Origin of the sequence: Corallococcus sp. AB030 (assembly GCF_003668965.1) — a bacterium.
Taxonomy (GTDB): domain Bacteria; phylum Myxococcota; class Myxococcia; order Myxococcales; family Myxococcaceae; genus Corallococcus; species Corallococcus exiguus.
Genome location: NZ_RAWQ01000023.1, coordinates 1 through 55,219 on the forward strand (window position 1 = coordinate 1; position 55,219 = coordinate 55,219).

51 protein-coding genes, 1 tRNA gene and 1 pseudogene (1 of these 53 cut by a window edge) are annotated in these 55,219 nt (G+C 69.4%); 32 read left to right on the top strand and 21 right to left on the bottom strand.

Going from position 1 to position 55,219, the window contains the following annotated elements:
- Positions 1-277: 277 nt before the first annotated feature.
- The 4 genes from D7Y15_RS08465 to pdxA all read left to right on the top strand — a co-directional run bounded on the left by D7Y15_RS08465 (position 278) and on the right by pdxA (position 4,563).
- Positions 278-1,297: an alpha/beta fold hydrolase gene (locus D7Y15_RS08465; protein ID WP_121752232.1), complete on the top strand. Its 1,020-nt coding sequence runs from the start codon at positions 278-280 to the stop codon at positions 1,295-1,297.
- Positions 1,298-1,473: 176 nt separating this feature from the next.
- On the top strand, positions 1,474-2,481 hold the full coding sequence (locus D7Y15_RS08470) for a peptidyl-prolyl cis-trans isomerase (RefSeq protein WP_121752233.1): 1,008 nt from the start codon (positions 1,474-1,476) through the stop codon (positions 2,479-2,481).
- A 61-nt stretch (positions 2,482-2,542) separates the two neighbouring features.
- A complete protein-coding gene (locus D7Y15_RS08475; RefSeq protein WP_120579694.1) occupies positions 2,543-3,514 on the top strand; it encodes a peptidylprolyl isomerase in 972 nt (323 codons plus the stop codon).
- An 11-nt stretch (positions 3,515-3,525) separates the two neighbouring features.
- Positions 3,526-4,563 carry a 4-hydroxythreonine-4-phosphate dehydrogenase PdxA gene (pdxA, locus tag D7Y15_RS08480; protein WP_121752264.1) on the top strand — a complete coding sequence of 346 codons (1,038 nt, stop codon included), beginning with the start codon at positions 3,526-3,528 and terminating at the stop codon, positions 4,561-4,563.
- On the opposite strand, the gene D7Y15_RS08485 is transcribed toward pdxA, so the two are convergent.
- The 4 genes from D7Y15_RS08485 to D7Y15_RS08500 are packed head-to-tail and all read right to left on the bottom strand — an operon-like array spanning position 4,484 to position 7,243.
- Entirely contained in the window at positions 4,484-4,804 is a 321-nt protein-coding gene (locus tag D7Y15_RS08485) for a hypothetical protein (RefSeq protein WP_121752234.1), read from the bottom strand. The genes pdxA and D7Y15_RS08485 overlap by 80 nt on opposite strands.
- 8 nt (positions 4,805-4,812) lie before the next feature.
- Positions 4,813-5,307 carry an SRPBCC domain-containing protein gene (locus D7Y15_RS08490; RefSeq protein ID WP_121752235.1) on the bottom strand — a complete coding sequence of 165 codons (495 nt, stop codon included), beginning with the start codon at positions 5,305-5,307 and terminating at the stop codon, positions 4,813-4,815.
- Entirely contained in the window at positions 5,304-5,654 is a 351-nt protein-coding gene (locus D7Y15_RS08495) for a helix-turn-helix transcriptional regulator (RefSeq protein ID WP_121752236.1), read from the bottom strand. Before D7Y15_RS08495 ends, D7Y15_RS08490 begins: the two co-directional genes overlap by 4 nt.
- A 41-nt stretch (positions 5,655-5,695) precedes the next feature.
- Complete coding sequence (locus tag D7Y15_RS08500) at positions 5,696-7,243, bottom strand: AgmX/PglI C-terminal domain-containing protein (RefSeq protein WP_158629023.1); 1,548 nt, start codon at positions 7,241-7,243, stop codon at positions 5,696-5,698.
- Positions 7,244-7,501: 258 nt separating this feature from the next.
- Between D7Y15_RS08500 and D7Y15_RS45200 the strand changes: the two genes are divergently transcribed.
- Together D7Y15_RS45200 and D7Y15_RS46735 are read left to right on the top strand one after the other, a co-directional pair.
- Positions 7,502-7,669: a type II toxin-antitoxin system RelE/ParE family toxin gene (locus D7Y15_RS45200; protein WP_199745897.1), complete on the top strand. Its 168-nt coding sequence runs from the start codon at positions 7,502-7,504 to the stop codon at positions 7,667-7,669.
- A 30-nt stretch (positions 7,670-7,699) separates the two neighbouring features.
- On the top strand, positions 7,700-7,774 hold the full coding sequence (locus D7Y15_RS46735) for a type II toxin-antitoxin system RelE/ParE family toxin (RefSeq protein WP_368667326.1): 75 nt from the start codon (positions 7,700-7,702) through the stop codon (positions 7,772-7,774).
- An 82-nt stretch (positions 7,775-7,856) separates the two neighbouring features.
- Here D7Y15_RS46735 and D7Y15_RS46740 read toward each other — a convergent pair.
- Both D7Y15_RS46740 and D7Y15_RS08515 read right to left on the bottom strand, forming a co-directional pair.
- Positions 7,857-8,048: pseudogene (locus tag D7Y15_RS46740) on the bottom strand (type II toxin-antitoxin system Phd/YefM family antitoxin); the annotation flags it as partial.
- An 81-nt stretch (positions 8,049-8,129) separates the two neighbouring features.
- The gene (locus D7Y15_RS08515; protein ID WP_121752238.1) at positions 8,130-9,215 is read right to left on the bottom strand and encodes an aldo/keto reductase; all 1,086 of its coding nucleotides are present in this window, start codon (positions 9,213-9,215) and stop codon (positions 8,130-8,132) included.
- Positions 9,216-9,444: 229 nt separating this feature from the next.
- Here D7Y15_RS08515 and D7Y15_RS08520 point away from each other — a divergent pair, with 229 nt between their 5' ends.
- Together D7Y15_RS08520 and D7Y15_RS08525 are read left to right on the top strand one after the other, a co-directional pair.
- Positions 9,445-10,341 (top strand): hypothetical protein, encoded by an 897-nt coding sequence (locus tag D7Y15_RS08520; protein WP_121752239.1) that lies wholly within the window; start codon positions 9,445-9,447, stop codon positions 10,339-10,341.
- Positions 10,338-11,477: an OprO/OprP family phosphate-selective porin gene (locus tag D7Y15_RS08525; RefSeq protein ID WP_233604860.1), complete on the top strand. Its 1,140-nt coding sequence runs from the start codon at positions 10,338-10,340 to the stop codon at positions 11,475-11,477. Before D7Y15_RS08520 ends, D7Y15_RS08525 begins: the two co-directional genes overlap by 4 nt.
- Here the strand turns inward: D7Y15_RS08525 and D7Y15_RS08530 are convergent, their stop codons facing one another.
- From D7Y15_RS08530 to D7Y15_RS08555, 6 genes are all read right to left on the bottom strand, one after another.
- Positions 11,478-11,813 carry an HPF/RaiA family ribosome-associated protein gene (locus tag D7Y15_RS08530; RefSeq protein WP_120579686.1) on the bottom strand — a complete coding sequence of 112 codons (336 nt, stop codon included), beginning with the start codon at positions 11,811-11,813 and terminating at the stop codon, positions 11,478-11,480.
- 157 nt (positions 11,814-11,970) lie between these two features.
- The gene (locus tag D7Y15_RS08535) at positions 11,971-13,377 is read right to left on the bottom strand and encodes a S41 family peptidase (protein ID WP_121752240.1); all 1,407 of its coding nucleotides are present in this window, start codon (positions 13,375-13,377) and stop codon (positions 11,971-11,973) included.
- 68 nt (positions 13,378-13,445) lie between these two features.
- Positions 13,446-14,072 (bottom strand): DUF1360 domain-containing protein, encoded by a 627-nt coding sequence (locus D7Y15_RS08540; protein WP_121752266.1) that lies wholly within the window; start codon positions 14,070-14,072, stop codon positions 13,446-13,448.
- Positions 14,073-14,167: 95 nt separating this feature from the next.
- A complete protein-coding gene (locus D7Y15_RS08545; protein ID WP_121752241.1) occupies positions 14,168-15,175 on the bottom strand; it encodes a zinc-dependent alcohol dehydrogenase family protein in 1,008 nt (335 codons plus the stop codon).
- A 52-nt stretch (positions 15,176-15,227) separates the two neighbouring features.
- Positions 15,228-16,070 carry a DUF2807 domain-containing protein gene (locus D7Y15_RS08550; RefSeq protein ID WP_121752242.1) on the bottom strand — a complete coding sequence of 281 codons (843 nt, stop codon included), beginning with the start codon at positions 16,068-16,070 and terminating at the stop codon, positions 15,228-15,230.
- 33 nt (positions 16,071-16,103) lie between these two features.
- Positions 16,104-17,522 (bottom strand): hypothetical protein, encoded by a 1,419-nt coding sequence (locus D7Y15_RS08555; RefSeq protein ID WP_121752243.1) that lies wholly within the window; start codon positions 17,520-17,522, stop codon positions 16,104-16,106.
- Positions 17,523-17,646: 124 nt separating this feature from the next.
- Here D7Y15_RS08555 and D7Y15_RS08560 point away from each other — a divergent pair, with 124 nt between their 5' ends.
- Entirely contained in the window at positions 17,647-18,573 is a 927-nt protein-coding gene (locus tag D7Y15_RS08560) for an aldo/keto reductase (protein ID WP_121752267.1), read from the top strand.
- 10 nt (positions 18,574-18,583) lie between these two features.
- On the opposite strand, the gene D7Y15_RS08565 is transcribed toward D7Y15_RS08560, so the two are convergent.
- Positions 18,584-19,078 (bottom strand): hypothetical protein, encoded by a 495-nt coding sequence (locus D7Y15_RS08565; RefSeq protein ID WP_120575686.1) that lies wholly within the window; start codon positions 19,076-19,078, stop codon positions 18,584-18,586.
- 166 nt (positions 19,079-19,244) lie between these two features.
- Here D7Y15_RS08565 and D7Y15_RS08570 point away from each other — a divergent pair, with 166 nt between their 5' ends.
- The 6 genes from D7Y15_RS08570 (at position 19,245) to D7Y15_RS08595 (ending at position 25,260) form a co-directional block, all read left to right on the top strand.
- Positions 19,245-19,763 (top strand): pyridoxamine 5'-phosphate oxidase family protein, encoded by a 519-nt coding sequence (locus tag D7Y15_RS08570; RefSeq protein ID WP_121752244.1) that lies wholly within the window; start codon positions 19,245-19,247, stop codon positions 19,761-19,763.
- 429 nt (positions 19,764-20,192) lie between these two features.
- Positions 20,193-21,527: an inositol-3-phosphate synthase gene (locus tag D7Y15_RS08575; protein WP_120575688.1), complete on the top strand. Its 1,335-nt coding sequence runs from the start codon at positions 20,193-20,195 to the stop codon at positions 21,525-21,527.
- Positions 21,505-22,440, top strand: a complete 936-nt coding sequence (locus tag D7Y15_RS08580; protein ID WP_120575689.1) for a phosphatase PAP2 family protein — start codon at positions 21,505-21,507, stop codon at positions 22,438-22,440. Before D7Y15_RS08575 ends, D7Y15_RS08580 begins: the two co-directional genes overlap by 23 nt.
- A complete protein-coding gene (locus D7Y15_RS08585) occupies positions 22,433-23,674 on the top strand; it encodes a GtrA family protein (RefSeq protein WP_120575690.1) in 1,242 nt (413 codons plus the stop codon). The genes D7Y15_RS08580 and D7Y15_RS08585 overlap by 8 nt, the downstream gene beginning before the upstream one ends.
- Positions 23,664-24,659, top strand: coding sequence for a hypothetical protein (locus tag D7Y15_RS08590; protein ID WP_120575691.1), 996 nt, complete (start codon positions 23,664-23,666; stop codon positions 24,657-24,659). Before D7Y15_RS08585 ends, D7Y15_RS08590 begins: the two co-directional genes overlap by 11 nt.
- A 19-nt stretch (positions 24,660-24,678) precedes the next feature.
- A complete protein-coding gene (locus D7Y15_RS08595; protein ID WP_121752245.1) occupies positions 24,679-25,260 on the top strand; it encodes a dual specificity protein phosphatase family protein in 582 nt (193 codons plus the stop codon).
- Positions 25,261-25,290: 30 nt separating this feature from the next.
- Here D7Y15_RS08595 and D7Y15_RS44085 read toward each other — a convergent pair whose 3' ends face one another.
- Positions 25,291-25,569 (bottom strand): hypothetical protein, encoded by a 279-nt coding sequence (locus tag D7Y15_RS44085; protein ID WP_148712730.1) that lies wholly within the window; start codon positions 25,567-25,569, stop codon positions 25,291-25,293.
- Between the two features lie 206 nt (positions 25,570-25,775).
- Here D7Y15_RS44085 and D7Y15_RS08600 point away from each other — a divergent pair, with 206 nt between their 5' ends.
- Both D7Y15_RS08600 and D7Y15_RS08605 read left to right on the top strand, forming a co-directional pair.
- Positions 25,776-26,708, top strand: a complete 933-nt coding sequence (locus tag D7Y15_RS08600) for a DUF6310 domain-containing protein (RefSeq protein ID WP_233604861.1) — start codon at positions 25,776-25,778, stop codon at positions 26,706-26,708.
- A gap of 1 nt (position 26,709) precedes the next feature.
- Positions 26,710-27,453 carry a DUF5953 family protein gene (locus D7Y15_RS08605; RefSeq protein ID WP_121752246.1) on the top strand — a complete coding sequence of 248 codons (744 nt, stop codon included), beginning with the start codon at positions 26,710-26,712 and terminating at the stop codon, positions 27,451-27,453.
- Here the strand turns inward: D7Y15_RS08605 and D7Y15_RS08610 are convergent.
- Positions 27,411-28,070, bottom strand: a complete 660-nt coding sequence (locus tag D7Y15_RS08610; RefSeq protein ID WP_233604862.1) for a sterol desaturase family protein — start codon at positions 28,068-28,070, stop codon at positions 27,411-27,413. The two genes, D7Y15_RS08605 and D7Y15_RS08610, sit on opposite strands and share 43 nt — an antisense overlap.
- Before the next feature lie 196 nt (positions 28,071-28,266).
- Positions 28,267-30,756, bottom strand: a complete 2,490-nt coding sequence (locus D7Y15_RS08615; RefSeq protein WP_120575693.1) for an RND family transporter — start codon at positions 30,754-30,756, stop codon at positions 28,267-28,269.
- Between the two features lie 381 nt (positions 30,757-31,137).
- Here D7Y15_RS08615 and D7Y15_RS08620 point away from each other — a divergent pair, with 381 nt between their 5' ends.
- The 3 genes from D7Y15_RS08620 (at position 31,138) to D7Y15_RS08630 (ending at position 35,223) form a co-directional block, all read left to right on the top strand.
- Positions 31,138-33,663: an RND family transporter gene (locus tag D7Y15_RS08620; protein WP_233604863.1), complete on the top strand. Its 2,526-nt coding sequence runs from the start codon at positions 31,138-31,140 to the stop codon at positions 33,661-33,663.
- Between the two features lie 47 nt (positions 33,664-33,710).
- A complete protein-coding gene (locus D7Y15_RS08625; protein WP_121752247.1) occupies positions 33,711-34,427 on the top strand; it encodes a hypothetical protein in 717 nt (238 codons plus the stop codon).
- Between the two features lie 223 nt (positions 34,428-34,650).
- Complete coding sequence (locus D7Y15_RS08630; RefSeq protein ID WP_120575695.1) at positions 34,651-35,223, top strand: hypothetical protein; 573 nt, start codon at positions 34,651-34,653, stop codon at positions 35,221-35,223.
- A gap of 155 nt (positions 35,224-35,378) precedes the next feature.
- Here D7Y15_RS08630 and D7Y15_RS08635 read toward each other — a convergent pair whose 3' ends face one another.
- Entirely contained in the window at positions 35,379-35,594 is a 216-nt protein-coding gene (locus tag D7Y15_RS08635) for a hypothetical protein (protein ID WP_169820352.1), read from the bottom strand.
- 186 nt (positions 35,595-35,780) lie between these two features.
- On the opposite strand from D7Y15_RS08635, the gene D7Y15_RS08640 reads away from it, so the two are divergent.
- The 3 genes from D7Y15_RS08640 (at position 35,781) to D7Y15_RS08650 (ending at position 40,036) form a co-directional block, all read left to right on the top strand.
- Positions 35,781-37,049 carry a hypothetical protein gene (locus tag D7Y15_RS08640; RefSeq protein WP_121752248.1) on the top strand — a complete coding sequence of 423 codons (1,269 nt, stop codon included), beginning with the start codon at positions 35,781-35,783 and terminating at the stop codon, positions 37,047-37,049.
- A 138-nt stretch (positions 37,050-37,187) separates the two neighbouring features.
- Entirely contained in the window at positions 37,188-39,332 is a 2,145-nt protein-coding gene (gene glgX / locus D7Y15_RS08645; protein WP_121752249.1) for a glycogen debranching protein GlgX, read from the top strand.
- Positions 39,333-39,367: 35 nt separating this feature from the next.
- A complete protein-coding gene (locus D7Y15_RS08650) occupies positions 39,368-40,036 on the top strand; it encodes a bifunctional 2-polyprenyl-6-hydroxyphenol methylase/3-demethylubiquinol 3-O-methyltransferase UbiG (protein WP_121752250.1) in 669 nt (222 codons plus the stop codon).
- On the opposite strand, the gene D7Y15_RS08655 is transcribed toward D7Y15_RS08650, so the two are convergent.
- Complete coding sequence (locus D7Y15_RS08655; RefSeq protein ID WP_126934878.1) at positions 40,033-40,335, bottom strand: hypothetical protein; 303 nt, start codon at positions 40,333-40,335, stop codon at positions 40,033-40,035. The two genes, D7Y15_RS08650 and D7Y15_RS08655, sit on opposite strands and share 4 nt — an antisense overlap.
- A 405-nt stretch (positions 40,336-40,740) precedes the next feature.
- Between D7Y15_RS08655 and D7Y15_RS08660 the strand changes: the two genes are divergently transcribed.
- From D7Y15_RS08660 to D7Y15_RS08680, 5 genes are all read left to right on the top strand, one after another.
- Positions 40,741-40,810, top strand: a tRNA-Leu gene (locus D7Y15_RS08660).
- A 267-nt stretch (positions 40,811-41,077) separates the two neighbouring features.
- On the top strand, positions 41,078-42,202 hold the full coding sequence (locus tag D7Y15_RS08665) for a slipin family protein (protein WP_121752252.1): 1,125 nt from the start codon (positions 41,078-41,080) through the stop codon (positions 42,200-42,202).
- Positions 42,203-42,314: 112 nt separating this feature from the next.
- Positions 42,315-44,828, top strand: coding sequence for a VIT domain-containing protein (locus tag D7Y15_RS08670; protein WP_121752253.1), 2,514 nt, complete (start codon positions 42,315-42,317; stop codon positions 44,826-44,828).
- A 101-nt stretch (positions 44,829-44,929) separates the two neighbouring features.
- Positions 44,930-46,744, top strand: coding sequence for an acyl-CoA dehydrogenase (locus tag D7Y15_RS08675; RefSeq protein ID WP_120575705.1), 1,815 nt, complete (start codon positions 44,930-44,932; stop codon positions 46,742-46,744).
- Between the two features lie 101 nt (positions 46,745-46,845).
- Positions 46,846-47,508 (top strand): glutathione S-transferase family protein, encoded by a 663-nt coding sequence (locus tag D7Y15_RS08680; RefSeq protein WP_121752254.1) that lies wholly within the window; start codon positions 46,846-46,848, stop codon positions 47,506-47,508.
- Between the two features lie 22 nt (positions 47,509-47,530).
- On the opposite strand, the gene D7Y15_RS08685 is transcribed toward D7Y15_RS08680, so the two are convergent.
- Complete coding sequence (locus tag D7Y15_RS08685) at positions 47,531-48,466, bottom strand: hypothetical protein (protein ID WP_120575707.1); 936 nt, start codon at positions 48,464-48,466, stop codon at positions 47,531-47,533.
- 155 nt (positions 48,467-48,621) lie between these two features.
- Between D7Y15_RS08685 and D7Y15_RS08690 the strand changes: the two genes are divergently transcribed.
- Entirely contained in the window at positions 48,622-50,292 is a 1,671-nt protein-coding gene (locus tag D7Y15_RS08690) for a hypothetical protein (RefSeq protein WP_121752255.1), read from the top strand.
- Positions 50,293-50,296: 4 nt separating this feature from the next.
- Here D7Y15_RS08690 and D7Y15_RS08695 read toward each other — a convergent pair whose 3' ends face one another.
- Positions 50,297-51,400, bottom strand: a complete 1,104-nt coding sequence (locus D7Y15_RS08695) for a hypothetical protein (RefSeq protein WP_120575709.1) — start codon at positions 51,398-51,400, stop codon at positions 50,297-50,299.
- Positions 51,401-51,605: 205 nt separating this feature from the next.
- Here D7Y15_RS08695 and D7Y15_RS08700 point away from each other — a divergent pair, with 205 nt between their 5' ends.
- The 3 genes from D7Y15_RS08700 to D7Y15_RS08710 all read left to right on the top strand — a co-directional run bounded on the left by D7Y15_RS08700 (position 51,606) and on the right by D7Y15_RS08710 (position 53,481).
- Positions 51,606-51,920: a hypothetical protein gene (locus D7Y15_RS08700; protein ID WP_121752256.1), complete on the top strand. Its 315-nt coding sequence runs from the start codon at positions 51,606-51,608 to the stop codon at positions 51,918-51,920.
- 238 nt (positions 51,921-52,158) lie between these two features.
- A complete protein-coding gene (locus tag D7Y15_RS08705; RefSeq protein WP_120575711.1) occupies positions 52,159-52,863 on the top strand; it encodes a LysM domain-containing protein in 705 nt (234 codons plus the stop codon).
- Between the two features lie 231 nt (positions 52,864-53,094).
- Positions 53,095-53,481, top strand: coding sequence for a response regulator (locus D7Y15_RS08710; RefSeq protein ID WP_120575712.1), 387 nt, complete (start codon positions 53,095-53,097; stop codon positions 53,479-53,481).
- Here the strand turns inward: D7Y15_RS08710 and D7Y15_RS08715 are convergent.
- Positions 53,475-55,219, bottom strand: the 3' portion of a protein-coding gene (locus D7Y15_RS08715) for a PAS domain-containing sensor histidine kinase (protein ID WP_233604864.1). The gene runs 181 nt beyond the window's last position; 1,745 of the gene's 1,926 nt are visible here — the last part of the coding sequence; its start codon lies beyond the right edge, outside the window — the gene reads right to left on this strand; the stop codon is at positions 53,475-53,477. The genes D7Y15_RS08710 and D7Y15_RS08715 overlap by 7 nt on opposite strands.

A 55,219-nucleotide genomic window follows, 5' to 3' on the forward strand; every position in this document is an offset into this window, starting at 1 on the left:
CACCACCCCCACCACCTGCACGTGGTGCCGCTCCATCACCTTCAAGGCCCCCAGCAGTGTGTCTGTGGGAAAAACTGTGGCGATGAAGGACGACAACATTTCACTGAAACCCCGGCCCTGCCCCATTTCCACGACCTCCCCGCGATGGACTCACATCCCCTGCAACTGTCCTGCCGGTCCTCCAAAGTCCGCGTGCGACACACCGGCAACGGCCGGGCGACGGGCGTAGACTGAAGGGGTGACATCACGACAGGCATCAGCACCCCGGTTGAGCCGGATGGCGGACCTCTTCACCAAGGCGGTGGAGCGGAGCAAGGAGGGGTTGCTGACCCTCTCGTTCAAGCCGGACGAGCTGTACCGGGTGCCCACGGACGACGGAGCGGCCATCGCGCTGGGGCGCTACCACCCTCGAGGGGAGCGCCGGTTCGCGGAGCCCGTCCTGCTGTGCCACGGGCTGGGAGCCAACCGCTTCCACATGGACTTCAACGAGCAGTACAGCCTGGCGCGCTACCTGGCGCGGGCGGGGTTCGAGACCTGGGTCATCGAGCTGCGCGGCCGGGGGCTCGCCGGGGCCTGCGCGGACTGGAACTTCGACGACCAGGCCGAGCACGACGTGAGAACAGCTTTGCGCACCGTGATGTCCACCGGTGCCCAGCAAGTGCTGTGGGTGGGCCACTCCAAGGGCGGCCTGATGCTCTATGCCCACCTGGCCAAGAACCCCCAGGCGCCGGTGAAGGCGGCCGTCTCCCTGGGTGCGCCCTTCACCTTCGCGGTGCAGCCGGGCCTGCGAGCGTTCGTCCAGCGGGTGGAGCCCGTCCTCAAGCTCAAGGTCATCCCCACCCGGCGCGTCACCAGCATCGCCTTCTTCGGGGCGCCTCCGGGGCCGCTCACCCGGTACATGATGCTGGCGGACAACATGGATCCGCAGGTGGTGCGCTGGGCGCTGGCCAACGTGCCCGCGGACGTGGCCGGGGGCGTGGGACGGCAGTTCGCCCGGTGGATCACCACCAGCCGGTTCACGTCGTTTGACGGCAGCTTCGACTACCGCGAGCCGCTCGCCGGGGTGAAGATTCCCTTCCTGCTCATCGCCGGCAGCCGGGACCTGCTCGCGCCGCCGCTGGCGGTGGCCCGGGCGAAGGAGCACCTGGGCGGCCCCGTGAAGATGCTGGTCGCCGGCCGCGGCCACGGCTTCGAGGCGGACTACGGCCACGCGGACCTGATTCTGGGCCGCAAGGCGCCGGACGAAATCTTTCCCCAGGTGGAGGCCTTCCTGTCCTCCAACGCCACCCCGCTCTAGAGGAAAAGCCCTCCGGGAGGGCCGGTTGTCCGGGCCCGCCCGGCGTGCTACCCGGGAAGCCGTCCCATGGGCCCATCCGTTCGCTTCCCATCCCGGCCGTGACGTCCCGCTTGAAAGCCCCGCGGCCTGGCACCACCGTGGAAGGTCCCCTGTCCCCTCCCCCGAGGCCTCAGCGCATGCGTCCCGCTTCCTTCCGCGCCTCCTTGCTGTCGTGGTCCGCTGTCGTCACCCTTGGAGCGGCCCTCGGAGTCCTGGGGCTGACGGGCTGCCGACCGCAGGCCCAGGAGGGGCCGGACCCCACGGTGGTGGCCACCGTGAACGGCGAGTCGCTTAGCCGGACGGACTTCGAGCAGGAGCTGGCGCGGGAGCTGGCCACCACGGAGGGCCCTGAGCCCACGCCCGAGGAGGTGGAGCCCTTCAAGCGGGCGCTCGTGGACACGCTCGTGAAGCGGATGCTGCTGCTCCAGGCCGCGAAGCAGAACAACATCGCCGTGACCCCCGAAGAGGTGGACCGCGGCGTGCTGCGGCTGTCTGGCGACTACCCGGCGGGCAACTTCAACGAGGTGCTCGCCCAGGGGCAGCTGTCCATGGCGGAGCTGCGCGCGCGTGAGGCAAGCCGGCTCACCATCGAGAAGCTCTTCACCAACCACGTCTATTCGCGCGTGGCGGTGACGGAGGAGGAGCTGCGCGCGTACTACGCGGCGCACGAGGCGGACTTCCAGGAGCCGGAGGAGGTCCACGCCGCGCAGATGGTGGTGAAGGGGCTGGACGACGCGCGCAAGCTCCAGGTGCAGCTCAAGGCAGGCAAGAAGTTCTCCGACCTCGCCCGGCGCTATTCGCTCAGCGCGGACGCCAAGGTGGGGGGCGACCTGGGCTTCTTCCCCCGGGGACAGATGCCTCCGGCCTTCGACGAGGTGGTATTCAAGCTGGGGGTGGGGCAGGTTTCGGACGTGGTGTCCACGGAGTACGGCTACCACCTGTTCAAGGTGCTGGAGCGCAGGTCGGCGAGGAAGCGGGAGCTGGTGGAGGTGCGCGGGAAGGTGGAGGGGCGCCTCTTGGAGGCCAAGCGGGCGGCGGCGCAGGAGGCCTTCGAGAAGGAGCTGCGCGACAAGGCCCAGGTGGTGGTGAACGAGGCCACGCTGCAGACCATCCGCGGGCGGCCGGCGCCGCAGGCGGCGAAGTGAAGGACTTTTCCGGGAGCGGGCCTGTTGGGCTCCCGGCGTTTGTCTCAAGAGGGTCGTTGCGATGAAGAACCTGGTGGCGTTCCTGGCGGCGGTGATGCTCTTCACGGGGGCGACGTCCGCCCGCGCGGAGCTGGTGGACAAGGTGGCGGCGGTGGTGAACCGCGACGTCATCCCGCTGTCGGAGGTGCAGCAGCGCGCCGCGCCGGAGCTCCAGCGCGTGAACTCCGAGATCGACCCGCACAAGCGCGCCGAGGCCCGCGCGCAGCTGATGAAGACCGCGCTGGACACGCTCATCGGCGAGAAGCTGATGGAGTCGGAGGTCCAGCAGCTGGGCATCACCACCACCGAGGCGGAGGTGGATGAGCTGGTGCAGGACGTGCTCAAGCAGAACAACGTCAGCGACATGAGCCAGTTCGAGCAGCTGCTCAAGAACGAGGGCTTCACGCTCGCCGGCTACAAGGACATGCTCCGCAAGCGCGTGGTGCGCGACAAGCTGCTGCGCATGAAGGTGGGCCCCAAGGTGAAGGTCACCGAGGAGGACCTGAAGGCCGCGTACACGCAGTACACGCGCCTGGAGACCGAGGACGTGGAGGTGCACGCCCGCCACATCCTGGTGCAGGTGGACGCCAAGGCCACGCCGGAGCAGGTGGCCGCCGCGAAGCAGAAGGCGGAGGGCATCGCGCAGGAGGCCCGCCGGCCGGGCATGGACTTCTCCGCCCTGGCGCGCGCCCGCAGCGAGGGCCCCAGCGCGTCGGACGGTGGCGACCTGGGCTACTTCAAGCGCGGCGTGATGGTGCCCGCCTTCGAGAAGGCCGCCTTCAACCTCAAGGAGGGTGAAGTCAGCGAGCCCATCCGCACCAACTTCGGCTGGCACATCCTGAAGGTGGAGGAGCGCCGCAACATCGCCGTGGCCTCCTTCGAGGAGATGAAGCCCAAGCTGGAGTCCAAGCTCCTCAACGAGAAGACGGAGAAGTTCCTGGACCAGTACGTCCAGGAGCTGCGCTCGAAGGCCAACGTCGAAGTGAAGATGTGAGCCCGCGCCCGGTGACCACGACGGACGCGCGCCCCCGCGTGGGCATCTCGCTGGGGGACGTGTCGGGCATCGGGCCAGAGGTGACGGCCCTGGCGCTGGCGAAGCCCGCGGTGCGCCGCGCGCTGGTGCCAGTGGTCTTCGGGGACGGGCCCACGCTGGATGGCTTTCCCCTCTTCCGCCGCTTCCCTCGCGTGGCCCTGGAGGAGCTGGGCCGCATGGAGGGGCCGGCGGTGGTGGAGGTGACGCACCTTCCCGCGAAGCACCGCGTGCCGGGCAAGCCCACGCGCGAAGGCGGCAAGGCGCAGTACGCGTACGTGCGGGCCGCCATCGACGCGATGCGCGCCGGGACGGTGGACGCGCTGTGCACCGCGCCCGTGTCGAAAGAGGAGATTTCGCGCGCGGGCATTCCGTTCATGGGCCACACGGAGGTGCTGGCGGACGCGTTCGGCGTGGACGTGTTGATGATGATGGACGGGCCTCGCGTGCGCATCGCGCTGGCGACGAACCACGTCCCCATCTCCGCGCTGCCGAAGCTGCTCACGGTGGAGAAGCTGGTGGCGCAGCTCCAGTTGCTGTCGCGCAGCCTGCAGCCGGTGGTGGGGTGCAAGCCGCGCATCGCCGTGCTGGGCCTCAACCCGCATGCGGGCGAGGGCGGGATGTTGGGGCGCGAGGAGGTGGAGGTGATTGGTCCCGCCATCCGCCTTGCTCGGGCGAAGCGGGTGGATGCGCACGGGCCCATCCCCGCGGATGGCCTGTTCGCGCGGCCTGACGAGGTGGGCGCGAAGTACGACGTGGTGCTGGCCATGTACCACGACCAGGGTCTCATCCCGGCCAAGGCGCTGGACTTCGAGCGCACGGTGAACGTGACGCTGGGCCTGCCGGTGCCTCGCACGTCGCCGGACCACGGCACCGCCTATGCGATTGCCGGCACGGGGACCGCGAGCTGCGTGCCCATGATGGAAGCCCTGCTCAAGGCGGCCCGGCTTTCTTCGGGAGCCGGGCAGACAGGTGCTTCGCGAGGTCCTCGCCGTCCTCCTTCGGGTCGATGAGCTTCGCGTGCGTGCCCCGCGCCGTGGCGTCGGGGACCACGAGCACGGTGACCTTCCCCGTGGGGCAGTGACCCAGGCAGGACGCCGGGATGAGCTGCGTCCTGGCCGCCAGGCCGTGGGCCTTGAGGGCTTCACGCACCCGGCGCGGCAGGTCCACCCCGCCCGCGTCCACCGGCAGCCGCATCAGGCAACGGTGACACAGGTGCAACTCGATGGGGTCTGGGTCCTCCCGCGCGGCCATGCGCCAGTCTAGCGCTGGAACCGCTTGTTGAGCTTGTTGAGCTGGCTCTCCATGCCCATGGAGGCCCGCTCCGTCCACTCCTTGCTGTGCATGGCGTCGGACGTGACGACCATCCGCACGGTGTCGCCCTTCGCCTCGAACTCCACCACCGTGGAGACGGTGTACGGCGTGACGCCGGGGATGAAGTCCACCGCGTGCCGGTACGCGAGCCGCGTCTTCGGCGTCAGCTCCGTGTACGTGAGGCTGCTGGGGCTGGAGAGGGGCATGCCCGCCTGCTTCATGAAGGCGACCTGTTCCGGCGCGGTGGCGATCATGTCGTAGCGCAGCAAGCCTTCGGGGCGCGCGTTCAGCTCGTGCACCTTCACGGAGAAGCCCTCGGGGCCCCACCAGGACTCGAAGCCGTCCTTCGTGGTCCACAGCTCCCAGACCTCGTCGAGCGTCGCCTGATAGCTGCGGTCGAAGGTGACGGTGCTGCGCTTCGCGGTTTCGGTCGGGGTCGTCATGTGGGGTCTTCCTCGGATTTGGGGGCGTCCGTGCGTGCCTTGCGTCTTCGCTCGAGCGCCTGGCCGAACCGGTCGAGGCGGGCCTCCCAGAGGCTGCGATACCCGGTGACCCAGGCATCGAGCTCCTGAAAGGGCTCCGGGCGAAGCGAGTACAGCCGCTTCGTGCCCTCGGGGCGGACCTGGACGAAGCCCGCCTCCTGGAGGATCCCCAGATGACGGGAGACACCCGACTGCTGGATGTCCACCCGCTCCACCAGGTCGTTCACCGCAAGCTCGCCGCCCTTCAGCGCCTCGACGATGCGGCGGCGCGTGGGGTCGGCCAGGGTTTGGAAGACGTCAACATTCATGGACGTGAATATACATATCCATGAATGTTTCGACTGTCCAGCTAGAAGACGAAGGGGTAGTGCACGGGGGTGTTCATGGCGACGCGGTGCACGGGGAACTTCCAGCCGCGCACCTGGTCCTCGATGCAGCCGGCGAGCGGAGAGCCCTTGAGGGCGTCGGTCTCCATGGCCACGCCGGAGACGGTGCCAGCGGTGTCCACGGACCAGCGCATCTGGAAGCGGCCGCCGTTCTCCAGGGCGGTGCCGGCCTTGAAGTTCTGGACGCAGGTGGCGATGGCGGGCTGGTTCGTGACGACCACGTTGGTGATGTCCGAGGGCACGAGCTGCTCGCGCTCGGAGGTCGGGGCCGGCGGGATGTAGACGGTCTTCTCCTGGGCCTGCTTCGGGGCGGAGGCCTCCGCTTCGTCGGTGAAGCCGAGCTCGCGGGCGAAGTCCTCGTCGATTTCGGATCCGGGCTGCGCGGCTTCCTCCGCCTCGGCTTCGGCGGCGGCCTGACGGGCCCGGGCCATCTCCTCCTCGGAGATTTCGCCACCGAAGGACATCTCACGGACCTCGCTGCTGTCCTCGGGCGCTTCGAGCGTGGCCGCGCGCTGGGCCACGGGGGCCTTCTTCTGCGTCACCGGAGCGGGCTGCGTGGACGGCGTGGGATCCGGAGCCAGCGTGTGCAGGCCGGTGGTCAGGCCCGCGCTCGCGGGGCCCGCGAGGACGGGCGTGTTCGGAGTGAGGGCCTGCGCGGCGCGCTGTGCGTCCGTCAGGGCGGGCGTGTTCACGCCTCCGGCGATGGACTGCGAGAAGTCCGGCGCGGCCAGCTGGGTGCCGGGAACACCGTAGAAGCCCTGCGTGCCCGGCTGGGTCGTCGCGAAGCCCTGGGTGCCCGGAGCGCCGATCCGCGCGGCGACGGCGCCCGGCTGAGTCGTCGCGGAGCCCGACGCTGCCACGGGGGGGCTGTTCAGGACCTGTGATTGCGGCGCGGGCTGCGTCTCATCCTTCGACGTGAGGCGCAGGCCCGCGACGACGAGGAGGCCCGCGGCGAGCGCTCCCATCGCTATGGCGCTCACGAAGGACATGGGGCTCATGCCGAGGATGCGCGTGGACGCATCAGCGATGGCGGGCGGAGGCTCGGGCGCCACGGGGGCGTAGGGCATCCACGGCTGCGGCGCGTAGGCCTCGGCCGGAGAACCGGGCGTGGCCCAGACGGGCGACGGCGGCGTGGCGTCCCACGACGTCACGGCGCCACAGGAGTTCTCCTGGGAGGTGCTGGACGGGGACTCATCCGCGCGCAGCCACTCCGGGATGACGAAGTTCGCGGCCTCGGCGGACAGCGTGAGCTGGGGCTCCACGTTGTCGTTGGACGGCGGCGGCAGCGACTGGAGCCAGGTCTCCTCCGTGGAGGCCAGGTCGAGCAGCGTGCGCAGAGGGCCGGTCGCGAAGGACTCCGGCACGAGGTCCTCTTCTTCGGAGGTCTCGGAGGAGAGCGCGCGATCCAGGCACGCATCCAGCTCTGCTTCGAAGGTCTCGGGGTCGCGGGAGAAGTCCGAACCGCCCAACTTCGCCCGCGAAGACACATCACCCGTCAGTAGCTCGCTCACGCCACCCTCCCCGCCGCCCATACCGCGCCAGACCACCGACTCACTGCCAGGGGGCCGATGTTAGGAACGACCCCCGTTCGCGCTACCGCGAGCGTCCAGCCGTGAACGCTCCAGCGGTCATTTGCCCCCGCGCGAGGCCCGAAACGTACGGCCCCGCACTCCACACTGTGCGCCGGTGTGCCGACAGGGTTCGGCTTTCCACTGCCAACCCGCCATGTCAGGAGGGGGAGGTAGACACTCGGGGCCTACCCGCCCTGCATGAGCACGAAGCCCTCCGCCACCTATACGGTCGAGTTCCTCCAGACCGCCGTGAAGCAGCTCGCCGCGGTGGATCCGGTCCATCAGCGCCGCATCGCGAAGCGGATCGACGCGCTGGCCACGGAGCCCCGGCCCGTGGGCGCGGAGAAGCTCAAGGGCAGTGACTAACTGCGGATCCGCATTGGCGACTACCGCGTCATCTACCGGGTCGAGGACGGCCGGCTCGTGGTGTTGATCGTCGAGCTGGGCCACCGGCGGGAGATCTACCGCTAGCCGTCTTCTTCGCCTTCTTCGCGAGCCCCAGCTCCGCCTTCACCTGCTTCCACGCAACGCGAGGCTGGCCCTCGGACTCCCGGCGTGCGGCATCCGCCTTCTGGATGTCACGCCGGTCCTCCAGCGCTTCCAGTGCCTGGAGGTCCTCGAAGGGAATCACCGCGACCAGCTTCTTGCCGTGCCGGGTCAGGACGAGCCGCTCCTTCCCGTAGGCCGCCCGGTTGAGCAGCTCCGCCAGGTCGTCGCGCGCTTCGGTGATGCTGACTTCCATCATGGCCGTTCCCCAGGAAACGTACGTTCTGTACGTATCATACAGAACGTCCCGACACGGCGCTTCCCGGCCCGGCGTGCCACCTCAGTACCGAGGGGCACCCGGCTTGGGCGTCAGGTTGCTGGGCGGGGCCTGGACTCCGTTCACGCGCAGGCCCGCGTGCATGAAGGACGGTGCTCCCTGGAGGAAGACCGCCGGGAAGTTGAGCGTGGGCTGGGATTCGTCATCCAGCGCCTTCACCTGCTCCGGCGTGAGCTTCACGTCCAGCGCACCCAGATTGGTGTCCAACTGCTCCAGCGTGCGCGCACCCAGGATGGTGGACGCCACGCCCGGCCGGCCTTGCACCCAGGCCAGCGACACTCGCGCCACCGAGGTGTTCTGCTCCTTCGCCACGCGCTGGAGCACATCGATGAGCCTGTAGGTCTTCTCGTTGAGCGACGCCTCCGCCCACGCGCCCCGGTCCGCCTTCTGCTTGCCCGCGTTCTCCCGCGTGTACTTGCCGCTCAGCACCCCGCTGCGCAGCGGCGACCACGGCGTCACGCCGAGCCCCAGCTCCCTCGCCATCGGGATGAGCTCGCCCTCCACCGTGCGCTCCAGCAGCGAGTACTCGATCTGCAACGCCACCAGCGGCGCCCAGCCCCGGAAGAAGGCCGTCACCTGCGCCTGCGCCACCTTCCACGCGGGCGTGTCGGAGAAGCCCACGTAGCGGACCTTGCCGGAGCGCACCAGGTCGTCCAGCGCCCGCATCGTCTCCTCGATGGGCGTGTTCGCGTCCCAGGCGTGCATCCAGTACAGGTCGATGTAGTCCGTCTGAAGTCGGCGCAGCGATTCATCACACGCCGCCATCACCGACTTGCGGCCCGCGCCGCCGCCGTTCGGATCCCTCTCGAAGAGGTTGCCGAAGAACTTCGTGGCGATGACCACCCGGTCGCGCTTCGCGGGGTGCTTCCCGATGTGGTCCCCGATGATCTTCTCCGCGTGCCCGAACGTGTACACGTTCGCCGTGTCGATGAAGTTCCCGCCCCGCTCGATGAAGCGGTCCAGGATGGCGTTGGACGTCTCCACGCTGCTGCCCCAGCCCAGGTCCTCGCCGAACGTCATGGCGCCCAGGCAGAAGGGACTGACGCGCAGGCCGGAGCGGCCCAGGGTGACGTAGTGGTCGAGCGACATGGGCGGCTCCCTCGCGGATGGAAAGCGCGCGGAGCCAATCCCAGACGCCTCATCGCGCCAACCGCCCTTCCCTCGGGACGTCCAACGTCAGACACGCTCCCGCGCCCATCCGATCAACGCCGGACATCCGCACGCTCCAACGCCCCTGCGGCGTCGTGCCCCCCATGGCAGGGTCAGTGTCCAGCGTCCGTGTTCCCCGGCCCTCCCTCCTGCGATAGGAGGACGTTCCATGCGAATCCTCTTCCCTGCCCTGCTGGGTATGACGCTGGCCGCCGTGGGTTGCTCGTCGTCCCCCGAGGTGAACGACCCCACGGAGAATCCCGTCATCGAGCGGGGTCCCAAGACCATCGCCGTGGACGGCGACCCCAACGGACTCTGGTGGGACGCGGAGAGCGCGACCCTCTACATGGCCGACGACGAGAACAACCGCGTGCTGCGCTACCGCGACGGCGAGGGCATCACGAAGGTGGCGGATCTGCCCGCGGCTCCCGCGGATGGTCCGGGCCTGGGCGGGATGGTGCGGATGGCGGACGGCACGCTGGTGGTGGTGCGCTTCGGCGGCGGCACCGCGGGCGATGTCGTCTACGTCAAGCCGGACGGCACCTCCGCCATCGTTCCCAACCTGCCTCCGGAGCGCCGCCGCATCGGCATCACCGTCACCAATGACGGGCAACTGCTGGACGGCTACTTCGTGCGCAACAACAACGTGAACGTGGGCAGCGTTGCCCGACTGGGTCTGGAAGGCACCGAGCAGGAAATCGTCGGAGCCCTGGTGAAGCCCGTGGGCGTGCTCGCGGTGAACGACACGCTCTACATCAGCGATCAGATCGCCGGGAAGGTGTACCGCTCGCCGCTGTCCGCGCCGTCGCAGTTGGTGGCCTTCGCCACGCTGAACAGCCCGGACCTGCTGGCCGTGGGCCCCAACGACACGCTGCTCACCGGCAGCCGCGACGGCACCGTGCTGAGCATCCGTCAGTCTGGCGAGGTGAGCGTGCTGGCCGGCGGCTTCCAGCAACCGCACGGCCTGGCCTACGACGCGAAGAACAAGCGCCTCTTCATCGCCGACCATGACGGCACTCCGGCGGACGGCACGAACCACACCCTGCGCATCATCCCGCTCGAATGAAGTCCGCTCCCCTGTTCACGCTGGCCCTGCTCGCGTCAGGAACCGCCCTGGCGCAGGAGGAGAACTACCCGCGCTTCACTCCCACCTTCGTGGCTGAGGTGGACTACCGCGTCCACGCGGACGACATCGAAGGGCACAACGGCTTCAACCTGGCGCGCCTGCGCCTGGGCGGGCGAGGCCAGCCCGTGCCCTGGCTGGTCGCCGTGGGCACGGCGGAGTGGGCGCAAGAGAAGCCCGCGCTGCTGGACGCGTACGTGGACTTCCTCGTCATCGACGGGCTGCGCTTCTCCGTGGGCTACGCGAAGACGCCGCTGTTCCCCGCCGGACGAGACCAGAGCATCGAGACGCTCCCCATCCCGGAGCTGCCGCTGGTGACGGCGGCGTTCTGGGCCCGCCGCGACCTGGGCGCGGAGGTGCAGTGGACGCCCGCGTCGCTGCCCCTGGAAGGCTGGCTGCGGCTGGGCAACGGCTCTGGCAGCCCGCTGGGCAACGACAACGCCCAGCCCTCCGTGGACTTACGCCTGGACGTGCGCCACTCCGGAGTCCGCGTGGGCGCGGGCGCGCACGTGGAGGACGCCTTCGACCGGCCCGGCATCGGCGGGCGAGGGGCGCAGAACTTCCTCTTCTACCGGCCGCCTCCGGTGTCCGGCTACCGCACCGTGACGGAGGCTCACGGGCGGCTGGACGCGGGGCCGGTGCGCGTGGACGTGCAGGCAGCCGCCGCGTGGGAGCACCGCTCGCGCGACACGGACGGCAACCCGGCCACGCCGCGCGAATCCCTGCCCACGATGAGCAGCCAGGGCCTGGGCGTGGAGGCGTCCTGGGTGATTCGGGGCATGCCGCGCAAGGGGGCGCGGTGGCCCGAGCCGCTCGCGGGCGTGGGCTCGGAGGGCATCCCGTCCGGCTCACTGGAGCTGGCCGCGCGCGTGGAGCGGCTGTGGCTGGGACGGGGCGCACCGGATGTGGTGCCCGGAGGCACCACGGCCGGCGCGCTGGCGTTCCACTGGTGGGTCACGCGATTCCTCGGCTTCGGCGTCGCGGGCTACGTGAACCACTACGACACGCCGCCCGTGGAGATGCCCACGCGCGACTGGTCGTACCTGGCGCTCCTGCGCACCACGGTCAGCCTGCAATGACTAGCGGTGGTGCGCGTGCTGGCGGTCCACGTGGTGCTGAAGCTGGCGCCGCGCGGCTTCGAACGCGTCGGTGACGGCCTGGTAGGCATCCGCGTGGGCCGTGAACTCCAGAGGCTCCCGGTCCGCGACGATGTCCTTCCCCGGCACGTGCAGCTCCACGCGCACGTGGAAGTGGTGCCCTTGGGCGTGGTGGCGGTGCGGTTCCTCCACCACCACGTTGCAGCCGGTGATGCCGTCGTGGAACTGCTCCAGCTTGTCCACCTGGTCGCGGATGTGCTCGTTGAGGGTGTCGCTCGTTTCCATGCCCCGGTAGGTGATTCGCAGTGCGCGCTTCATCGTCCGCCTCGGGTAGGGCTCCGTGCTCTGGAGCCGGTGTGGATTCAAGGCATTGCATGAGCCCGGCCAACGCCCCGGGCCCACGGAACTGCCTATAACGGCCCCCATTTGACGGGGCATGACGGGACACGCGCCCGTGTGCATGGGGCACGTTGACTCACGGCAGCTTGCGCAAGCGAGGCAGCAGCTCCGCTACTGGCCGCCCCAGCGCCTCCGCGTCCAGATACACCTGCACGGCGTGTCCCACGCCCTCCACGGGGTCGGCGAAATAATTGCGCTTGGTGGGCACCACCCACGCGAAACCCGTGCGCGGCAGCACGAAGCCAGGCGCGTTGCCGTAGGTGAGGAAACCTCCGGTCCTCTCGCCCACCAGCGGCGCTCCCGTGGCGCGGTGCAGCGCGTAGGCGCCGCTCTCTCCCGAGGACGCGGAGTCCCGGTCCACCAGCACCACGATGCGCCCGGTGAAGGGCGTCTTCGCATGGCCTTCCGCGCGGCCGCTGTCGAACACGGGCCGCGAGGGCTCCGGCGTCACGGGCCACTTCGGCCGGATGGCTTCACGTTCGGCCTTTGCTTCCGGCGTGTCCAGCCGTCCATCCATCGCCTGCCGCTGCACGCGCGAGTTCCATTCGAAGCACGGGAAGAAGGCGCCGTGCATCCACACCTCGCCGGAGGAGAACCACGGCCCGCGCACCATCGTGTCCAGCCACTCGTAGACGTAGCCGTCGTTGCCGCCGCTGTTGCCTCGGAGGTCGAACACCAGCAGCTTGTGCTTGCGGTGCTTCGGCGCGTCCGCGACGAACTGGCGCAGCCCGGCCTCCGCTTCTGGCGGGCCTGAGAAGCGGCGGAGGGTGATGATGCCCACGTCGCCCTTCGGCTCGTATGTGTAGATGTCCTTCGGCGCGAACTCACGGGCCGGACGCGGCGGACGGACCTTGAGCGGCAGCGACGTGTCGCCGCAGCGGAGCGTCCGTGCATCACCTCCGCCTCGCGCGGAAACGGTGAGCCGCTGTGCGCGGGAGCCATCCGGCTTCAGCACCGGCGCCACCCGCAGTGTGTCCGCCTGCGCGCCCTCCACGGTGTTCGCGTCACAGGACGTGAGTTGGAGTCCCGGAGGTGCGTCGGCCTGGTACTCGCGGAAGGCGAGCCGTGGCTCCTCGCGCAGCATGCTCAGGAGGCCGGACGGACCGAAGTGGTTGTCCGTCAGCGCCTCGCGGACGGCGATGGTCGGCGTAAGCACGCCGTCCTGGAAGGACACGGTGGGCCCGGATGCGGCCACCTTCGCGCTCCAATCCCGGAAGAAGGCATCCGGATCAAAGGTGCGGTGCGCGAGCAGCTCCGGCCAGCCTGAGTACGTGGTGCGCAGGACCTGGTGCAGGAAGCGCACGTCCTCCGCCAGCGCGGCGCTGTCCACGCGCGTGTCGGGCGTGGGCTTCGGTCGGCGGAAGGCCTCGTGCAGCACGGGGCTCTCCGGGTCGTAGCAATACGCGGCGCCGGTGGTCCGCGAGTCCAGGTACGGGGAGGGGGCCGCCGTCAGCAGGCCTCCCACGAGGAGGAAGAGATGCATGCCTGGATTACGACGCGGTCCCTCCAGCCATTGCCAGAAACAAGGCGCAGTGACTCACGGTGAAGAGGTCAGCTCGGAGACGGGATGGGTGCGCGGCCGGGCTCGACGACCTGCGGCCCACGACCGGGGAACTGTACGCCCGCGTCGGAGTCCTTCTTCTGCTCCTTCTCCAGGATTCGCGCCTGCGCTCGGGTGCGGTGCAGCCCTTCGCCCACCCGTTCGTAGGCCCGGTGCAGGAAGAAGGACGCCGCGCTGAGCGCGAACACGGAGGCCACGAAGCGCGTCTCACGCGGGCGCACCGTCGAGGCCACCATGAAGCCCGAGGCCACCCACGGCGTCAGACAGAAGGGACAATCCAGCAGCTCGCCCAGCGCGCGCCGTGGGCCTTCGCCGCGCGCGGTCTCCACCACCTCGCCCGCGGTGCTGTCGGACTCGTAGCGCGTGAACGGTGCCCGGAACACGCTGAAGACCCGGTCCAGTGCCACCAACCGCGTCACCGCGTGCGTCGCGACGCCGAACAGCGCCAGGTCCTTCCACCCCAGGCGCTCCGGCAACCGACGCCCGGAGGCATTCATCCAGCCCAGGAAGCCGACCAGCGACGTGCTGAACGTCCCGATGAGCGCCGCGTACGAGCCCAGCGGGTGGTGATCCGAGTCGTAGCCAGCGAACGGTCCCGTCTCCTGAAGCGCTTTCATGGGGTGCACAGCCTCCATGCCGCCAAAGCTGTGCATTCCCCCTGACTCCAAGCATCCGGGCAGCCAGGCGCGCGGGCACTCGCTCCAATGCGGCCCTACTCCGCCGCCGTCATGTCCAGGACCGCGGCCCCTCGCACTCGACCTTCGCGCAGGGCCTGGAGCGCCTCGTTCGCGGCGGACAGGGGAAACACCTGGACCTCCGTGCGCACGGGCACTCGCGGCGCCAACGCCAGGAAGTCCATCGCGTCCTGACGCGTGAGGTTCGCCACCGAGCGCACCCCGCGCTCCTCCCACAACACCGAATAGGGGAAGGACGGGATGTCACTCATGTGGATGCCGCCGCACACCACCACGCCGCCCTTGTCCACGGCCTTCAGCGCGGCGGGCACCAGCGCGCCCACGGGAGCGAAGAGGATGGCCGCGTCCAGCGGCTCCGGCGGCGGCGTGTCCGAGCTCCCCGCCCACACCGCGCCCAGTTCCCGCGCGAAGGCCTGGCCCCTGGCGTCACCCTCGCGAGTGAAGGCATGCACGCGGCGCCCCTGGTGCCGCGCCACCTGGATGAGGATGTGCGCGGCGGCGCCAAAGCCATACAGCCCCAGCCGGGGGCCCTCCCCCGCCATGCGCAGGCTGCGGTAGCCGATGAGCCCCGCGCACATCAGCGGCGCGGCCTCCACGTCGCGGTACGACGGCGGCAGCGGGAAGCAGAAGCGCGCATCCGCGACGGTGTACTCCGCGAAGCCCCCGTCGATGTCGTAGCCGGTGAAGCGCGCCGTGTCGCAGAGGTTCTCCCGGCCGGAGCGGCAGAAGCGGCACTGCCCGCAGCTCCACCCCAACCACGGCACGCCCACTCGCCGCCCGGGGGCGAAGCCTTCCACCCGCGCGCCCGTCTCCACCACCGTGGCCACGATTTCGTGGCCCGGTACCAGCGGCAGCTTCGGGCGCGTCAGCTCTCCATCCACCACGTGCAGGTCCGTGCGGCACACCGCGCAGGCGTGCACCTTCAACAACACCTGCTCCGGCCCGGGCTCCGGAATGGGCCGCTCCTCCTGCCGCAGGCGCTGTCCAGGTGCGTGGAGCACCATCGCCCGCATGGTCCCTGCCATGGCCCGCCTGCCTCTCCACCCGCGCACTTCACGGGTGTCGAGGACAAGCTAGTCAGTGCCAGATGACCCGGCCGCTGCCGTTGACCCGGAGCTGGGTCGACTGGGCATGGCCATACAGGTCCACGTTCCCAGACGAGTCGAGCACGACGACCGCCCCGCCCCCGTCCACGTACGCGGCGACGGTGCCGGAGCCCTGCGACGTGATGTTCACGTCCACGGCCCGGAGGCCCGAGGCTCCGATACCACCGCTGCCATCCAGCCAGGCGTCGAGCCGGTTGGTGACGCCCTTGAGCGTCGTGAAGCCGGAGCCGTCCACCCGGGCGCGCACATGCTTCGCCGCCCCCTCGAACTTCAAGTCGCCGGAGCCGGACTGCGACAGGTCCACCCACTCGGCCATGCCTTCGCCGGCCGCGCACAGCTCCATGTTTCCGGAGCCACTGAGCTTCGCATCCAGCGTGCGCACCCCGCCGCAGAAGCGCAGGGAGCCGGAGCCCTTCGCCACCAGCTTCACGTCCTCCTTCACCCGCTCGAAGCCTTCCACGCGCAGGATGCCGGAGCCGTCCTGCGTCGCGCCCACCATGCGCGGCACCAGGATCTCCACGCGCGCCGGACCCCGGGGCGCGAACGAGCCATCCGTCTCGATGACCAGCGTGTTGCCGGGCGACACGAAGGTGCGCACGCGGTGCTGGAGGTTCTCATCCAGCGTGACCTTCACGTCCGGCACCTCACCTTCGCGAATCACCACCTCCATCGAGCCCCGGTTCTCCACGGTGGAGAACTCGGTCGCCACGCGCGACTCCGTGACGGTGTTGCCGTCGCCCTGCACCTCATCGGTGAAGTAGCAGCCGGACAGCAGTCCCGCCGCGAGCGCGGCCACTCCCAAACGCTTCCACATGTTCCCCTCCCGGACTTCGAATCGAATGCCGCGTCAGATCTGCACGCCCAGCAGGACGCCCGGCCACACACGCACGGTGGTGCGTCCCCCATCGGAGACGCTGCGCCACTCGGGCCCGATGCCCAGCTCCTCCCAACGGTCCCCGTTGTCCCAGGTCACGAGCGTGTTGCCGGTGACGCCACCGATGAGCGCGAAACGCTTCGCCACCTGCCAACCCGCCACCAGCCGCAACTGTCCCAGTACGTTCAGGCCGTCGCCATCGCGAAAGAGGTTGTCCGTGTGGACGCCGCTGCCAATGACATCCAGGTCGAAGAACAATGGCCCCGCGGGGATGTGCGCGCCAAAGCCCATGCCTCCCACGTAACGGCGGCGGTGCGTGTCCGTGCCCGGGTTGAAGCCCAGCGTCAGCAGCGTGTGGAAGTGCCGTCCGCCGAACTTCACCGCGACGTTGGTGTACGCGAGGTCGCTGGCCCACAGCTGCAGGTTCGCCTGACCGTTGCCGATGAAGCTGAGCAGGCCCAGCGCCTCGCCCTGGGACTCACGCGCGACGTTGATCAACCCCAGCTGGAGGCCGTCCACCTTGCCCGCGACGTTGATCAACCCCACCTGCGCGCCGGACACGTCCCCGCCCACGTTGAGCAGCGACAACTGCGCGCCGTCCATCCGGCCCGCGTAGTTGAAGCCCGAGGAGGCCTGGAGACCCGACATCGTCGAAGCAATGTTCGCGCCCGCCGCGAACTGCGCGCCCTTGAACTGCGCGGTCGCGATGTTCGCGCCCACCGTGAACTGGCCCCCCACGCCACCCGAGCCCGCGATGTTGGCGCCCACGGAGAACTGTCCGCCGGACAGCTCGCCGCCCACCACGTTGCCGCCCACGGAGAACTGGCCGGCCGCCGCCGCGCCCTTCACCACGTTGAGGCCCACCGCGGCCTGAATACCGTCCAGTTCTCCCGTGACGATATTGCCTCCGGTGGCGAACTGCGCGCCGGACGCGGTGCCTCGCACCACATTGGCTCCCAGCGCGAGCTGCACGCCGGACAAATCCTCGCCCACCCAGTTCGCGCCCAGGGACATGGCCGCGCCATCCACCCGCTTCGCATGCGTCGCGAGCGCACCGAGCGCGAACGTGGTCACCAGCCGCTCCGTGGCCGTGCCCGCCGTGCTCACGTGCGGCAGCGCCATCAGCACCACCGGGACGTGGATCTCCTCCGTGTCCGAACGCTGCCGCGCCACCGTGGCCCCCGCGGGCTCACCGCCTGTCGCGGCCTCCACGAGGGGCGCGGGGGACAGCGCCGCGACAGGAATCGCGACGGCCGTGGGAGCCGGTGCCTCCTGCACGGGAGCGAAGTGTGACTCCGGAGCAGCGGTCCCTTCCGTGCGCTCCTCGGCTCCGGCCGCTCCCGCCGCCACCGCGACCATCACCCCGACACACACCGCGACCTTGCGCTTCATCGCCTGGACCTTCCTGAAAAAGGATTCGGCGAAGGGAACACCGCGGCCTTCCAGAACTGTCACCTGCCCGTCTTCACCTTCACGAAGCCCGGTGTCCGGCGCGCCCGGCCGCTACGCTTCCCCCATGCGCCCGTCCCGTCCTCCCCACCCTTCCCGCCGCGAGGTCCTGGTGGCGGGCATCGGCGCCGCGCTCGCGCCGTCCCTCTCCGCCCTGGCCCAGAGTCCCCGCATGCTCACCCGCCCCATCCCCAGCTCCGGCGAAGCCCTGCCCGTCATCGGCATGGGCACCTGGCAGACCTTCGACGTCGGCGGCGCCGCGAACGAACGCGCCCCCCTGGCCCAGGTCCTCCAGAAGTTCTTCGACTCGGGCGCGCGCCTCATCGACTCGTCCCCCATGTACGGCCGCTCCGAGGCCGTCGTGGGCGACCTGCTGAAGCAGTCCGGCCAGGAGAAGACGCCGTTCCTCGCCACCAAGGTCTGGACGCGCGGCAAGGCGGAGGGGGCGGCGCAGATACAAGCGTCCCTCCAGAAGATGGGCCACGGCCGCATGGACCTGATGCAGGTGCACAACCTGCTGGACGTGGACGTGCATCTGCCCGTGCTGCGGGAGATGAAGGCCGCGAAGAAGATCCACTACGTGGGCGTCACCCACTACCTGCGCAGCGCCTTCGACGACCTGGAGAAGCACATCCAGGGCGGCAAGCTGGACTTCGTGCAGCTGCCCTACTCGCTCGCGATGCGCGACGCCGAAGCGCGCCTGCTGCCCGCGGCGAGGGAGCACGGCGTGGCCGTGCTCGTCATGGAGCCCTTCGACAAGGGCAACCTCTTCCGCAAGATGAAGGGCCGCCCCCTGCCGGACTGGGCCACGGAGTTCGACTGCTCCAGCTGGGCCCAGTTCTTCCTCAAGTTCATCCTGGGCCACCCCGCCGTGAACTGCCCCATCCCCGCCACGTCCGACCCCGCCCACCTGGAGGACAACGTGAAGGCGGGCTTCGGACGGCTCCCCGACGAGAAGCTGCGCGCGCGGATGGTGAAGCTCTTCGAGTCTTGATCCGCGCGGACTACAGGTCGGGAGACGGCGAGTAGCGCAGCTCGCCGCCCGGCTCCAGCACCAGCCCGGTGCCGGGCTCGCCGGCCTCGTCGTCGCGCCCCACCTCCAGCACGCCGTCCTCCGCGTCCCACTGGCCCAGGTAGTACTCGCCACCCGCCGCCATGCACGCGCGCCCTTCGGACACCACCGTCTCCACCACTTCCTTCTTGTCGCTGGTGAGGCGGTAGAGCGTCCACGTCTTGCCGTCCTCGCGGAAGCCCTTCACCAGGTCCGCCAGCTCCTCGTCGCGAGGCGTGCCGCCCGCCTTCTCCTCGCGCGCCCACTCGCGCGGCTCCTTCGCGGGCTGCGTCTTCTGCCACGCCCGCGCCAGCTCCAGCAGCTTCTGCTGGGCGGCGTCCTGGAGCGCGTGCATCGCGTCCGGCAGCTCAATCTCCTCCAGCGCCAGCAGGGCCGTCTCCAGCTGCAGCGCCTTCAGGCTCCACTCGTTCCACGCGGTCTTCAGCATCCGTGTCGCTCCCGGCCGTCGCGCCTCGTTCCGAAAGACGAAACAAGCGAGTGGGCCCGGCACGCCCCCTATCACACGCCCGGCTGCCGGGGTGCCGACCCGGCGGTGCGGACGATGTTCGCTGCCCGGCCGCTGCCTACCTTCAACCGCCAAGGGAGGCGAGCACATGACGACGACGAAGAGTCCGCAGGACGTGGTGGAGCACCTGGGCAAGCTCATCCACGGCATCAAGGTCGCGATGATGACGACCGTGGACGCCGACGGCAGCCTGCGCAGCCGGCCGATGTGGACCTACGACAAGGACTTCGACGGGGAGCTGTGGTTCTTCACCAACGACCACACCCACAAGGTGGACGAGGTGCAGAAGGACCACCACGTCAGCCTCGCCTACTCAGACCCCACCCGGGACCGGTACGTGTCCGTCAGCGGCCGCTGCGCGCTGATCCGCGACAAGGCCAAGGCCAAGGAGCTGTGGAACCCCGCCCTCAAGGCCTGGTTCCCCCAGGGTCTGGATGATCCGAACCTGGCCCTGCTGCGCGTCTCCGTCGAGAAGGCCGAGTACTGGGACACGCCCAACAGCAAGATGGTCCAGCTGGTCGGGTTCGTGAAAGCCGTCCTCACCGGCGATAAGTACCACCCGGGCGACAACCAGAAGCTCGACCGGGGCGCCCCCCGCCACAACTGACGGGAACCCGAACGGGGCCGCCGGAAGGCCGGCGGTTCCCACGCTCTCAAATCCTGACACGTGTGTCAGGGGGTGTGTGAAAGCAGGACAGCCTCAGAACTGACGCACCTGGACCCACCCGGCGAGCGCCCCCAGGGAGCTCGCCGTGGTGGGTGAGACTTTTGTCCCATGGTTGCTGTTTCTCTGACAGCGCCGTTCGTCCTGGCTTGTAGCGGGGCCCCGGCCCGAGTCATGCAGCCGAGCGCCGCCGTGGTACGAGCCGCAAACCGTCCGCACATCACGTTGAAGTGACAGACGGTTTAGAGTATCAACCATCCGCTTTCGAGATTTTCCACCTTCCGTCCGGCATTTTTGCCGGCGCCGGATGGAACGGACTCGGAGACGCTCATTGGGCGGAGCGATTTCCCGCCATTCGAAGGAATCAGGACGATGGAGAATAAGAAGAAGGTCGCGAAGCCCGAGGGCAAGCTGGCGGTGCTCATCCCGGGCCTGGGCGCGGTTTCCACCACGCTGATGGCGGGTGTGGAGCTGGCGCGGCAGGGCAAGGGCGCCCCCATTGGCTCGCTCACGCAGATGGGCACGGCCCGCCTGGGCAAGCGCACCGACGGCCGCACCGTGAAGCTCAACGAGCTGGTGCCGCTGGCCACGCTGGACGACGTCGTCTTCGGCGCGTGGGACATCATCAGCGAGGACGCCTACCAGGTGGCCGTGCGCTCGGGCGTGCTGACCGACAAGCACCTGGAGCAGGTGAAGCCCTTCCTCCAGGGCATCAAGCCGAAGCCGGGCGTGCATGATCCGGAGTTCGTGCGCCGTATCGCGGCCAACCACATCAAGGCCACGAAGACGCACCGCGAGAGCATCGAGGCCATCCGCCAGGACATCCGGGACTTCAAGAAGGAGCTCAACGCCAAGCGCGCCGTGATGGTGGTGTGCAGCAGCGTGGAGACCTTCCGCCCGCTGCCGGAGGCCTTCCAGACGCTGGCCAACTTCGAGAAGGCGCTGGACGCCAACAGCCCGGACATCAACCCCACGGCGCTCTACACCTACGCGGCCATCAAGGAAGGCGTGCCGTTCGCCAACGGGACGCCGAACGCCTCCGTGGACACGCCGGCGCTGCAGGAGATGGCCAAGCTGGAGGGCGTGCCCGTCGCGGGCCGTGACCTCAAGAGCGGCCAGACGATGATGAAGACGGTCATCGCGCCCGCGCTCAAGGCGCGCATGCTGGGCCTGGAGGGGTGGTTCTCCACCAACATCCTGGGCAACCGTGACGGCGAGGTGCTGGATGATCCCCAGGCCTTCAAGGCCAAGGAAGTGACCAAGTCGAGCGTGCTCGACACCATCCTGCAGCCGGACCTGTACCCGGAGCTGTACAACAAGTACTCGCACAAGGTGTCGATCCACTACTACCCGCCCCGCGGCGACGCGAAGGAGGGTTGGGACAACATCGACATCACCGGGTGGCTGGGCTACCCGATGCAGATCAAGGTCAACTTCCTCTGCCGCGACTCCATCCTGGCGGCGCCGCTGGTGCTGGACATCGCGCTGTTCCTGGACCTGGCGAAGCGGATGGAGTGGCGGGGCATCCAGGAGTGGATGTCCTTCTACTTCAAGAGCCCCATGGCCCACCCGGGTCTGCCGGTGGAGCACGACCTGTTCATCCAGCTGACCAAGCTGAAGAACACGCTGCGCGTCGTCGCGGGCGAAGAGCCCATCACCCACCTGGGGCTGGACTACTACGGGGATGACCTCCCGCTCGCCCGCTAAGAACGACTCCGCGTTCAAGTGGCTCGTCACCGTCATGGCGGCGGGCCACTTCACGTTGGTGGTCTCCACCGGCCGCGTCCGGTGGGAGCACGTCGCGGCGGACCTGCTGCTGGTGGTGCTGGCCTGGGCCGGCGCCGGCCCGCGGCGGTTCCTCCGCGGCGCGTTCCCGCTGTGGCTCACCGGTATGATCCTGGACAGCCAGGCGCTGTGGCTGGGGGTGCGCGGCACCATCCACACCGGCGACCTGTGGAACCTGGAGAAGCTGCTGTTCCCCGCCCCGGGCGGAACGCACTGGCCCGAGTGGTGGTCGCGTCACCCCAACACACCGTTGGACCTGCTGTGCGGCTGGGCCTACGCGGCCTACCTCTACGAGGTCTTCCTCGTGGCGCTGTTGTTCTTCTTCAAGAAGGACGTGCGCTTCGAACAGCTGTGCTGGGCCTTCTTCGTGGTGAACGCCATTGGCGTGGTCACCTACGTGATCTACCCCGCGGCTCCCCCCTGGTACGTGCTGAAGTACGGGCCGGGACTCGCGGACCTGTCGGCGCCGCCCAGTCCGGCGGGCACCGCGCGCTTCGATGCCTTCTTCGGCATCCACTACTTCGCGAACTTCTACGCCAAGAACCCCAACGTCTTCGGGGCCATGCCGTCGCTGCACGCGGCCTACCCGCTGATGATGGTGCTCGTGCTCTGGCACAAGGGCCCCGCGTGGCGGGTGGGCACCATCCTGTTCGCGCTGCTCGTCGCTTTTTCCGCCGTGTATCTCACGCACCACTATGTCCTCGACGTGCTCGCGGGAAGCATCGCGGCGGTCGTGGCCTTCGTCGTCGTGAGGGCTGTCTTCGCAAGACGGGCCATGGAAGCGCCAGGAGTGGCGCCCTTGACCCTGCCGTCTGGAGGGAACACCCGTGCATGACAACATGCTGGCCTTGCTGAGTGGCGACCTGTCCCCTTCGGCGCGCATCTGGACCGCGCTGGCGCCCGCGCTGTTCGCGGTCGCGTACTTCCTCGTGGGCCTGGTGCTCTTCTGTATCCGCTGTGCCATCAAGGGCATCCCGCGAGACGAGGAGACACTGACGCGCGGCAAGTCGGTGCTGGTGGGCTTCTTCCTGCGCCACTACTTCTTCTGGGTCATCCAGCCGCTGTGGCGGGTGCTGCTGCGCTCGGGCCTTCCGGCCAACGCGCTGTCCATGCTGTCGGGCCTGCTGGGCGTGTCGTCCGGCGTGGCGGTGGCGGCGGGCCGGTTCGCGCTGGGCGGCTGGCTGTTCCTCCTGGCGGGCGTGCTGGACGTGATGGACGGCCGCGTGGCGCGCACCCGCAAGGAGGCCAACCCCGCGGGCGCGGCGCTGGACTCCGTGCTGGACCGGTACGTGGACTCCGCCATCCTGATGGGCCTGGCCTGGTACTACCGGGACACCTGGGTGCTGCTGCCCGCGCTGGGTGCGCTGATGGGCTCCTCGCTGGTGCCGTACGTGCGCGCCAAGGGTGAAGGCCTGGGCGTGAGCGTGCGCGACGGCGCGATGCAGCGGCTGGAGCGGGTGCTGTTCCTGGGCGTGGGCACGGCGCTGTCGCCCATCCTGGAGGCGCTGTTCTGGCCGACGGAGAAGCACCCCATGCACTGGCTGGCGGTGGCGGGCCTGGTGTTCGTGGCCGTCCTGAGCAACGTCACGGCGCTGGCGCGCTTCCGCACGCTGGTGCGGGCCCTGACGCCCAAGAAGCCGGTGAAGCAGCGCTCGGGCGTGGCGCTGTTCGGCTTCAACGCGGCGGCGGGCGCCATCGCCACGGCGGTGGACTTCGTGGCGGTGCTGGGCATGGTGGAGTGGGGAGGCATCTCCCCGGTGTGGGCCACGGTGGCCGGCTGCGTGCTGGGCGGCGTGGTGAACTACTCCATCAACCGGGTCATCACCTTCCGCAGCCAGGGTGCGGTGGCGCCGCAGCTGGCGCGCTACACGCTGGTGAGCGCGACCAGCGCGCTGCTCAACGCGGGCGGCGTGGCGTTGCTCACGCTGCACCCGCAGCTGGCGTACACGCTGGGTTGGTGGCTGGTGCGCGGCGTCGTGTACTTCGCGTGGAACCTGCCCCTGCAGCGCGACTACGTCTTCAACGACAACTCGGACGAGCTCCTGGAGCAGCGGCCCCATGCGGCGTGACACGCGCGCCCGCGGCTTGAGGGCCCTGCTGGTGGGGGCCCTGCTTTCGCTTCCGGGGGTGGCGGCGGCGGGCGGCGTGCTGGGGTTGTCCTTCGACTCCAGCGACCGGTACGGAGAGAGCTTCACCTTCGTGGCGGATGCGGACGACGGCACCTATGTGACGGTGAACCTGTCGGTGACGAACATTGGCCCGGGGTCGCGCACGGGCATCTGCCGCGCCACCGTGCTGCGGCCGGGCAAGCCTGCCTGGTCGCCGCAGACGCGCATGGGGGCGAAGGAGTGGGGCTACACGCCCGACACGGACACGCTCAAGTTGGGCACGTGCACGGCCCAGGCGACGGACGCGGGCCTGACGGTGGACGCGGCGTTGGACAACGGGCGGGTGACGCTGGAGTACGCGAAGAAGCCCGAGCCGTGGTCGCCGGAGGGCTCCGTGGTGGAGAACGGCAAGGACCGCTACCGCCACGAGGTGCTGCTGGGCGCGAGCCCCGTGAAGCTGACGCTCCAGGTGCCCAAGTCCGCGGCGGTGACGCTGGCGGGCGGCGGGTACGTGGACCACTCGCGCAGCACGGTGGCGCCGGCGAAGCTGGCGAAGCGCTGGGTGCGCTTCCGCGCGATGAAGGGTCCGCAGCACATGGTGGTGCTGGCGCGCGAGGGGCAGGAGGGCGACTACGCGCCTGTCTACGTCTGGGAGGGCAAGGGGGCCGCGCGGCTCCTGGAGTCCTTCACGGTCACGCAGACGGGCACGAAGGAGAAGAGCACGTGGCGGGCGGAGCTCACCGACCGCGACGGCAAGCCGGCGCTGACTTTGCGCGGCACCTCCCTGCTTCAGCGCAGTGCACCGGTGGAGTCGCTGGGAGTGCTGAGTGGGCTGGTGCGGCCCGTGGTGGGCTCGCCGGTGACGTACCTGCTGCGGGGCGTGATGGAGCGCCCGGGCAAGGCGCCGGTGGAAGGGTTGATGGAAGTGTCGGTGGAAGGCGAGTAGCCGGCAGGGGTCTTCAAGCGTGAGCGAGTCGTTGCTGCGGTCGGTGCATCACGTCCCCGGGGTCCGGGGGTTCGTGCGCAAGCAGGTGCTGCGGGTGGTGGCGCGCGGGGTGGAGTGGACCACCAAGCTGCCCGGCAAGCGCGCCCTCAACGTGTCCCAGGTGAACCCGTGGCTGCACGTGGGCGGCGGCGTGTCCCGCGCGCGCTACGGCGAGCTGAAGGCCCGGGGCATCACCTGCGTCATCGACCTGCGCGCGGAGCGCTGTGACGACCGCGAGGCGCTGGCGGCGCTGGGCATCGAGCTGCTCAGCCTGCCGGTGACGGACCGCTACCCGCCGTCCGTGGAGCAGCTGTCGCAAGGAGTGCGCTGGGCGCTGCCCCGGCTGGACGCGGGCGGAGTGCTGTACGCGCACTGCGAGCACGGCGTGGGGCGCGGGCCGCTGATGGGCCTGGCGGTGATGGTGGCGCGCGGCTGGGACGCGCCGGAGGCGTACCGGGCGGTGCGCCATGCGCGCTGGCAGGCGACGCTCAACGACCGGCAGTTGCGCGGTCTGGCGGACTTCGTGGCGGCTTGGACGGGCGTGCCGGAACGGGCGGCCTGAGCCGCTGTCGGTACTGGCCGAGGAATGGCGTCACTGCATCGACTTCATGGCGTCGTCAGCTGAAGTGGGGTGGCTACCCGTAAAGAGGTTCACGAAGATCGACCACGCCGTTTCAACAGATGCGGCAAGTACGACTTTGTGAGTGAACGACGACTTGATGATTTCCATGGTCACCTCCGGCTGAACAACAACAGCAGCGACGACGATCCCGAGCGCCTTCAAACCGACGAGAGCAAGGACACCGACGGCGACAGCCGACCACGCAAACCACTTCCAGTAGCCACCTTCATGGGCTGGACCCCACTTCAACTGACGACGACGCCCGAACGTAACCACAGCAAAGACGTTGGCAACGTCATGAACTGAAGAATTTTCAGTTCGTGGGATGGCCCATATCGCACAGGGCTTGGTTCAAGCTCGACCGCCCAGGTTCCTGGACGCGCACATACTCGCCTACGAGTTCCCCAGGTAGTCCGGAGGAGGCCATCTCTTGAGGCCTGTGAATAGGTGCTGGCATGGTCGAATACGTGGCCATGCGCGTCCACGCCTGCATCGCGGTGCTGCTCCTCCTATCGGCCTGCGCGGCCTCCACGCCGGGCCCGAAGGGCCCAGCGTCCCAGAGCGAGAAGCTCGCCAACCTCCAGCGCGCGGCGGAGCTGCCCTGGAAGGACGAGGGACAATGTGTCGTCCAGGAGGCTTCGCGGCCCTGGCCTGAGGTGGTGGAGCGGTGCTTTCACACGCTCGACACCCGGCGAATTCGCTTCCGCGATACCGAGCGGCAGTGTCCCGTAGCGACAGCGGATGCAGCCGCCCTGGAAATGATGGTGGGCGTCTGCCTGCTGACGCAGCCGGAACTGGTTGTGGGCGCGGTGGTCGTCATCGGCGTGGTGATGGTGGGCGTCGCCATCGCGGAAGCGCTGGAGGCGGAGTCGTGGAAGGGCGTGCATTCGGAGGACACGCCTGTGCCTGTCGCAGCACCCATCTCACGGGACGCCGTGGCGAAGCGGAGACCCCAGCCGGAGCCCTCGGCACAAGACTGGTTTCCGCCTGGCAGCCCACCTGAGCCTCGTGAGAGGGCGCGCCGCCCGGAGTGCACGCCCCAGCGCATCCCGCCCAAGGGAGGGAACAGGCTGCACAACCAGTGCGCGGACCGGATTCCGGACAACGCCTTCCGAGGCGCCAACGTGCTCGTCAACGGGAAGGCCTTTGACGCCCTGCAACTCGCGACGCGCAAGCTGTGGGAGGTGAAGACCACCGCCATTGAAACGTACACGCCCTACATTCAAGACCGCGAGCTTGAAAAGCAGGTGCAGGAAGGGCTGCGCGAACAGGCCCTCGCCGCGGCCTGCGGCTATACCTTCGTCATCGGCGTGCGCACCGAAGCCCATCAGAAGATGCTGGAGGAAGCCGCGCCCACGCTCACGGTCGTCCTCATGCCCTGGTGCTGACATGCCCCCCTCCCGAAACACGCTCACCATCCGGGTCTATGTGCCCGCGCATCCAGGGGACGAGCGCTGTCTCGTGGCCGCGGCTCATGGGCTGGAGCACACGGTCCCCGGCCTCTGGCTGACGTGGACCGTCTCGGATGAGCAGGAACTCGTGCCCCTCCCTGAGCGGGATGAATGGCTCGCCCGGATCCGGAGAGACGGAGGAATCCCCTTCATCTGCAACAACGATGAAGGCGCTCCCCTGACGCTGTCCGCACTGGACGGACCCGGCCCCACGCCACTGCTAGACGTCCACGCGAAGCTCCCGCTGAACTCGGAGATTCTCGCCGTGGCCGCGAAGGCGTTGGAGGGGATGGCCGAAGGCGCGCACGCGCTGTGGGGACATGCCACGCCCTTTGAAGCGGCGGCGGAAATCTCACGACAGACGGTCCACCCCATGCACAAACCCCAAGATCCTCCACGGGGCCTGCCTGCACTCAAGTTCCCGCAGGAACTCCGCTCCCCAGAGATTCCGCATCGGCTGGGGTGGTTGAACTACTGGTCGGCCGCGGCCACACGAATCATCGGGTTCCCGGATCCGGAGCGCGACGCGGACCTGCTCTCGCGCGCAAGGAGGCTCTCCTCCGGTGGGTGGGTGGTCCAGCTCACGGACGCGCCTCTCACACTCGACAATCCTGCCCATTTGGACGCGCTCCTGCGGGCCTACGCGCGGTTCCCGGTGATTGGCGGGCGCGTGGCCCCCTGACGCCTCCCGCGCTTCACCCATCCCTCCTTGCCGGAGCGCTCGGGCCGCCGTCCGCCGCTCCCCATCAGCATGTCCATCCACCGGTTGCTGATGCCGAAGTTGCGGTCCGGCGTCGCGAAGTGGTGCGCCATGTGGTGCGCGCGCAGCGCCTTCCCCCAGGCCGTTTTCGGCGTGCGGTGGTGCGTGGCCCAGTGGAGGGTGTCGTAGGTCACGTAGCCCCAGACGATGCCCACGAAGTACGGGAGCATCTGCGCCGGGCGCCCCACCATCCACAGCAGCCCGCCGATGAGCGAGGACAGCGGGATGGTGACGATGAGCGGCATCACCAGGCGCTGTGAGTCGTCCGGGTACTTGTGGTGGTAGCCATGGGCAATCTCATGCACCCGCTGGGTGAGCCGGCCTTTGCCCTCCCAGTGGAAGAAGAACCGGTGGATGCAGTACTCCATGAGGATCCATGTCAGCAGGCCCAGCGGGATGAACAGCAGGACCCGCCCCACGGACGTCCGTCCCCCTGACAGGCCCCACCCGAGCAGGCCCAGCGTGAGCGGGATGTAGAGGAGGACCGGCACCGCGGGGTGCAGCTTCGAGGCCGCCTCCATGAAGGCGTTCTCGAACATCCGGCCGGATTGATACCTGAAGTATGAGCGCCCCATACAAGACGAAGTTTGGGTCGGAGACTCCCAGGCGCCCGTGCCCGTTCGTCCCTCCGCAGTGTCGCCTGGCGGAGCGGCCCCGGCCCCTCCGGACGCAATGAAAAAGGCCCCGGCGGCAATGCCGGGGCCTCCTTGCCTGCATGGATTGACGTTGCGCGGATCAGCTCTCCGCGGGGCGCTCGGTTCCGTCGTCGCCGGACGCCGGGGTCGACGTGGCGCTGCTGTGCTTGTTGCGCCAGCGGTCCACCAGCAGCAGGAGCGCCGGGAAGCCCACCAGCACGATGACCATGTTCACCGCGAAGCCCAGGTTGGCCAGGTCACCAATGGAGTTGAGGCCCGGGTGCTTGGCGAACACCAGCGCCAGGAAGCCGATGGCGCTCGTCAGCAGGCCGCCCGTGATGGCCCGGCCCGTCTCCGCGTACACCGTGGTGAAGTCCGCGCCCGGCTCGCCCAGGCGCTCAATCAGGTGCACGCCCGCGTCCACCGTCGTGCCGATGAGCACCGGGATGACCACGATGTTCAGGTAGTTGAACTGCAGGCCCATGATGGCCATCAGGCCCACCAGCGCCGCGATGGACAGCAGCGTGGGCAGCATGCAGATGACCGCGTTGCGCAAGGAGCCCAGCGTCAGCCACATGGCCAGGAAGACGCTGACCACCGCGGCCACCAGGATGCGCGGCCCTTCCGAGGCCACCATGTCCAGGATGTCCGCCAGGATGAGCGCCTCGCCCGCCGCGGACACCTGGCTGCCGTCTGGCATCTGGAGGTTGCGCACCTCCTTGGTGAAGCGCCGCGTGCCCACGCCGTCCGACAGGCTCACGTTCGCGTAGACCAACACCACGCCGCCCTTCTGGCCGGCCGCGGGCTCGAACTGGCGGCGCAGGCCCACCGGCAGGTCCTCGCGCACGAAGGGCTTCGCGGACGTCATCTTCACCGCGCGCAGCAGGTCGTCGCGCTGGGCCTTCTCCACGCGCTCCGGGTCGATGCGCTGGAGCTTCTTGTGGATGGCCTGGAGCAGCGCGTGCTTCTCCTCCTGATGCTGCGGCACCAGGTCCTCCAGCGCGCCCACGAAGTCGATGGTGGAGTCCTTGCCGAACTTCTCCTTGCGAGCCTGGAGCTGCTTCACCACCTCGCGCTCCATCCCCTCCGTGTCCGTCAGCACCACCACCGGCGTCGCGGAGTAACCCAGGATGTGGTCGATGCGCTTGTCCAGCCGCACGCTGGGCAGCGACACGTCATCCAGCTTCGTGGAGTCGTAGTTGAAGCTCACCCGGTACGCCTGGCTGATGAGCCCCACCAGCGCCACGCCAATCACGACCACCACCGCGCGGTAACGGCGCGGCAGGAAGCGCGCGAGCATCGCCATGGGCCCGGACTGCGACTGGTGCTCGCGAGGCACCCAGCCCCAGCGCGACACCAGCCCCAGCAGCGCCGGCAGGATGAGCAGGTACGACGCCACGCTCACCATCATGCCCACCGCCGCGATGACGCCGAACTCGTGGAACGCCCTGAACTCCGACCACGACAGGCTCAGGAACGTGAGCGCCGCCACCAGCGCGGAGATGAGCGCGGAGAAGCCCGTGTGCCGGAACGTCTCCCGCACCGCCTCTTCCGACGTCATGCCCTCCGAGCGCAGCGTGCCCCACCGCCCCAACAGGTGGATGCCGTGCTCCACGCCCAGGCCGCCCAGCACCGCCGCGAGGAAGCCCGTGAGCAGATTCACCTGCCCGTACGCGATGCCCACGAAGCCGTAGGTCCACGTCAGGCCCGCGATGACCGGCACCATGGTGAGGCCCACGGACAGCCCGCTGCGGAAGTGGAAGATGAGGTAGGCCAGCAGCAGCACCAGGGCCAGCGTGGACGCGCGCGCCAGGTCGCCGGTGATGACCGCCTGCTGGTCGATCTTCTTCTTGAACGTGCCGGTGATCTCCGTGCGGAAGCCGGGGCCGTACTTCGACAGGTCCTGCTTCGCCAGGTAGTCCTCCACCTGGGTGATGACCGTCTTGGAGTAGCCCAGGTCCGCGGAGGAGCCCTTGGCCTTGAGGAGCATCACCACCATGCGCTCCTGCGGATCCAGGTAGTACAGGCCGCCCTGCCCCGCGAGCCGCATGTTCGCGCCGCCGGTGTACTTCTTCTGGATGTCGCTGAAGTCCAGCGACGGAGGCGCCTCTTCCTCCAGCCGCACGAAGAGCGGGTTGGCCTGCTCCTTCTCCCACGCGAAGCGCGCGTCGATGCGCTCCTCGATGGTCTTCAGGTCCGGCAGGTCCACGTAGTAGAGGCCGTGCTCGTCGAAGAACTGGCTGGGCCGCTGCGCGTTGACGAAGCGGATCTCCGACAGCGTCGCCAGCTTCGGCGCCATGTCGTCCACGAACTGCTTGAGCTGTTCAGGCTCCGCGCCGATGCCGGCCACCACCACGTTGCCCATGCCGCCGAAGCGCGTGCGCAGCTTCTCCAGGTCCTGCACGGACTGGAACGACTTGGGCAGCAGGTTCGCCAGGTCCGCGTTGAGGCGCAGGTCGCGTGCGAAGAAGGTGCCCAGACCCGTGAGGACCAGCGTCACGAACAACGCCACCCAGGGCCTCTGGTGGCTGCGGGCCGCCAGGGAGCCCATCGCCGCCTCGAACCGTCCGGACCACCGCGTGTCACTCATGGATGTGATTTCCTGCTGAAAGCCCGCGCCGTGACGGCCCGGGGACAACCTTGAGCCCGAACGAACCGGGCTGCTCTCGCGTATATGCCCCGAGCCACCGTGCGTCCAGGCATCGACCCGGGGCCTCCACTGGCCGCATGCCTGGCCCGGGGAACAAAGACAGCCGGGCCTGGGCCGCGCCATGTATGCCGCCCCGGCGCGCGTCATGCCAGGGGATCGGCTTCTCCTCTGAAAATTGAGGCATTTTGCCCCACCCGTTCCGGTGTCGGCGGACGGGCGGAGCAGCCCCTCGCGCCGTCGTGCTGACGGTCTGTGACATGGCCAGCTTTTGCCTCGATACGGGCCCTGCCAGGAGGCAGGCGCCGCATGGAGGCATGGTCGATGGCCTCGAACCCGTCTTCAGCAGCGGAAAGCACGTGGATGCACCGGGTGGAGCGCACGATGGGTGCGCTGGCCGCGCACAACCACCGCCGCCCCTTCACGGCGCTTGTCTGCGCGCTCGTGCTGTCCGTCGTGGGCCTGCTGTCCGCGCGCCACCTGACGCTCAACGCGAACCTGGTGGACCTGCTGCCCCAGTCCTTCGAAAGCGTGGAGGCCATCCACACCCTGGAGCAGCGCTTCGGCGCCCAGGGGTGGGTGGTGGTGGTGGGCGAGGATGGGGACCCGGCGCAGCTCCAGCAGTTCGCGGAGGACGTGGCGCCGAAGCTGGAGGCGCTGCCGGGCATCCGCTATGTGGAGATCACCCGCCCCAGCAGCTTCTTCCGCAGCCACGCGCTCTACTTCCTGTCGCCCGAGGACCTGAAGGAGGTGGAGCGCCGCATCGACACGCGCCTCACCTGGGAGAAGGAGCAGGCCAATCCACTCTACGTGCCGCTGGCTGACGACCCCGCCCCATCGCTGGACTTCTCCGACCTGGAGGAGAAGTACGCCGGCGGCGCGGTGACGCGCCTGTCCAGCCACCCCAGCGACTACTACCTGGACCCCGCCGCGCGCCGCGTGGTGGTGCTGGCCAAGCCAGAGGTGTCGTCCGCGGACCTCACCTTCTCCACGAAGATCGTCGAAGAGGTGCAGGGCGTCCTGCGGCAACAGGACCTGTCGAAGTACGGGCCCGGCTTCCACACGCAAATCACCGGCTCGTTCCAGAAGAAGATGGATCAGCAGGGACAGATTACCCGCGACGTGGCGGTGTCCTCGACGGTGGCCACGGTGCTGGTGCTGCTCTACCTGTTCCTGCACTTCCGCAGCGTGCTCGCGGTGGGGATGGTGTTGGCCCCGGTGGGCGCGGGCCTCGCGTGGACCTACGGTCTGGTGGGCATGGCGTATGGCCGCGTCAACCTGCTCACGGCCTTCCTGGGCGCCATCCTGGGCGGCCTGGGCGTGGAGCACGGCATCCACCTGTTGGGCCGCTACCTCGCGTTGCGCGGAGAGGGGCGGTCCTCCGAGCAGGCCACGCGCGAGTCGTTCACGCACACAGGTGGCGCGGCGCTGGTGTCCGCGGTGGTGGCGGCGCTCACGTTCTTCGTGCTGGGCAGCTCCAAGCTCACGGCGTTCCGCGAGTTCGGCGTCATCGCGGGCGTGGGCATGCTGGTGCTCATCCTCGCGTACGTGCTGGTGCTTCCGGCGGTGCTGGGGCTGGGAGCGCGCTGGGGTTGGAGGCCGCGCGCGAACTCCACGGAGATGACGGAGGCGCCGCTGGGCCGCGTCATCACGCACCGGCGCGGGCTGCTCACCGTCGTGTCCGCGCTCGTGGTGGCGGGCCTGCTCACGCAGATGCCGCGCCTGCGGTTCGACTACGACATCGGCTCCCTACAGGACCAGCGCCTGGACTCGTTCGTGCTGGACCGTGCCGTCAACCAGCTCATCGGCTATTCGCAGGTCCCGCTGGTGGTGCTCACGAACTCCCGCGAGGAGGAGGCCGCGGTCGTCCGGGAGCTCCAGGCGCGCAAGCGGCAGCAGGGCGCGAACTCCACGGTGGACTTCGTCGCGGCGCTCGCGAGCCTGGTGCCGGAGCGGCAGGCGGAGAAGCAGGCCATCCTGAAGGACATCGGGAAGCGGGTGGAGGACGTGCCCGAAGGCCAGCTCACCCCGAAGCAGCGCGGGCAGTTGGAGGAGCTGCGCAGGCAGGTGCGAGCACAGCCCTTCACCGAGGCGGACCTGCCCTCCAGCGTGCGCCAGCAGTTCGAGGGACGCGACGGTCACGGCACCGGCTTCGTGCTGGTGTATCCGTCCGCGGATCAATCCAACGGCCAGGCCATGCGCCGGATGGCGAAGGAGGTCCGCGGGATGGTGCTGCCGGATGGCCGGCCCGCGGTGGTGGCCGGTGAAGCGATGGTGCAGGCGGACATCGTGAACCTGGTGTCGCACGAGGCGCCGTTCATCCTGCTGGGCTCCACGCTCACGGTGCTGCTGGCCATGTGGCTGACGCTGGGCGGCCTGCGCACCGCGCTCCTGTGCCTGATGCCCACGGTGGTGTCGCTGTTCGCGGTGCTGGGGCTCATGCCGCTGCTGGACATGGAGTTCAACTACCTCAACATCCTGGTCATCCCGGTGCTCATCGGGACGACGGTGGACGCGGGCGTGCACCTCATCACGCGGCTCGCGTCACCGCGCAGCGACTTCGTGCGGGTGTATTCGGAGACAGGCAAGGCCATCTGCGGCGGCCTGCTCACGAGCGCGGTGGGCTTCGGCGCGCTGCTGCTGGCGGACCACCCGGGACTCAACTCGATTGGCGCCCTGGCGAACGTGGGGTTCGGGATGAACCTGCTCATCATGCTGGTGACCTTCCCGGCGCTGTTGCTGGTGCTCTCCGAGCGCAAGCGGCGCCACCGTGCGGTTCCCTCGCGCCGCCGGGGTGAGCACCTCATCAGGGATGGCCAGGGTCCTCACCGGCCCACGCCCTCCCATTAGGCCGAGGCGTCGTCCGTCCGGCCCCACAGCCACAAGGAGCGGAAGCGATGTCTCAGCAATGGATCTGGATGAGCGTGGCGGCGGGCACCCTGGCGCTGGGCACCGCGAACGCGCAGGTGGATCCGAACTCCGCGAGCGCCATCACCACCAGCCAGCCGAACCCGGGGGCCCCGCCGGGCACGCCCGCCCCCATGGGAGGCGCGTTGGACAACCAGGTGACGCAGCCCCTTGGCGACGTCACCAGCGTGGGCGCGGGCGGCAGCGGCACGAGCACGGGCGCGGTGATTCCGCAGCCGTACGGCACCCAGCCGTCCGTCTCCGGCAACACAACGGAGTACGTGCCGCCTGGCCCCGGCAATGCCACCACCGTGACGGGCGGCGGTACGGTGGTCGCGCCCGGTTCGGCCACCACCGTGACAGGGACCGGCGCGGTGCTGGCTCCCGGCACCAGCACCACCGTGGCGGGTTCCACGGGCTCCACCGCCACCACGGGCGCGCTGCTGCCGCCCGCGACGACGACCCCCGGCACCACGCTGCCGGGCGCCTCCATCAGCACCGTCACGCCGGGAACTCCGACGGGCACCATGTCCAGCACGGGCGCGGTGCTGCCTCCAGCCACGGGCCTGACGCCACCGGAAATCACCAGCTCACAGCCCACCACGCCGTCGCCAGGAGGCAACCCGCTGACGCCGGACAGCAACACGTCCAGCAACTCCGTGACGCCGCTCGGTGGCGGCAGCGTGCTCCAGCCCCCGAGTCCTTGAGCCCCGTGGGCCGGGCTCCCTGGCTCGCACTCCGAGCCATCGGGCGTGGGGCACGGTGGACAACCCCGTCCCGCGCAACCCTCCCCTCGCGGCCGCCCATGCCGTTCCCCGAGCAAGCAGGCGAATGAGCCACCCCTGCACACATCCCGAGGCCTGCTCACTTTCGGTCGTGCAGGCAGCCACGACCTTTCAAGCAGTCAGAGCTCCTATCGGGGGAATCCACATGAAGAAGTTCCTGAAGACCCAGCTGACGGTGGCGGCGGTTCTCGCGGGTGCGCTCGCGCTCGGTACGGGATGTAAGTCGGATCAATCCGCGACGCGCGGCACCGAGCCGGCCTCCGACTCCACCATGGGCACGGACTCCAGCGGCACGGGGACGGACACGTCCGGCTCCGGCACCACCACCACGCCGCCTCCCAGCAGCGGCGGCTCCGGCTACGACACGGGCAGCACGTCGCCGGACACGACGCTGCCTCCGTCGGACATGGACACCGGCGGCTCCGGCAACACGGATGACTCCACGCTGCCGCCCGCCACGAACGACGGCACCCTGGACCCGGGCACTGGCGGCGCGGGCACCGGTGAGGCCGAGCCCGGCGTGCACGACGGCGAGATGACCGAGCCGGGCACGGGCGGCTCCGGCCTGGATCCGGACGACAGCGCCATCCCGGACGACAGCAGCCTGCCCAACGACTCCACGCTCGACCCGAACAACTCCGGCGCCAAGGGCAACATGACCACGCCGGTGCCGGACTCCACCGGCACGATGGCGCCCAACAACGGCACCACGCGCTAGTCCCCCTCGGGGTGGACATGGAAGCGCCCGTGACCTTCACCGGTCGCGGGCGCTTCGCCGTTTCCAGCGTCCGGCCTTGCACGCGCGAACAACAAGACCCCGCCGACGCGCGAAAGGCGTCAGCGGGGTCATGGAGACAGCGAGACCTGAGATGATCAGGTCACCTTGACGCCTGGCGAGTAGGGCTGGCCCACCGGTTCGATGATGCGCGGGCTCCCGTTGTCACCCGGCCCATTGCCGGGACCCCCACCCGGGTCGAAGGTGGACGGCGTGCGGCGCTCCTGCTGCTCATCCTCTTCCGTCCCGGCTTCGCGCGCCGGCGCGGGAGGCAGCCCCTCCAAGGGAATGTGCAACACGTCTTTCTTGCTCATGACGAACGCCTCCTTTCCCCTCTGAGGTTGGGGCGGACCGGGGGTTTCCGCCACCGGGCGCACCCCCGCCCGCATGCCCCCCGACCTCCAGAATGCGTTTCTCTTGGATGACAGGGAGCAGCCGGGGGCTTATCCAAAGAGGTCCAGGCAGCGCGCACCCGCACCCGAACCGAAAGCGTCCAACGCATGAAGCTGTTGCTGGCAGGCCGACGAGGAGCAAGCGATCCGCTGTTCGCCCCCCCGGAGGCGCCCCTGTCCTGGCTGCAGCGCGTGGAAGCCTGGTTCCAGCAGGTGGCCGCGGACGTGCTGGAGGGGACCCGCATCGAGGAGGGCCCCCAGGGCGCGCCCGTGCTGCGCCTGCGCCTGCACCCGGCCGCGGCGGAGGTGTCACTGCTCGCGACGACCCAGGAGCGCATCGTCGTGTCCGCGGACACCAGCGCCGCGGGGCCCGGCTACCACCGCTATCTGGTGGACCTGCTCAAGGGGTTGGGCGACCTGAACGGCATCTCCTGGGCTCCGCCCGACGAGGACGTGGGCGTGGGTGACGCCACGGGCTACTTCCACACTGGCGACGTGGACCTGGTGGAGAAGCACTTCCTGGGCTGGCTCCAGCACTCGGTGGGGCAGGTGCTGCGCATGCGCAGCCTGGGCAACTCCGGCTTCGCGCTGTCCATGCGCTTCGGCCACACCTTCCAGCACCCGGGCGCGCTGCTCACGCCCCTGGGGCCTCGCGACGAGCGCTGGCTGCGCACCGTGCACGAGGACCCGCGGCAGGGCACGGACGTGTTCCCCTGGTGGAACCCCGGCGTGGACGCCCGCGAGCGCTTCACGCGCGCCCTCTGCCGGCTGTGGACGGACGTCGTCTGGCGCCCGCCGCTCCTGGAGGAAGAGCGCCAGCGCCTGCGCGACGTGGCCCGTCTGCTGGAGCAGGCCTGGCGCGAGGACCCTTCGCTCCCCTACCCGTGGCGCGAGTGGCAGGAGGTGCTCGGATACCTGGGCATGGGAGGGACGGTGGCGGAGGAGGTCCACCGCCGCGCCCTGGAGTCGCCCGGCGTGGGGCCGTCCATCGGCTACCGGCGGGGCTCCGTGCAGGTGGCGCTCCCGGAGGGCTGGGAAATTCGCATCCCCGGCTCGCTGGCGGAGTCGCGACTGCAGGACGGCAGCTGGGTGGCCCGCGACCATCGCCGCACCGTGCGCGTGGTGCCCCTGGAGGACTCCGCGGAGGAGCAGCTGGCGCCCACCAGCCCGGAGCGAAAGGCCCTGGAGCTGGAGCACCACGGCGCCCGCGTCAGCGGCCGCGCGTCCCTGCACGTGGGTCCCGGCGAGTGCCGGCTGACGGCCCTGTGCCGCTCCGGCAGCCGCCGCGCCCTCTGCGTCGTGAGCTTCGATGATCCAGACGAGCAGGACTGGGCCCTGGGCACCTGGCGTTCATTGGACCACGCTGTCGCCGCCTGACAGGGCAGGTCGTTTCAGCACCGACCCCTTGCCAGAGCGCTGTCCGGTGGACAGTCAGCACACCCGGACGTCTTGCCGCATCGCGCAGTCGCACCCACATTCCGGCGGCGGTTTTCCCCACGGAATCGAGTGAGACGCATGAGCGGCAAGCGGGAGATCTGGCCGGGCAAGCCCTGGCCTCGTGGCGCGACCTTCGACGGCGCGGGTACCAACTTCGCGGTCTATTCGCAGGTGGCCACCCGCGTGGAGGTGTGCCTCTTCGACCGGGCGGACCCGACGAAGGAGATTGAACGCTTCGACCTGCCGACGAGCACGGAGTTCGTCTGGCACGGCTACGTGCCGGACCTGGAGCCCGGGACGCTGTACGGCCTGCGAGTGCACGGCCCCTACGAGCCGGAGAAGGGGCACCGCTGCAACCCGCACAAGCTGCTCGTGGACCCCTACGCCAAGGCGCTGCACGGCGAGGTGAACTGGAAGCAGCCGGTGTTCGGCTACCCCCTGGATCATCCGAAGAAGGACCTGATGCGCGACGAGCGCGACAGCGCGGCCGGCATGCCCAAGGGCGTGGTGGTGAGCGACTTCTTCGACTGGGGCAATGACCGGCGCCTGGACATCCCGTGGCGCAAGACAGTCATCTACGAAGCCCACGTGCGCGGCCTCACCATGCGCCACCCGGGCGTGCCGGAGCACCAGCGCGGCACGTACGCGGGCCTGGGCTCGCCGGCCATCATCGAGCACCTGCAGAAGCTGGGCGTCACCGCGGTGGAGTTGTTGCCGGTGCAGGGGTTCGCGGACGACTCGTTCCTCAACGACAAGGGCCTGTCGAACTACTGGGGCTACAGCACGCTGAACTACTTCGCGCCCGAGCAGCGCTACGCCAGCCGCAAGACGCCGGGCGGCGCGGTGGCCGAGTTCAAGTCGATGGTGAAGTCGCTGCACTCGGCGGGCATCGAGGTGATTCTCGACGTCGTGTACAACCACACGTGCGAGGGCAACCACCTGGGGCCCACGCTGTCGTTCAAGGGCATCGACAACGCGTCGTACTACTGGACCATGCCGGAGGCGCGGCACTACCTGGACTTCACGGGGTGCGGAAACAGCCTCAACGCCTCCAACCCGCAGACGGCGCGCTTCATCGTGGACTCGCTGCGCTACTGGGTGGAGGAGATGCACGTGGACGGGTTCCGCTTCGACCTGGCCACGGTGCTGGGCCGGGTGGGCAAGGGTGGCTACGACCCGAACGCGCCCATCTTCCAGATCATCAACCAGGACCCGGTGCTCTCCCGCGTGAAGCTCATCGCGGAGCCGTGGGACGTGGGGCTCGGCGGCTACCAGGTGGGCGGCTTCCCGTCGCCGTGGCACGAGTGGAACGGCAAGTACCGGGACGCGCTGCGCAAGTACTGGAAGGGCGACGAGAACCAGGCCTCGGAGGTGGGCTACCGGCTCACGGGCAGCGCGGACCTGTTCGCGGCGGCGCGGAGGCGTCCACAGGCGTCCATCAACTTCGTCACCGCGCATGACGGCTTCACGCTGCACGACCTGGTCACGTACAGCAGCAAGCACAACGAGGCCAACGGCGAGCACAACCGCGACGGCGCGGATGACAACCAGGCGTGGAACTGCGGCGTGGAGGGACAGACGGACAACAAGGACATCATCTCCCTGCGCGAGCGCCAGAAGCGCAACCTGATGGCGTCGCTGTTCCTGTCCACGGGCGTGCCGATGATTGTCGCGGGCGACGAGATGGGCCGCACGCAGCAGGGCAACAACAACGCCTACTGCCAGGACAACGAGCTGTCGTGGGTGGACTGGAACCTGGACAAGACGCGCCAGGACCTCCTGGAGTTCACGCGCAAGCTCATCCAGTTCCGCCACGGGCAGCCGGTGCTCCAGCGCCGCCGCTTCTTCCAGGGCGAGCACCTGTGGGAGTCCGAGCACAAGGACCTGGCGTGGTTCCGGCCGGACGGCACGGAGATGGGCGCGGAGGACTGGCAGAAGCCCTTCGTGCGCTCGCTGGCGTTCCTCCTGGGCGGCGACGCCATCCCCACGCCGGACGAGCGGGGCCAGCGCGTGAACGGCGACTCGCTGCTGGTGCTGCTCAACGCGCACCACGACACGGTGCCGTTCACGGTGCCGCCGCCGGGCGAGGGCGGCGCGTGGCGGCTGGAGCTGTACACGGCGGACGACAAGCGCGGCGATGAAGAGATGAAGCCCGGGAAGTTCGAGATGGCCGGGCGGTCGCTCGCGGTGTTCCGCAAGCCGGGAAGCAACAACACGCCGTGATACGGTGCCCGCGCTGTTGATCAGGAGCGCACGGCATGGCGGACGAAGGGGACGGCGGCAGGAGTGAAGAGGCCGCCGTCGCGCGGGTGTACGGGGAGATCGCCTCCGCCTACGAGGTGCTCTACCCGTCGCTGCACCGCTACGGTGACCGCGTGGAGCACTTCCTCGGGGACGTGATGAAGCCGGGCCTGCGCGTGCTGGACGTGGGCTGTGGCCCGGGCCTGCACACTCGCGGGTTGGACGCGTCCGTGGACGTGGTGGGCCTGGACCTGGCGCCAGAGATGCTCGAGTTGGCGAAGCGCTCAAGGCCGTCCGGCACGTGGCGCGTGCACAGCTATCTGGATCCGGTGCCGGAGGACCTGGGCACGTTCGATGTCGCGCTGGCCATTGGCTGCCTGGACTTCTGTGATGACCTGCCGCGCGTGCTGGGGCACCTGGGCAGGGTGTTGAAGCCGGGCGCGCGGATGTTGTTCACGGTGCTGGAGCGCAGGTCCGGGCTGGAGGCGCATGAGGCGTCCACGCGACGGGTGCGCACGGCGGACACGGACGTGACGCTGCACCTGTGGGGCGCGGAGGAGACGGCGCGCGCGGTGGAGGCGGCGGGGCTCCGCGTGCGCGAGTACGTGCACGGGCCGGGCTGGGAGCTGCTGGCCGAGGAGCGTGTGATGTGGTTCGGCTGGTGGGACGTGACGCGCGGCGGCTAGGGGCAATTCGGAAACGCGCAGTGCATCTTGATGTACACGGACGTCGTTCGCCCCTCGTGCACGCCTGTGCCCGGGTCGTCCCCGCTGCACACGTTGTTGCCGTTGCTGTCGTAGGCATGCACTTGCACCCACCAGGCACTCGACTCGTAGACGTAGGGGAGGGTCACGCCCTCGATGACGCCATCCCTCACGTTGAGCGATAGGGGCCCCATTGTCGGGCGCCCATCACCCGACAGCAGGGTCACCGTCGCCGTCACCACGGGGCAGGGATCCTCTCCCATGGAGATCTGCAGCTTCATGGCCCCCAAGCGCCAGCCGGAGTCTTCGTCCCCAGCGCTTTCCTCCCCACAGGCCCCGAGCAGCGCACAGCTCATTCCCAGCATCACGACCCAAACGGCTCGATTCATGTGTCCCCGAGATGGCGCATGGAGCACGCAGCGCTTGGACACCTGAGCCCCAGGGTCTGGGACATGGGCCGTCAGGATTTTCGCACGCCCGCGTCCAGAGGCCCGTCGGCAGCTTCAGGGGGGCGCACGGGGTTGTCCCGAGGCGTCCGGTTCCATGCGGGGGCGCTTTGCGCCGGTGCATGAGACTCGGACGTTCCTCACGGCCATCACCTCCGGGTGTTCCTGCCGCTATCGAAGGCCGTACCGGTCGCGCGCCACCGTGAGGCGCGCATGGCTGCCCTTGGCTGGGCAAAAACCCGAACTCGCTCAACGGTAGAGCACGAGACTCAAGATCTCGCATTCGAAGGTTCGACTCCTTCGTTCGCCGGACCCCGTCGTTTCCGCTGGTGCCAACGCGAGTCCACCGCGTCCTCCTCCCCACGCCGCACACTGGCCGGTCGCCAGGGTGTCCAGAGGCTTCCGTGCTGTTCGCGGAACGCTCCGGTCGCCGTCCGTGACCTGCATCCGGTGCGGAGGTTCGGGAGGCTGAACGCGGATCCGGACGGTCTGTTCGCGCGAAGCGCTCGTGGGGCGGCGGGGTCCTTTTCTCCAGCAGCCGGGCTGCACTCTTTTCTTGTCGTCGAGGTGACGTGTCATGGGCATCGGTCGGGTGGAAGTGGCGCAGAACGAGCGGCTGTTCGTGGTGGTGAACGGGAAGGCGGAGCAGTACCTGGGGCCGGGCCGGCACTGGGTGGTGCGTCCGTTCCAGAACGTCCGCTACGAGCGCGTGCCGCTGGAGCCGCCCGTCACCCGGCTGGATGAAGCCAAGCTCGCGTTGGTGCCGGAGAAGGACCTCCAGGTGCTGGAGCTGGGCGCGGACGAGCGCGCGGTGGTCTTCCATCACGGCCAGCCGGTGCGGTGGCTGGGTCGGGGTCAGCACCAGGTGTGGACGGCGCAGCGGCTGCCCGGTCGAACCGGTCGGCCCGAGACGCCGACCGTGCGAGTGGAGCGCGTGGACGTGTCCGGGGTGGCGACGGAGCCCCCGCGGGACGAGGTGCGCGCGCTGATTCCGGCCAGTGACTACGTGGAGACCACGGCCACGGAGGGCACGGTGGCGCTGCGGTACGTGAACGGCGTGCTGGACGCGGTGCTGCCGCCGGGCCGGCACGCGGCGTGGACGGTCGCGCACAAGGTGCAGTTCGCGGTCATCGACCTGCGCGAGAAGCTGCTCCACGTCACCGGCCAGGAGGTGATGACCAAGGACCGCGTGACGCTGCGGCTCAACCTGTCCGCGGCGTACCGGGTGGTGGACGCGCGGCGGCTGGCGGTGGTGGCGCGGGCGCCGGATGAAATCCTCTACCTGGCGATGCAGCTCGCCGCGCGCGAGGCCGTGTCCACTCGCACGCTGGATGAGTTGCTGGCGGCGCGTGAGGCGGTGTCCACGGAGCTGTACGCGCAGGTGAAGTCAGGGGCGGAGGGCGTGGGCCTGGAGCTGCTGCGCTTCGGCATCAAGGACGTGGTGCTGCCGAAGGAGATGAAGGACCTGCTCAACCGGGTCATCCAGGCGCAGAAGGAGGCGGAGGCCAACGTCATCCTGCGGCGCGAGGAGACGGCGGCGACGCGCTCCATGGCGCAGACGGCGAAGGTGCTCGCGGAGAACCCGCTGCTCGTGCGGCTCAAGGAGCTGGAGGCGTACAAGGACCTGGCCGCGAAGGTGGGTCAGGTCCACCTGGTGCTGGGCGAGGGCGCGGTGCCCACGCTGCAACTCAAGGGCAGCTGACACACGGCCGTGTGGCTTCACAGCCACACGGCCTGTCGTTTCAGAGGGGAACCAGGGTTGGCCCGGGGGCTGCAATGTCCCCGGGCACACCCTGAAACCAAGGTTCCCGACCATGCGAGTCCTGCTCGCCACGCTCTTCGTCTGCCTTCTGGCCGCCCCGGCCTCCGCGCAACCCTGCCCCCCCGCCGCTTCGCCCACCGCGGGCGTCGCCCAGGGCACCCTGGTGGCTCGCTTCCGTGCGCAGCCGCAGCAGGCGGACACCGAGGCGTGCCCGGACACCGAGCCGCGCACCTTCAGCCTCAAGCACACGGAGGTGGACGCGGAGGTCAGTGGCTTCCTCGCTTCCGTCACCGTGACGCAGGTGTTCGAGAACCCCTACAGCGCTCCCCTTGAAGCGATCTACGTCTTCCCGCTGCCGGAGCTGGCCGCCGTGGATGGCATGGAGATGCACATCGGAGAGCGCGTCATCACGGGCGTCATCCAGACCCGCGAACAGGCCCGCGACACCTACGAGCGCGCCAAGGCCGAGGGCAAGACGGCCGCGCTGCTCGACCAGGAGCGGCCGAACATCTTCACCCAGTCCGTCGCCAACATCCTCCCCGGCGAGACCATCCGCGTGCGCATCCACTACGTGGAGCGCCTCACCTACGACGCCGGCACCTACCGCTTCAGCTTCCCCATGGTCGTGGCCCCTCGCTTCATCGGCGGCACGCCGCTGCCCACGCGCCAGGGCGAAGGCGTGGAGCCCGACACCACCTCCGTCCCCGACGCGAGCCGCATCACGCCCCCGGTGCTCGCCGACTCGCGCAGCGGCCATGACATCCAGCTCACCGTTCGCCTGGACGCGGGCCTCCCGGTCCACTCGCTGCGCTCCACCACCCACCGCGTGGACGTGAAGCGCGAAGGCCAGTCCCGCGCCACCGTGAGCCTGGGCCGCGATGACCGCATCCCCAACAAGGACTTCATCCTCGAATACGTCGTCGCCGACGCGCTCATCCGCCCCGCTGTCCTCATGCACCGCGAGCCCGGCGCGGACCACGGCTACTTCCTGGTGATGCTCAACCCGCAGCTGTCCCCCACCGAGAAGGAGATCGTCCCTCGCGAGCTCTACATGGTGCTCGACACGTCCTGCTCGCAGTCCGGCCTCGCCATCGAGAAGTCCAAGGCCATCACTCAGGAAGTGCTCAACCACCTGATGCCCGAGGACACCTTCCAGGTCCTCAACTTCGACACGCAGGTGACCAAGTTCGCCCCCACCGCCGTCCCCGCCACGCCGGAGAACATCCAGAACGCCCTGCCCTACGTCGCCAACTTCTGGGGCGGTGGCGGCACCGACGTGAACATCGCCGCCCGCGAAGCCATGCTGCCCGCCAACGACCCCGCCCGCCTGCGCATGGTGCTCTTCATGACGGACGGCCTCATCGGCGGTGATGAGCAGGTCCTCGGCACGCTCCAGAAGCACCTGCGCGAGGAGACGCGCATCTTCTCCGCCGGCGTGGGGTCCAGCACCAACCGCTACCTCATCACCAAGATGGGTGAGCTGGGCCGCGGCGCCTCCACCCTCGTCAACCTCAACCGCCCGGAGGAAGACGTCGCCCGCGAGTTCGAACAGCGCATGCGCGGCCCCGTCCTCACCTCGGTCGTGGTGGACACGGATGGCCTGCCCGTCAGCGACGTGTACCCGAAGTCCGTGCCGGACCTCTTCGCCGGCCAGCCGCTGTTCCTCGTCGGCAGGTTCACCGGCACCGGTGACGGCGTCCTCCGCATCTCCGGCCGCGTGCGTGGCCAGGTCCGCCGCTTCGACGTGCCCGTGCACTTCCCCGAAGTCGCCCCGGAGCACGACTCCCTCAAGAGCCTCTGGGCCCGCCAGCGCATCGAAGAGCTCACCGTGGAGGGCTACCGCGGCGAGACGCCCGAAGTCGTCCAGGGCATCACCGACACCGCGCTCCAGTACCACCTGATGAGCCGCTACACGTCCTTCGTCGCGGTGGAGCAGGTGGCCCGCACGGCCCCCAACGGCGAGTCGGTCCGCGAGATGGTCCCCGTGCAGCTCCCCGACGGCATGGTCTCCGGCGCGCTCAGCCGCGAGGAGATTCCCCCCGGCGACCCCATCATCTCCGTGCGCGCCCCGCGCAACGCCCGCCGCGTCACCGCCTACTTCCCCTTCGGCCTGGTGAAGCCGCTCACGTTCGACTCGCTCACCCGTTCGTGGCGCGGCCGGTTCCTCGTGCCGCTGGGCGTCTCGGATGGCTACTACACCGTGTTCATCATCGCGGAGCTGGCGGACGGCCGCGTGGAGCGCAGCGAGGTTCGCTACCGCCTGGACTCCCAGGGCAATGACTTCGACGTCGTCCTCTCCCAGAAGGAGCTCTCTCCCGGTGACACGCTGACGTTCGACGTGGACGCGGTGGAGGCCACGCAGGAGGTCAGCGTGTACGGCGACCTCTTCGGCGAGGACCAGCAGCTGCTCGACTCGCAGGACGGCCTGCGCTTCAACAAGTCGCTGGTCATCCCCGAAGGCACGCCCGCCGGTTCCTACGAGTTGGTGTTCGTCGCCCGCGACGCCGCCGGCAATCGCTTCGAGCGCCGGGAGACGCTGCGCGTCATCCACGCTCGGCGTGACTGACCCGCGAATCAATCTCGGATACCCTGGCGGTCCGTTTCTGGCCCCGCGCCTTCACTGGCGCGGGGTTGTTTCATTCGCACCCGGCCGCGAGGAGTCCTTCGATGTCGTCGTCCCTGCACTACACGCCCAACCTCCGCGATATTGAGTTCAACCTCTTCGAGTTCCTGGACATCGGCCACACGTCGCTGGGCAAGGCGCCCTTCGGGGACCTGGACGAGACGGCGGCCCGGCAGACGCTGCAGACGTTCGCGCAGCTGTGCACGCAGGAGCTGGCGAAGAGCTTCGACGAGTCCGAGCACAACCCGCCGAAGCTGGAGAACGGCGAGGTGAAGCTGCCCCCCGGCCTCAAGGCCGCGATGGGCGCCTACTACGACGCGGGCATGCACCTGTTGGAGACGCCCTCGCACCTGGGCGGCCTGGGTGCTCCGCCGTCGCTGGGCTGGGCCGCGTTCGAGCTGATCCTGGGCAGCAACCCCGCGCTGGCGTTCTTCACGCTGGGCAACCTGTTGGCGCGCGTCATCGACAAGCTGGGCACGGAGTCGCAGAAGCAGCGCTTCCTGCCGCACATCCTGGACAAGCGCTGGAGCGGGTCCATGGTGCTGACGGAGCCGGACGCGGGCAGCGACGTGGGCGCCGCGCGCACCAAGGCCCGTCAGGTGGACGGCGACGTCTGGGAGATTGAAGGCGTCAAGCGCTTCATCACCAACGGCGAGTCGGACATCGCGGAGAACATCATCCACATGGTGCTCGCGCGTCCGGACGGCGCGGCGCCGGGCACCAAGGGCCTGTCGCTGTTCGTGGTGCCCAAGTTCTGGGTGAACGAGGACGGCAGCCTGGGCGAGCACAACAACGTCGTGTGCACCAAGCTGGAGAAGAAGATGGGCCTGAAGGGGTCCGTCACGTGCGAGCTGACGTTCGGCGACGGCAAGCCCACGCGCGGCCTGCTGCTGGGTGACGTGCACGACGGCATCCGGCAGATGTTCCACATCATCGAGAACGCGCGCATGGCGGTGGGCCTCAAGTCCATGGCCGCGCTGTCCGCGGGCTACTACCGCGCGCTGTCGTTCGCGAAGGACCGCGTGCAGGGCAGCGACCTGGGGAAGGCGCGCGACAAGACGGCGCCGCGCGTGAACATCCTCCAGCACCCGGACGTGCGCCGCATGCTGATGGCGCAGAAGGCGCACGCGGAAGGTCTGCGCGCGCTGGCCCTGTTCACCGCGTCCGTGCAGGACCAGGTGGAGATCCAGGGAGGCCACCGCTCCACCGCGGCGGGCGAGGCGGACGTGCTCAACGACATGCTGCTGCCGCTGGTGAAGGGATACGGCTCGGAGAAGGCGTACGAGCTCTTGTCCCTGTCGCTCCAGGTGCACGGCGGTTCGGGCTTCCTCACGGACTACCCGGTGGAGCAGTACATCCGGGACCAGAAGATCGACTCGCTCTACGAGGGCACCACGCACATCCAGGCGCTGGACCTGCTGATGCGCAAGGTGGCGCGCGACGGCGGCGCGACGCTGATGGGGCTCTTGGAGCGTGTCCGCGCGACGGCGGATGGCGACGAGGGCGGTCCGGAGCTGAAGACCGAGCGCGCCGCGCTGGGCGAGGCGGTGGGCCACCTGCAGACGATGCTCGGCACGCTGATGGGCAAGCTGGGCGAGTCCGTCTACCACGTGGGCTTCCAGGGCAACCGCGTGCTGTTCGCCGTGGCGGAGGTCATCATCGGCTGGCTGCTGGTGCGCCACGCGGCCGTGTCGCTGGAGCGGATGAAGACCAACCCCGGTGACAAGGCGTTCTACGGCGGCAAGGTGGCCAGCGCCCGCTGGTACTGCCATGAGGTGCTGCCCGGCATCGCGCACGCCGCGCGCATGGTGGAGAACGGCAACCTGGACCTGATGGACCTGTCGGAAGAGTCGTTCTAGCCAGAGGCAGGCGGTGGCGGCGCGCTTCTCGCAGCGCGTCGCCAACCGCTGGTGCGAACAAGCGCCTCGACAGCGGCGGACGCGGCATCAACAATGCCGCGATGATCACCCTGTATGGCTTTGGCCGCGTCCATTCGAAGGTCGTAGGACTCACGCGCGATTTGCGCGTCCTGTGGATGCTCGAGGAGCTGGGCGTGCCCTACCGGGTGCACGGCGTGGATCATCCCGCTGGGGAAACCCGGAGGGAGGAGTACCAGCAGCTGAACCCCTTCTGCCAGGTGCCGGTGCTCGACGACGACGGCTTCGTGCTCACCGAGACGGGCGCCATCCTGCTGTACCTGGCGGAGAAGACGGGCCAGTTGATGCCCACGGATTTCCAGGGCCGCGCCCAGGTGATGCGCTGGTGCTTCGCCGCGCTCACCACCGTGGAGCTGCCGATGGCCCAGCTCATCATGGTGGACCTGCTCGGCGACGCCGACCCCACCGGCGCGCAGCGGCGTCCCGGGTTGGTGAAGTACGCCGAGCTCCACCTGACCACGCTCGAGGACTGGCTCCGGGAGCGTCCGTATCTCACCGGCGAGGCGTTCACCGTGGCGGACATCCTGATGACCACGGTGCTGCGCGAGGTGCGCAACGCGGGCGTGCTCGAAGGCTTCCCCCGGGTCTCCGCCTATCGCGAGCGCTGTGAGGCACGGCCCGCCTGGCAGCGGACGCTGGATGCCTATGAGCAGCGTCTTGGGGTCCCGGCGGGCAGCGCGCGCTAGCCGCGGGCAGCGTGGCGGGCGCTCAAGGTTCCAGGTCGGTGGCAGAGAAGGTGTAGTCACCCACGCCGTAGGAGAAGAGGAGCCCCGTGGTGAAGAACAGCTCGACCGTATGACGGCCTTCCTGCATCACCTGGAGGTCGAACGTGTCGCTCTTCGGCTTTGTTTCGACCATCGCCGCCTGGTACAGCACCTCGCCCCCGGGGTCGCGCACTCGCATGCCACAGTTGTTGTTGCCGACGCCTCCGCAAACCAACCGGTAGGTGCGGCCCGCGACGACGTCCAGCGCGACGACGTCGACATCGCCGTAGGGTTCGATGTGCCCCGAGACGTTGGTGCCAACGGGCCGACGGGTGGCTTCCGCGAGGGTGTTCCCGAAGTCGTCCGGCCCCCGGTCCACCAGCGAGTATTCGTAGCGGGTGTCGAAAGTGGAGGGGGAGGCGGAGAAGCCCTTCACGCGGGCGTACACGGTGCCATCCTGCGTGGCGAGCACGGCCGCCTGGTAGTACGCAGGCCCCCCTGAGCCCACCGAGCCCGGCAACTTGAGCCCGTCCGCGCCGAGGAGCTCAACCAAGCAGGTCGGCTCGTAGCCTTCGTAACCTTCATCCAGGTAGCGACGGCAGCTGAATCGGTAGATGCGGCCGGTCTTGATGCGGAACGAGAACAGGTCCACGTCGTCCACGATGTCCAGGTTCGCGTGCATCGATTGGTCGGCGTCCATGAACTCCAAGGGGGTCGCGGCCTCGATGGAGTCCCCATGGTCATCCCCCTTGCGCACGTTCCGCTTGCAGGACATGTCCGCCTGGACGTAGCCCTGGGGGCAGTCGCACACGGCCTGTCCGGAGGACGCATCGCACCGGCCCGGACCGCAGTAGACGACATCGCACGGGTCGGACGGTGCGCAAGCACAGAGGATGGCGAGCGCGAGCGCCATCGCCAGGGACGAACCAGAACGCAGCATGTCGTGGACTCCAACGGAGGCCCGGCCCCAATCCCCCCTCGCGACGATAGTTCGTGAAAGGGCGACAGGGGCAACAGACCCGCTGGCCTGGGGCCGCGGGTGCGGCTCCGGGGACACAGACCGGGCTGGCCCGGGGTTCGCAATAGGGGTGGAGCATGATGCTCTCCACCCTCACCGCGCTGACCCTGGCCGCCACCGTCACCAACACCGAGACCGTGCACGACCTGGAGCCCTTCGGCGGCCACGTCGTCGCGTGCACCGAAGGCGGCCTGGAGCTGTTCACGCCCGCGGGCCGTCCGGTGCGCGTGCTCACGGTGGAGGACGGGCTTCCCAGCCACTACTGCCGCGCGCTGGAGTCCACGGGCGACCGGCTCTTCGTCGCCACGGATGAAGGGCTGGTGTCCCTGGACGCCCGCTTCCAGGTGACGCCCGTGCTGGACGTGCGCTGGCAGGCGCTGCCTCCCGCCGAGGACGCGAGCACTCCGGACTACGTGAACCGCCTGGAGTCACTGGCCTCGGTGCTGACTCCAGGTGCGACGTACACGGCGTTCTCTCCGCGCTTCGCGGGCACGGCGGAGGGGCGGCTGTTCGAACTGGGCACCCAGCGCGCGTGGTCCCTGCCGGGCCCGGTGCGCTTCATCTCGGACACACGTGACGGCGTGGACGTGGGCACCACCGAGGGCGCGTTCTCCATCAGCGCCAGTGGCCGGCTCTCCGCACTGCGCGACGTGCCCACCGGGCCGCTGTCATTCACCGTGACGGAGCAGGGCGTGCGCATCGTGGGCAGCCACGGCGAGGTGCACGCGTGGGAGACGGAGTCAGTGCCACTTCAGGCCGTGAGCGTTCCCAAGGGCGCCACCGTGTTGCGCGATGGCTGGGCGGGCACGCGGACCTCCGGTGTGTTCCTCCAGGGGAAGAAGGGATGGAGCCGCGTGACGCCCACCGGGCAGCTCTGCGGCAATCACATCACCGCGCTCGCCCGGCATCAGGGGCGGCTGGTGGTGGGCACGTTCGACCGGGGCGCTTGCTGGCAGCGTGATGACGGCAAGTGGCAGACCGTCCGCACGCCTTCGCTTCCCAGCGACCAGGTGCTGGGCATCACCAGCGACGGACCGAACCTCTACGTCGCCACCACGTATGGCCTGGGCTTCCATGACGGGAAGACGTGGACGCAGATTGCCTACGGGTCTCGCAACCCCGTGGCCCTGGGGAAGCTGTCCGTCCTCAACGTGTCCCAGATGGATGACGGCGTCGCGCTGGTGGACGGCCGGGGCATGTCCCTGGTCACTCCCGGGACGTCTCCCCTGTCGCTCGTGAAACGGCTGCCGCTGCCGAAGGAGTGGAGCAAGCACCCTTCCGTCGGTGAAGCCTCGGGCCGCTTCCTGTGGATGGGCAGCGAGGACCGGGGCCTGCTGCGCTGGGACGGCGCGAAGTGGCAGCGCTTCCACGACGGCCGCGACCTCACCGACAACTGGATCACCGCGCTGTCCACCGACGCGCAAGGACGCGCCATCGCGGGCACCTGCCAGGACGGCTTCAGCTACTTCGACGGCGCGAAGTGGACTCGCGTGCGCGCTGCTCCCGGCCTGCCCTCCTCCGCCATCGTCTCCGCCGCGCTCGTGCCCGGCGGGGCGCTGGTGGGCACGCTGCTCGGCGCGTCGTACTTCGACGCGGCCACGGGGGAGACGCGGGCCCTGCCGAAGCTGGCGGATCCGCGCGTCTACGCGGTGCTCCCTGACGGTGACTCCGCCCTCTTCGGCACCGAGGGCGGACTGTCGAGCGCGGCCTGGAAGGCCGTCTCGGCTCCGGCCCTCAGTCAGCGCTGAGGCTTCAGGCCGGCTTCGGCGCCGTGCCTCGCGCGGCCAGCTCGCGCTCCACGTACAGCCGCAGGATGTGCATGAAGTCCTGCGCGTTCGTCACCACGCCGAAGGCCTGGTGCGTGCCCCGGTCCTTCAGCTTGCTCACCACGAACTCGGACGAATCCACGCAGATGGTGGGCAGCTCCCGCAGGCTGCCGTCCTTCTCCGTCACGAACGCGGGCAACATGTTCCCCGTCGCGATGGCGTGCAGCGCCGTGGCCACGAGCACCGCCATCGTCGCCTTCACCGCGTGCCTGCGCATCGCGTCCTGCGCCGCCAGGTTGTCCGTCACCACGTCCGGCAACGGCCCGTCATCCCGGATGGACCCCGTCAGCACGAACGGCACTCCGTGCTTCACGCACGCGTGCATGATGCCGTTGGTGATGACGCCCGCCTCCACCGCCTTCGCGATGGAGCCCGCCTGCCGCACCCGGTTGATGGCGCGCATGTGCAGCCCGTGCCCGCCCGACGTCGCCTCGCCCGCGCCGCTCATCCCCAGCGTCGTGCCGTAGATGGACGCCTCGATGTCGTGCACCGCCACCGCGTTGCCCGCGAGCAGCGCCCCCACGAAGCCGTTCTCCACGAACCACGTCATGTCCGCGCGCGCCCGCGAGTGCACCAGCGCCGGCCCCGTCACCCAGATGGGATAGCCCCCGCGCTCGCGCTCCTCCACCAGCACCCGCGCCATGTGCCCGTAGTCGATGGGCTTCTCGCGCGACACCTCGCTCGTCATGAACTTGAACTCGCCCTCCCCCTCCTCCATCAGGTAGGCCATGTTCACGTAGACGCCCTCGCTGCCGTCCTCCGCCTTCCCCACCACCACCTGCTCGCCCGCGCGCACCCGGCGGCCCTCGCGCACCCAGAGCTCGCCGGCCGCGTCCCGCACCAGCGCGCCGTCCATGCGCGGCTCGCGCGGCATCCGCCACCGCCCGTCCACCCTCACGTACGTGGGCAGGTTCGTCGTGGTGAAGAAGCCCTCCGGCAGCACGCCGTCCGCCGGAGCCGGGGTGAAGCGCGCGTCCGGGTAGCTGGTGAACCGCGCCGCCGTGAAGTCGGGATGAGCAATGGTCGTCACCCCACCACCATGCGCGGGCCCTCCCACCCGTTCAAGGGTGCAGCACGTCCCCATCCCCTCGGATTGTTTCCCCTTTCATAAGGGCCACCCACCTGGACGCACCCGGTCAAGAGCGCCGCCCGCAACCACCGCGCGAATCCCGGGTTCAACCCTCCAAGGACGAAGCGCTGGCACCGACGCCCGCGCGCATCGAGGAGGACACACCATGAAGCGCAACGGACTGGGGATGCTCGCGGCGGTGCTGGGCCTGACGGTGGCGCTGCCGGCCGTGGCCGCGGAGGCCGACCGGCGCCAGGTGAACCAGCAGCAGCGCATCAACGAAGGCGTGAAGAGCGGCGAGCTCACGGGCCGCGAGGCCGTGCGCCTGGAGCGCCAGCACCGCTCCCTCCAGCGTGAAATCCGCCGCGACCGCCGGGACGACGGCCACCTGGACGCCGCCGAGCGCGCCCGCATCGACGCGAAGCAGGACGCCCTCAGCCGCCGCATCGCTCGCCAGAAGCACGACGCCCAGAGCCACTAAATCCCCGGAAATTGCGCACCGCGACACGGCCTCCCCGGGCGGCCCACCGGGGGGCCGTGTCGCGGATGCGCGCCCTTTCCAGGGTCGGATTCCGCTCCAGGTACGCCAATTCGCCCACATGTGCGCCAGGAGTGAAAAGCAGGTGGGGGACGCAACACCGGTTCTTGAATGGCGAGAATGGAAACAATCGCAGCCGGTGACCACCTCCGGGTCACTGCTCCCATAGGAGCCCCCCCCCATGAGCTACCGCATCCAGTCTGGCGACACCCTGTCGGGTCTGGCGAAGCGCTACGGCACGTCCGTGGACTCGCTGATGAAGGCCAACCCGGACATCCAGAACAAGGACCTCATCTACGCGGGCAAGACGCTGAACATCCCCGGCTCGCGCGACAGCTTCGAGCCCGGCACCCAGGGTCAGGGCGTGCGCGGCGGCGGTTCCGGCGGCTCCAGCGGCGCGGGCAACGTGACGGCGCCTCCGGGCGGCGCGGGCCCGGGCACGCGTGGCCCCGGTGGCAGCCCCTTCGACATCGCGATGTCGCACATGGGCAAGAACGCCGGCTCGCTGAAGCTTGAGCAGACCGGCGTGGGCGCGGACATGGAGGACTGGGTCCCCAACAACGTCAACTGCGCCAACTTCGTCTCCGCGTGCCTGGAGCAGGCCGGGCAGATCAAGGACAGCCAGCACAGCGCGTCCGTGATGACGCTCCAGGGGAACCTGGACCGCGACCCGAACTTCAAGCGCGTGGACCTGAAGGACGCGAAGCCCGGCGACGTCGTCTCCATGAAGGTGGGCGACGGCCAGCACGTGGTGATGTTCGCGGGCTGGAAGGACGGCAAGCCCCAGTTCATCGGCTCCAACAACGTGAACTCGGACGGCTCGCAGCGCATCAGCCTCACGTCCATGAACTACCCCATCATGTCCGTGCACCAGTACCAGGGCTGAACAGACCTGTAGCCCGAGGTCCCCGGTGGGGCCTTCGCCTTCCGCGCTCCTGGCGCCTGGAAGGGGGAGGCCCCATCCGCTTTTCGCGGGGATGGCCTCGGCCGCCTGCCCTCCAAGGCACCCCGAGTGGCGCGGGCCTCACAATGCCCATGGCCTATCGTCCAGGGCTGGACGTTCCCTGGACACGGGGTCTTTCGGACGGGGCCGGACGGGGGGAGGCTCCCGGAAGCCATGCGAAGCCTCATCCTCCTCGTGGAAGACCATGTCGACAGCCGTGAGATGCTGGAGGAGTTCCTCACGCTGGAAGGGTTCGCCGTGGAGGTCGCCGGCAACGGCCTGCACGCCTGGGAGCGCCTGAGGCGCGGCCCCACGCCGGACGTGATGCTTCTGGATTTGATGATGCCGGTGATGAGCGGCTGGGAGCTGATGGAGCGCGTGCAGAAGGAGCCGCGCCTCGCGAACCTGCCCGTCATCGTCGTGTCGGGCGCGGGCGCCACCCGCCCCGTGCCGCAGGGCATCCGGGCGTCCATCCCCAAGCCGTTGGACCTGGACGACCTGATGCGCGCGCTGGAGCCGTTCCGCTCCTCCACGCAGTCGCAGTTAGCCGCCGCCTACTGAGCCGGCGGCGTCACGGGCTGCGCCTGTTCACGCGGCAGGAGCACGCGGAAGACGGTGCCTTCCGACGCGCGCGAGCGCACCTCGATGCGGCCTCCGTGGCCCTTCACCACCTGTTCGACGATGTAGAGCCCCAGCCCCAGGCCGCCGTGCGTGTTGCTTCCCGCGCCGCGCCGGAAGGGGTCGAACAGACGCGGCAGCATGTCCGGCGGAATGGGGTCTCCGCCGTTCTGCACCTCCAGCACCACGTGCGCGTCCGCGTCCGACAGCGTGAAGCGCACGGGTGAATCCGGCGGGCTGTACTGGAGCGCGTTCCCGCCCAGGTTGCTCACCACCTGCAGCAGCCTGCCCGCGTCCCAGGCGCCGTCGTAGCGGCCCGGGCCCACGCTCAACGTCAGCGAGCGCTCCGGCCACGCCGCCTCCAGCTCCTCCACCGCCTGGCGCAACACCGCGCGCACGTCGCCGGGCACGCGCTCAATCGGGATGCCGCCGCCCAGCCGGCTGCGGGTGAAGTCGAGCAGCTCCGAAATCATCCGCGCCATGCGCTCACCGGAGCGCGCGATGCGGGACACCGCCTTGCGGTCCCGCTCCTGGAGCGCGTCTCCGTGCATCAGCTTGGTGACGGACAGCTGGATGGCGTTGAGGGGGTTTCGCAGGTCGTGGCTGACGATGGCGATGAGCCGCTCGCCGAACTGCGCCGCCTCCCGCGCCGCTTCTTCCGCGCGGCGGCGCTCGGTGACGTCCACCAGCGTGACGACGCCCGCGACGATGTGGTCGTCCCGGTCGCGCACGGGCGCGCTGGAGCCCAGCAGGTGCGCGGTGGTGCCGTCCGGCCGGCGCACCTGGAGCGGCTCCGCCTGGCGCGTCTCACCGGTGCGCAGCGCGCGGGCCATGGGCCACGCGTCGTCCGCCAGCGGCTGGTTGTCCGCGGTGAACATCTGATGCGACGACTCGTAGTCCGCCAGGCTGGCCGAGGGCCGGAACGGATGCCCCAGCAGCGACTCCAGCGCGCGGTTGCCCAACAGCAGCCGGCCGCTGGGCGCCTCCGCGATGAGCACGCCCGCGGGGAGCTGATCCAACACCGCCGCCAGCCGCGCGCGCTCCGCCTCGATGGTGGCCAGCAGGCGCTGCCGCTCCGTCTCCGCCTGACGGCGCTGGGTGATGTCCAGCACCGTGGCGGCGCGGCCCACGCGGCGGCCCGTGGCGTCCCTCAAGGACGTCACGTGCACGAACGCGGGGAAGCGGCTGCCGTCGCGGCGCAGGTGCAGCGCTTCGTATTCGTGGAACGGCTTGGAGCTGGCGGCGGCCATGTGCCGGGGCAGCGCGCCGCGCGACTCAGGCGCGACCAGGTCCTCCAGCCGCAGGCCCTTGAGCGCTTCCGCGGGTTGCCCGTGCATGCGCGCGAGCGCAGGGTTCGCCGCGACGAAGGTGCTGTCCTCCGCGGCCATCACCGCCACGCCCACGCCCAGGTGCGTGAAGATGTCCTCCCAACGCCGGGGGCCGGACGCGTCCGGGGCGCCCTGCTCGCGCGCCGCTTCCGCTGCCTCGCGCGACGCGAGCATCCGCGCCTGGACATGGGCCTCCAGCGCCGCGGCCTCCACCGCGTCCACGGCGTCGTGGAAGCGCTCCACCTGTTCCTCGTCACCCTGGCCCCCGCCGTCCCGCTCGCGCCACAGCCGCAGCACCGTGTCGCGCAGGCGCCGGAAGTTGGTCGTCGTGGGGTGCCCGTTGGAGCCCTGCA

Coding starts and splice junctions, on each gene's coding strand:
- D7Y15_RS08465 (WP_121752232.1), top strand. CDS start 278: ATGGCGGACCTCTTCACCAAGGCGGTGGAGCGGAGCAAGGAGGGGTTG.
- D7Y15_RS08470 (WP_121752233.1), top strand. CDS start 1,474: ATGCGTCCCGCTTCCTTCCGCGCCTCCTTGCTGTCGTGGTCCGCTGTC.
- D7Y15_RS08475 (WP_120579694.1), top strand. CDS start 2,543: ATGAAGAACCTGGTGGCGTTCCTGGCGGCGGTGATGCTCTTCACGGGG.
- D7Y15_RS08485 (WP_121752234.1), bottom strand. CDS start 4,804: ATGGCCGCGCGGGAGGACCCAGACCCCATCGAGTTGCACCTGTGTCAC.
- D7Y15_RS08490 (WP_121752235.1), bottom strand. CDS start 5,307: ATGACGACCCCGACCGAAACCGCGAAGCGCAGCACCGTCACCTTCGAC.
- D7Y15_RS08495 (WP_121752236.1), bottom strand. CDS start 5,654: ATGAATGTTGACGTCTTCCAAACCCTGGCCGACCCCACGCGCCGCCGC.
- D7Y15_RS45200 (WP_199745897.1), top strand. CDS start 7,502: ATGAGCACGAAGCCCTCCGCCACCTATACGGTCGAGTTCCTCCAGACC.
- D7Y15_RS08515 (WP_121752238.1), bottom strand. CDS start 9,215: ATGTCGCTCGACCACTACGTCACCCTGGGCCGCTCCGGCCTGCGCGTC.
- D7Y15_RS08520 (WP_121752239.1), top strand. CDS start 9,445: ATGCGAATCCTCTTCCCTGCCCTGCTGGGTATGACGCTGGCCGCCGTG.
- D7Y15_RS08525 (WP_233604860.1), top strand. CDS start 10,338: ATGAAGTCCGCTCCCCTGTTCACGCTGGCCCTGCTCGCGTCAGGAACC.
- D7Y15_RS08530 (WP_120579686.1), bottom strand. CDS start 11,813: ATGAAGCGCGCACTGCGAATCACCTACCGGGGCATGGAAACGAGCGAC.
- D7Y15_RS08535 (WP_121752240.1), bottom strand. CDS start 13,377: ATGCATCTCTTCCTCCTCGTGGGAGGCCTGCTGACGGCGGCCCCCTCC.
- D7Y15_RS08540 (WP_121752266.1), bottom strand. CDS start 14,072: ATGAAAGCGCTTCAGGAGACGGGACCGTTCGCTGGCTACGACTCGGAT.
- D7Y15_RS08545 (WP_121752241.1), bottom strand. CDS start 15,175: ATGGCAGGGACCATGCGGGCGATGGTGCTCCACGCACCTGGACAGCGC.
- D7Y15_RS08550 (WP_121752242.1), bottom strand. CDS start 16,070: ATGTGGAAGCGTTTGGGAGTGGCCGCGCTCGCGGCGGGACTGCTGTCC.
- D7Y15_RS08555 (WP_121752243.1), bottom strand. CDS start 17,522: ATGAAGCGCAAGGTCGCGGTGTGTGTCGGGGTGATGGTCGCGGTGGCG.
- D7Y15_RS08560 (WP_121752267.1), top strand. CDS start 17,647: ATGCGCCCGTCCCGTCCTCCCCACCCTTCCCGCCGCGAGGTCCTGGTG.
- D7Y15_RS08565 (WP_120575686.1), bottom strand. CDS start 19,078: ATGCTGAAGACCGCGTGGAACGAGTGGAGCCTGAAGGCGCTGCAGCTG.
- D7Y15_RS08570 (WP_121752244.1), top strand. CDS start 19,245: ATGACGACGACGAAGAGTCCGCAGGACGTGGTGGAGCACCTGGGCAAG.
- D7Y15_RS08575 (WP_120575688.1), top strand. CDS start 20,193: ATGGAGAATAAGAAGAAGGTCGCGAAGCCCGAGGGCAAGCTGGCGGTG.
- D7Y15_RS08580 (WP_120575689.1), top strand. CDS start 21,505: ATGACCTCCCGCTCGCCCGCTAAGAACGACTCCGCGTTCAAGTGGCTC.
- D7Y15_RS08590 (WP_120575691.1), top strand. CDS start 23,664: ATGCGGCGTGACACGCGCGCCCGCGGCTTGAGGGCCCTGCTGGTGGGG.
- D7Y15_RS08600 (WP_233604861.1), top strand. CDS start 25,776: ATGGTCGAATACGTGGCCATGCGCGTCCACGCCTGCATCGCGGTGCTG.
- D7Y15_RS08605 (WP_121752246.1), top strand. CDS start 26,710: ATGCCCCCCTCCCGAAACACGCTCACCATCCGGGTCTATGTGCCCGCG.
- D7Y15_RS08610 (WP_233604862.1), bottom strand. CDS start 28,070: ATGTTCGAGAACGCCTTCATGGAGGCGGCCTCGAAGCTGCACCCCGCG.
- D7Y15_RS08615 (WP_120575693.1), bottom strand. CDS start 30,756: ATGAGTGACACGCGGTGGTCCGGACGGTTCGAGGCGGCGATGGGCTCC.
- D7Y15_RS08620 (WP_233604863.1), top strand. CDS start 31,138: ATGGCCTCGAACCCGTCTTCAGCAGCGGAAAGCACGTGGATGCACCGG.
- D7Y15_RS08625 (WP_121752247.1), top strand. CDS start 33,711: ATGTCTCAGCAATGGATCTGGATGAGCGTGGCGGCGGGCACCCTGGCG.
- D7Y15_RS08630 (WP_120575695.1), top strand. CDS start 34,651: ATGAAGAAGTTCCTGAAGACCCAGCTGACGGTGGCGGCGGTTCTCGCG.
- D7Y15_RS08635 (WP_169820352.1), bottom strand. CDS start 35,594: ATGAGCAAGAAAGACGTGTTGCACATTCCCTTGGAGGGGCTGCCTCCC.
- D7Y15_RS08640 (WP_121752248.1), top strand. CDS start 35,781: ATGAAGCTGTTGCTGGCAGGCCGACGAGGAGCAAGCGATCCGCTGTTC.
- glgX (WP_121752249.1), top strand. CDS start 37,188: ATGAGCGGCAAGCGGGAGATCTGGCCGGGCAAGCCCTGGCCTCGTGGC.
- D7Y15_RS08650 (WP_121752250.1), top strand. CDS start 39,368: ATGGCGGACGAAGGGGACGGCGGCAGGAGTGAAGAGGCCGCCGTCGCG.
- D7Y15_RS08655 (WP_126934878.1), bottom strand. CDS start 40,335: ATGAAGCTGCAGATCTCCATGGGAGAGGATCCCTGCCCCGTGGTGACG.
- D7Y15_RS08665 (WP_121752252.1), top strand. CDS start 41,078: ATGGGCATCGGTCGGGTGGAAGTGGCGCAGAACGAGCGGCTGTTCGTG.
- D7Y15_RS08670 (WP_121752253.1), top strand. CDS start 42,315: ATGCGAGTCCTGCTCGCCACGCTCTTCGTCTGCCTTCTGGCCGCCCCG.
- D7Y15_RS08675 (WP_120575705.1), top strand. CDS start 44,930: ATGTCGTCGTCCCTGCACTACACGCCCAACCTCCGCGATATTGAGTTC.
- D7Y15_RS08680 (WP_121752254.1), top strand. CDS start 46,846: ATGATCACCCTGTATGGCTTTGGCCGCGTCCATTCGAAGGTCGTAGGA.
- D7Y15_RS08685 (WP_120575707.1), bottom strand. CDS start 48,466: ATGCTGCGTTCTGGTTCGTCCCTGGCGATGGCGCTCGCGCTCGCCATC.
- D7Y15_RS08690 (WP_121752255.1), top strand. CDS start 48,622: ATGATGCTCTCCACCCTCACCGCGCTGACCCTGGCCGCCACCGTCACC.
- D7Y15_RS08700 (WP_121752256.1), top strand. CDS start 51,606: ATGAAGCGCAACGGACTGGGGATGCTCGCGGCGGTGCTGGGCCTGACG.
- D7Y15_RS08705 (WP_120575711.1), top strand. CDS start 52,159: ATGAGCTACCGCATCCAGTCTGGCGACACCCTGTCGGGTCTGGCGAAG.
- D7Y15_RS08710 (WP_120575712.1), top strand. CDS start 53,095: ATGCGAAGCCTCATCCTCCTCGTGGAAGACCATGTCGACAGCCGTGAG.